Here is a 57,671-nt window from a genome sequence, read left to right as displayed (position 1 = left end):
CGGACTCAGCTATACGTTAGAAAAAGGCGAGGCCAAACGGGTGAAGGATGTCTTTGTACATGGTCAATTGATCAAAAAAGACGCCTCCTATACAGTTGGCACAGTCGATATGTATACATTAGGCTCTCTTTTTCCGCATATCCGTGATCACGAACACATTGAATATTTCATGCCTGAATTTTTACGTGATGTTCTGACATGGCGCTTGAAGGAAGCCACATGAAATCCGCTTCAGCCTAACAACACGCGCCCTCTTTTCACATAGATTGTGATGAGAGGAGTGAAGGGATTTGGTGAATTTAACACCTATTACAATTGATGGCCATTCCTTTACAGCGGTCACCGTCAAACTGCCGAAGACAAATTTCATGGCAGTAACAAATGAACACGGGTATATCATGTGCGGTGCACTTGATGTCGGGCTCTTGAATGAAAAGCTTGCAGATAGAGGAATTATTGCAGGAAGAGCAGTTGGTGTAAGAACCATTGAGCAATTGCTCGATGCTCCTTTAGAATCTGTGACATACGCCGCAGAAGCGCTAGGCATCTCAGCTGGAACAATTGGAAGAGATGCATTATTAAAAATGGTGAAATAAAATAGAGAGATGATTCCTATCCCCCCGCCTGTCTGCATACACATGTAATGGAGAAGGGGGGATTTTTTATTGAGAATGAACCGCCGTTATCGCCCCTACAAAAAGGGCCCTTTGCCATTTCGTTACGTCATGCTGCTTGCCATCGTATTCTTTGTGCTCTCAACCGTGATTAGTTTGTTTTTTATCAACCGATCCATTAAACCAACCCTTATTCACATTGCTGAACTAGAAACAGAGCGCATCGCCAATCACCTCATACAATATTCAGTGCAAGACTTTGCAGACGATCAGGAGAATATGAAGGATATGGTGGTCATGAATACAAGTGAGAACGGAAAAGTGACGACCATCGATTTTAATGCGCAAGCAACATCGAAAGCCATGGCTGACCTATCACGTCATCTTCAGAAAAATTTAGAGGACATTGAAAAGGGGAACTTTCAAAAAGAGGCAAAAGAAGCGTTAAAGGATCAAACAGATGGACATGACGGCATTATATATAACATTCCGCTCGGTCAGGCATCCGGAAATGCACTCATCGCCAACCTCGGACCAAAAGTACCTGTACGCTTTAGTGTGATTGGTGATCCGCACACGGACGTTGAGAAAAACATTAAGCCTTATGGCATCAACAATGCGTTGATTGATATTAGTGTTCTGATCGAGGTTAAGGTAAGAGTCATTATCCCATTTGCTTCTGAAACAATCGTAGTCAAAAACTCTGTTCCTGTCTCCATACAAGCCGTTCAAGGAGACGTACCAGATTATTATAATGGCAGCGGAACAAACTCAGGTGCTCCACCAATTGTTCTCCCAGAGAAAAAGGAGAAAAAGGAATAACAGCCCAACAATGATTGGGCTGTTTTTTTACGATTTTCGTTTCCGTTCAGCTCTTTCCCACGCCCTCAAATGAGGGTATGGGTCAAATGACCATTCCGTTCTGCCGTTGTCTTTGTACATGCCATAGTGAAGATGCGGCGGAAATTTTCCTGCGGTGCCTGGAGGGCCGTAACCGGAGCTTCCGACAGATCCAATCACCTGACCTGGTTCAACTATTTGACCTGTCTTAAGTCCTTTCGCAAAGCCATTTAAGTGAGCGAAGTAATGATAATGATTATGAATATCTCGAATGCCTATCCGCCAGCCGCCAAAGCGGTTCCAGCCTTTCATTTCAATCACGCCATACGATGTCGCACGAACGGGAAGTCCATAATGGGCAAATAAATCGGTTCCCTCATGAATTCTTCTTCCTCCAAATCCTCTCGCATCTCCCCATGTACTTCGGTAGCTGTAGTCAGCTCCAACTGGTAGAGGAAAAGCATGCTTTCCAAGATCAAGATGGCCGTAGTGCTTATATAGCTTCATAAAAGATGAAATGATTCCAACGGTTTGATCACGTCCATAATAGTCCCATAAGCCAATTTTTAATTGATCAATGCTGCTGCCGTAGTGAAGCAAGTATTGAGCAAACGTGAATAATACATCCTCATCGTCATCGCTGCTTGCTTTGCCATCCCCATTCCCATCAAGCCCAATTCCATCAAACACTTTAATGCTTAAAGGAGAGGTATCCTGTTTATTCGGGTTTTCTGGTCCAATCCACATTTCCCGGGGAATGTAGATGCCAATGACGCCTTTTTGTTTCGGTAAATCTCTTCTGCTTTTTCGAATATTGTGTTCATACTGATCAACTGCAGCAAGTACATACCATGGAACCTGTGTTGTGATGGAGACTTTTTCATATAGGGCCATTCTCTGCTTCAATTCATCTGGCTGTTTGCCGGTCCCTTCTGCATGAACAGGTAAAGGGAGCATTGAAAGAGCAATCATGATGGCTAAAACCACTTTCACAAACGTCCATCTCCTTTCATCGAGCATCGTCTTCTACCGTTTAGTGTGGTTAGATCACTCTATTTCATAAGAAGAAAATGTTAGTAATTTTCTTCGGTTTTTTTAGGAGGCTTTTGGGTATTTTTGCAGCTCATTCCCTTGTTGTTCAATCTGTACTATGTTAAAGTGTCTAAAGAAAAGGCTTTAGGCCGAAGATTCAATTTTTTGCAGCTTCTTGGCTGCATCCATCGTATATAGCAGGAAGATTTTTGTAGATGCACCTTTAACGAATTCATATGGAGATGATGGAATTGGCAAAGAAGGAAGAGCACGTAAGAAAACCGGACTGGCTTAAAATTAAGCTGAATACGAATGAAAACTATACCGGTTTGAAGAAAATGATGCGGGAAAACAACCTGCATACCGTTTGTGAGGAAGCAAAATGTCCGAATATTCATGAATGCTGGGCAGTGAGAAGAACCGCTACATTTATGATCCTTGGATCTGTTTGTACGCGCGCATGCCGTTTCTGTGCGGTGAAAACTGGACTTCCAACTGAGCTTGACCTGCAAGAGCCAGAACGCGTGGCAGATTCAGTAGCATTAATGAACTTAAAGCATGCTGTCATCACAGCGGTTGCAAGGGATGATCAAAAGGATGGCGGAGCAGGTGTGTTCGCTGAAACCGTTCGTGCGATTAGAAGAAAAAGCCCATTCACGACAATTGAAGTTCTCCCTTCAGACATGGGCGGTAATTATGATAACTTGAAGACGTTAATGGACACTCGTCCTGACATTTTAAATCACAACATTGAAACAGTGCGCAGATTAACGCCAAGAGTTCGTGCGCGTGCTACATACGATCGTTCATTAGAATTCTTGCGTCGTGCAAAAGAAATGCAGCCTGACATTCCAACAAAATCAAGCATTATGATTGGACTCGGTGAAACGAAGGAAGAAATCATTGAAGTCATGGATGATCTTCTTGCCAATAACGTGGATATTATGGCGATTGGTCAGTACTTACAGCCTTCGAAAAAGCATTTGAAAGTTCAAAAATACTATCATCCGGATGAGTTTGCAGAGCTGAAGGAAATTGCGATGTCAAAAGGCTTTAGCCACTGTGAAGCTGGGCCGCTTGTGCGCTCTTCCTACCATGCAGATGAACAAGTAAACGAAGCGTCTAAAAAGCGTCAGGCGCAAGCATAACAAAGAAAACGCCAGAGCTCTCTGGCGTTTTTTCTCATATTAATTTTGGCCATAAGGGGCGTTTCTTCTCATCGTACGGTCGGAATTCGTCATCCCATTTGCATCTTCTTTCGTTGAAATATCTCCACCTTGAGGGGAGTACTTCATTTGCTGAATTGTTTTGGTTAAAATCTGGTCAAAATCACGTGAATTGGTTTGAAGACGTGAAAAATTGGCAATGGATTGAAAGTGCTCTGGATTATCAGAGACGTATACATGATAATAACGAGGGAGAACAGAAACCGCCGTTTTCTTTACTTGATCGGCAGATTCATCACGGTTTTTGTTTCCTGTTCGATACACGATGAGTGCATCCTCATCTGTCACAAGTGTGGCTGCATCTTTGATGTTTGGCAGCTGCACCGTTAAACTTGTAATCACGTGGGCAAGATGCTCACGATTTAAAGCAGGGGTTCTTTCTTTCTGATCCGTTACTTGCTGGCGCTGATAACGAACATATCCTGCTTTGTTTGTGTCTGCTTCTGGCATGTTGGAATTATTTCCTTCATGACGATCCGACAGACGGATGGTTTTACTTGAAGAATCTTCATCCACTTGCCGGTTCATACCTGATTGAAAGCCGCACCCGCCTAAAAGTATGCTGAGGAGAATCGCGGCTGTCAGTTGTTTCTTCATAAATGTGACCTCCTTTTTCCTTTAGCTTCGGCTAAATCGGAAAAAACATGCTTTAGCAATTGATGGAGTTCTTCCAATGAATTATCATTAAAGATGGATCGTTTAAAAAGAGGTGAGAAGATGATCGTCATTCAGAATGCTACCTTTGATCTTGTAAGAGATATCAAAGACGGCTTTAATGAAGAAGCGTTTAAAGCAAGGTACTCAGATATTTTAAATAAGTATGATTATATTGTGGGGGACTGGGGCTATAATCAGCTCAGGCTGAAAGGGTTCTTTGATGACCAAAACCAAAAGGCCACATTTGATACTAAAATCAGCACACTCGATGAATACATTTATGAATACTGTAATTTTGGCTGTGCCTATTTTGTCTTAAAACGAATCAGAAAATAACGCAAAGGGGAGCGTCATAATGTATTTCGTAGACAGAAAAAAGATTGAAGAGACATTACGTTTTTTCGAGGAGCAATATGAGTTGATGCAGAGTCATCAAACATGGACAAGTCCTCTAGAAAAAAAAGCGCTGGAACGAATTGTTCATTTGCTCGTCGAATGTATTCTTGATACTGGAAATGACATGATTGATGGCTTTATTATGCGTGACCCAGGAAGCTATGATGACATCATGGATATCCTTGTTGATGAAAAGGTCGTACCAGAAGGTGAGGGCAGTCAGCTGAAAAAGCTTGTCTCATCCCGCAAAACACTTGTGCAGCAATATCAGGAAGTGGATCATCATGACTTATTGCAGGTGATCAGCGAAGTAGAGCTGGCGCTAGAGGTCTTTCCAAGCCGCATCCGTACCTACTTGGAGCAGGAGCTTGGCCCAGTATCAGCGTTTAAATAAACCATTGGAGTTGTGAGCATCATGAAATACAAAGGCTATTTAATTGATTTAGACGGGACAATGTATAAAGGAACAGAAAAGATCGAAGAAGCAGGTCAATTTGTTCAGAAGTTAAATGAGTTGAACATCCCTTACTTGTTTGTCACGAATAACTCATCACGCACGCCAAAGCAGGTAGCGGAAAAACTCGTTTCCTTCGATATTCCAGCCACAGAAGAACAAGTTTTCACAACAAGTATGGCGACGGCCAATTATATTGCTGAGCAAAAGAAAGATGCGTCAGTTTACGTGATCGGTGAAGAAGGAATCAAGCAGGCGATTGAAGAAAAAGGGCTGACGTTTGGTCAGGAAGACGCAGATTTTGTTGTTGTTGGAATTGATCGGGGCATTACATATGAAAAATTAGCAGTAGGTGCGATTGCCATCCGTCAAGGCGCACAATTTGTCTCAACAAATGGAGATATTGCTATCCCAACAGAAAGAGGGCTTTTGCCAGGGAACGGCTCGTTAACATCTGTACTGACCGTGACAACAACAGTTCAGCCGACATTTATCGGAAAGCCAGAATCAATTATTATGGAACAAGCGATGCGTGTACTTGGGACAGATGTGTCTGAGACGCTCATGGTGGGTGATAACTATGATACGGATATTATGGCAGGAATGAATGCAGGCATGGACACATTACTCGTCCATACAGGTGTGACAACAAAAGAGCTGCTTCAGCAGTATGAAAAGCAGCCAACCTATGTCATTGATTCATTATCCGAGTGGATTGAGCGATTATCATAAAAAAAGAGGACAAGCGTTACGCGCGCGTCCTCTTTTTCTTTATTCCGCATTTCTCGCACTATGTGCCAGCCTGCTTGATGCGGCAGCAGCAATAGCGCCGACAATGTCATCTAAAAAGGTGTGGCATTCGCCTGTGGATTTATCGTTGAGTTTTCCGAGAATTCCCGGTTTTTCTTTATCGATATATCCGTAATTCGTAAAGCCGATCGAACCATAAATATTGACGATAGCAAAGGATAAAATTTCATCAACGCCATATAGGCTTTCGTCCGTTTCAAGTATTGATTGAAGCGGCTCAGTCAGCTTCTTTTGCTCGGCGAGTACGTCTAGTTCGACGCCCGTTAAAATCGCATTTTGGACTTCACGTTTTGCGATGACACGCTCCACATTGTGGATGCACTCTGTCATGTCTAAGCCAGGATGATATTTTTCCTGTAAAAAGTAGACAAGGTCTGCTATATCTTGAATGGTTACGCCTCGTTCTTGTAAACGGCGTCTTGCTGTTTTTTCTACTTCGTTCATCTCATGATGATGCGGCATGTATTCCTCACCCAATCCTCTTAATTTGTCCACAACGTGTAAAAAGCTTCGGATAGTAAATAGTATTCATAAATCCCTCAACCTGCGACTACGATATGATAAGAGATTGATCATACGAACGCAGGTGAAAACATGAAAGAAACCATTTATCACACATTTGGTATTGATGTTCGTCAGTTTATGCCATACGGCAGTTATCAGAGCTTTCAAACGGCGGAGGCTCTCTTTCTTATTGTTCCTGTGTCTCATTTGCGAGAAGAAGAACTCGCAGAGATGTATCATATCAGTCAGTATTTACTGAATGCTGGAGACCCATACGTCGCTGTGTTTGAATTAACAAATGAAGAAAAGCCCACCTTTACTCATGGGAAGGAGCAGTACGCCTTATTAAAAGCAGCGCCTCCGATCTCAAGCCGCTCGTTTCAGCAAGCGTCAGAGCTGGCCGCCTTTCATGTTAGGGGAAGAGGCTTTCCATATGAAGTATCCGAAACAAAACGTGTCGGTGCCTGGAAGGAATTATGGGCAAAACGATTAGATCAGCTTGAAGGCTTTTGGATGCAGCAAATGCATCAAAAACCGCTGGAACGGTTTGAACAAAAATTCATTGAATCGTTTCCGTATTATCTTGGATTAACGGAGAATGCCATTCAATATTTAGTCGATACTGAGCTCGATGATGAACCGAAAGAAGGTGACTCAGGCACTGTCTGTCATCAGCGCTTTTCACGTATGACATGGCCGCATGAGCAGCCGCTTCGTATACCTGTGGATTGGGTCTTTGATCATCCAACCCGCGATATTGCCGAATACTTAAGAGAGACTTTTGTGCAGCATAAGGAAGATTTAATTGAAGAGGGCTTTTCCTTTCTTCAGCAATATGAACAGGTGACACCTCTTTCCTCCTTTTCAAAGCGTTTATTATACAGCCGTCTGCTGTTCCCGCTTCATTATTTTGAAATTGTAGAGGGCTACTACATGTCTGGAGAAAATGAAAAAGCATATTATGAAGAGAGGTTAGATTACGTTTTAAATGATGCCAATCGTTATGAATACTTTCTAAAGGTTTTTCAAGAAATGAGCGCCATGCGAAGCGGTGGTAGCCCCATTCCGGCTATTGGCTGGATTCAGCCTGCAGCTGATTTGAAGTTTCAGTGAACAGACGAAACGTCTCTTTTCTCTTGAGACGTTTTTCGTTATGCTTAAAGAAATCGATTAAAGGAGTGTTCTTCTTGACGAAACCTTATGTCTATATCACAAGAAAGCTTGATGAAGCATCACTTACACCATTAAAAGAAGTCGCTCATGTTGAGATGTGGCCGAGCGAGGATGAGCCGTGTCCAAGAGAAGAGTTAGAAACACAGGCTGCTAAAGCGAATGCGCTTCTCACCATGCTGTCAGATCAAATAGATGAGCCCCTTTTATCAAAGGCCCCTAATGTCAAGGTGGTCGCAAACCTTGCTGTTGGCTATGACAATATTGATGTTGAAGCAGCCAAAAAGCGCGAAATCACCGTATGTCATACACCAGATGTCTTAACAGAATCGACGGCTGATTTAGCCTTTGCCCTACTGATGGCGTCAGCTAGACGCATTGTTGAGGCGAGTGATTGGATTAAGGATGGAAATTGGACAGGCTGGGGGCCGCTTCTTCTTGCCGGTGCGGATGTTCATCACAAAACGCTCGGGATTGTCGGAATGGGTAGCATTGGAACAGCACTAGCCAAGCGGGCCAAAGGCTTTAATATGAATATCCTTTATCATAATCGTTCCAGAAAACCCGAGGCAGAAGCGCAGCTTGGTGTGACATATGCGGATTTTGAGGAACTGCTCAAACAGTCTGATTTCATCGTCTGTCTGACGCCGTTAACCCCGGAAACAAAAGACATGTTTAATGAACAAGCATTTGATCTGATGAAGAACTCTGCTTATTTTATTAACGTATCAAGAGGACAGACTGTGGATGAGGATGCTTTATACGAGGCTGTCACGACAGGAAAAATTGCCGGAGCAGGTCTAGATGTATTTAGACAAGAGCCTGTCAGTCCATCTCATCCATTAACGACATTACCTAACGTCACAGTCCTCCCTCATATTGGAAGTGCTAGTGTCGAAACGAGAAAAACGATGATGCGTTTATGTGCTGAGAATATTGCACTTGTCTTACAAGACAAGCCAGCCAAAACGCCGGTTCGTTCATAATATAAAGCTTCCCGGTGTTCGGGAGCTTTTCTGACAAAAATATTTTGAAAATATAGAATCTTGATATAAATAGCTGTTAAGCGGTTTCATTCTGACAATCTCTTATTTTATTACCTTGTCAAAATGAGGATACCCCTTTATAATGTGTGTACATTGAATGTCTGTGTAAGGTTAACAAATGTCTTTTTAGAGAGGACATTTACGGAGAAAGGTGGAATTTCAGGTGAAGGCAATTCGAGTTGGGCTATTAGGATTAGGAACAGTGGGGAGCGGTGTCGTAAAAATTATCCAAGACCATCAGGATAAATTAATGCACCAAATCGGCTGTCCGGTATTAATACAAAAAGTGCTTGTGAGCAATCCCGATAAAAAAAGAGATGTGGATGTCGCAAGAGAGGTCTTCACAACTGAAGTATACGATGTGATTAGAGATCCAGAGGTCGACGTCATCATTGAAGTGATGGGCGGCATTGAAGAGACAAAACAATATTTAATAGATGCGTTGAATGAGAAGAAGCATGTCATTACAGCGAATAAAGATTTAATGGCACTTTACGGTACGGAGCTTTTACATGTAGCGAAAGAAAATGGCTGTGATCTTTATTATGAAGCAAGTGTTGCCGGAGGAATTCCGATTTTACGTACGCTGGAGGAAGGATTGGCCTCTGACCGAATCACCAAGATGATGGGGATTGTGAACGGTACAACGAATTTTATTTTAACGAAAATGAATGTCGATAAAAGTGCATATGAGGATGTCTTAAAAGAAGCACAGGATCTTGGCTTTGCAGAAGCAGATCCGACAGCTGATGTAGAAGGACTGGATGCAGCAAGGAAAATGGCGATTCTTGCAAGACTCGGCTTTTCCATGAATGTAGATTTAGAGGACGTCAAGGTGAAAGGTATTTCTGATATCTCTGATGAGGATATTAATTTCAGTAAGCGGTTTGGCTATACAATGAAGCTGATTGGAATTGCTCAGCGGGACGGAGAGAAAGTAGAGGTCAGCGTTCAGCCAACCTTACTTCCTGATCATCATCCATTATCATCCGTTAACAATGAATTTAATGCGGTGTATGTCTACGGAAGTGCTGTAGGAGAAACGATGTTTTACGGACCTGGAGCAGGAAGTCTGCCAACGGCAACAGCTGTTGTATCAGACTTAGTTGCAGTAATGAAAAACATGCGCCTTGGCGTGAACGGAAGCGGATTTATCGCACCGCAGTTTGAGAAGAAGATCAAATCGTCATCAGAAGTATTTGCTCAGCAATTCTTAAGAATTCATGTCAGAGATCAAGTCGGGGCATTCTCCCGCATTACATCTATTTTTTCTGAAAGAGGCATCAGCTTTGAAAAGATCCTTCAGCTTCCTGTGAAAGGACACGATGAGCTGGCTGAAATTGTGATTATTACACATCAGACCTCAGAAGAAGATTTCTCAAATATCCTGCAAAAATTAAACGACCTCGACGTGGTGGTTCAAGTGAAGAGCACGTACCGAGTAGAAGGGAACGGTTTAAGCTGATGAAATGGAATGGACTCATTGAAGAATTTCAAGAATTCTTACCAGTAAACGAATCTACACCTAAACTAACATTAAATGAAGGGAATACACCGCTGATTCATCTCGCCAAGCTTTCAGAAAAGCTGGGGATCGAGCTTCATGTGAAAACAGAAGGCGTGAATCCAACAGGTTCTTTCAAGGATCGAGGAATGGTCATGGCCGTTGCAAAGGCAAAAGAAGAAGGCAATGATACAATCATGTGCGCTTCAACAGGGAATACTTCGGCAGCAGCAGCGGCATATGCAGCCCGTGCTGATATGAAATGTATTGTCATCATTCCAGACGGGAAAATTGCCTTCGGTAAGCTTGCACAGGCTGTCATGTACGGTGCAGAGATCATTGCCATTGACGGCAACTTTGATGATGCACTGAAAATCGTCCGCAGTATCTGTGAAAAAGCGCCGATCGCTCTTGTTAACTCGGTCAATCCTTATCGAATTGAAGGACAAAAGACAGCAGCATTTGAAATCTGTGAGCAGCTAGGCTCTGCCCCGGACGTACTGGCGATTCCTGTTGGAAATGCCGGAAACATCACAGCCTACTGGAAAGGCTTCAAGGAATATCACGAGAAAAAAGGAACTGGACTGCCTGTCATGCATGGTTTTGAAGCAGAAGGTGCAGCGGCAATCGTTCGAAATGAAGTGATTGAGCAGCCAGAAACAGTGGCAACAGCTATCCGTATCGGAAATCCAGCGAGCTGGAAACAAGCTGTGGCAGCCGCAGATGAATCAAACGGAAAGATTGATGAAGTGACTGATGAGGAAATTCTTCATGCGTATCAATTGATTGCACGTGAAGAAGGTGTGTTTGCAGAACCGGGCTCATGTGCATCGATTGCGGGCGTGTTAAAGCAGGTGAAATCTGGTGAAATCAAGCCAGGCAGTAAAGTTGTTGCGGTACTAACAGGTAACGGACTGAAAGATCCAAATACGGCTATTGATATTTCACAAATCAAGCCGGTTACACTCGATGCAGATGAAGATCAAATTCTTGAACACTTAGAAAAGGCCGCACGCGTATGAGTGAAGCCTCCATGCTTTTTTCAATCACAGTACCGGGAAGCACTGCCAATTTAGGACCAGGCTTTGATTCAGTTGGAATGGCACTCAGCCGCTATTTAAAGCTATCGGTCTATGACCATGATAGCTGGCTGTTTGAAGCAGAAACAGATGTCGTGTCTGGGATTCCATCAGGCACCGACAACCTGATTTATCAAACAGCCAAAAAGGTCGCAGATGACTTTGGAAAAACACTCCCGCCTGTTCATGTCAAAGTGTGGAGTGATATTCCATTGGCACGGGGGCTTGGCAGCAGTGCTGCTGCCATCGTGGCCGCCATTGAACTCGCCAATCAGCTTCTTGAATTAAACATGACAGATGATCAGAAGCTCTTTTATGCAAGTGAGGTAGAAGGTCATCCAGATAATGCGGGTGCCTCTTTATTCGGTGGTTTACTGATTGGTCTTCATGAAGAAGACAAAACCCATGCCGTTAAAGTGCAGCATGTGGATGTAGATGTCGTCGTGGTGATTCCTTTTTATGAAGTGCTCACAAAGGATGCCCGTGATGTCCTCCCAGAGGATTTTTCCTATAAGCATGCTGTTAGTGCGAGTGCTGTAAGCAACGTACTTGTTGCCGCCTTAATGACACAAAACTGGCCGCTTGTTGGAGAAATGATGAATAAGGATTTATTTCATCAGCCGTACCGAACAATGCTCGTTCCAGAGCTGTCGAAGGTAGAGCATGTCGCTTCGCTCAAAGGAGCGTATGGAACAGCTTTGAGCGGTGCTGGGCCGACGATCCTCACCTTAGTGGAAAAAGGAAAGGGAGAAGCACTGAAAGAACAGCTTGCCCAAAACTTCCCGCATTGCGAAGTCGATTTGCTGACGGTGCCTGTAGAAGGTGTTGTCGTGCAGCATCATCCTGTTAATCAAGTAAAGAACGTGCTGTGAATCTGCACGTTCCCAGCGTGTAGACAAACCCTCGCATTCTTTGTCAGTCCTGCGCGCTGGTGCTCACGAATGTTCAATTCGCTCCGCGCCAGTGCTCGTTCTTCCTAGACTTCAAGGGTTTTCAATCACGCTGAAAAGAAGAAAAAGAGCTAAAATAAAGATCATTTTAGCCCTTTTTCAGCAATCTGAGAACGTGCTGTGAATCTGCACGTTCTTTTTTTTATGCTTGTTTTTATGGGAAGAAGCAGGGATTATTATTTAGAGGATCGAACTATTTTTTATGCATATAAGGGGGAGATACATTCATGAAGAAATTGATGTCGGTAGAAGATTTAACGAAGATTGTTTCTGTTTCTCATCCGGTTTATTCACCAGATGGAAAAAAGGCAGTCTTTACAAAAGTCACTGTGAATGAGAAAAAGGACGATTACAATATCCATTTATGGGTTCGAGATGAAGAGACAGAGGAGCTGGCACAATGGACATTTGAGGATGGAAAGCATCATCAACCAGTTTGGTCAAAGGACGGCAGGCAGCTTGCTTTTATTTTGCAAAAGCCAAAGGAAGTCCCTCAGCTCGCACTCATAAAGAGCGAAGGAGGCGGCGTGCGTACTTTAACGAAGATTCCATACGGAGTATCTTACCCTGTCTTTTCTCCCGACGGAGCATTCATTTATGCGGCTGTGTCATTGAAACAACCAGAATCTGTTCATGATGAAAAAAAGAAAGAGCAAGATGAATTTGCTCCAGCGGTATATGATGATTTGACCTATAAAGCAGATGGAAGAGGCTTTTTAGATGGGCGTGTCACACAGATCGTGAAAGTGGATATCCGTTCAGGAGAGGTAGAGCCTATCACGAGCGAGCAGGTTCATCATATGAATCATACCGTTTCCCCGTGTGGAAAATGGCTTGCCTTTATTCAATTAAATCCACAGATACCTTACATAAGTGACGTGTGTCTTCTGTCATTAGAAGATGGTCAGACAAAAAAGATCACACAAGCAAACGGCGCTTATTCCACCGTATCTTTTTCTCCAAATGGAGAGAGTCTTTTGTATATTGGACATGAGCGTGAATTCCAAAATGCCACCTTCCCATCATTATGGCTGTATGATCTGAAAGAAGACAAGGCGGTTCAGCTATCAGAAATGCTCGATATGTATGTTGGAAACTGTATGGCAGGAGATAGCGTGATGGGAGAGGCCTATCAAGTTCCACAGTGGACAAAAGACAGCCAAGGATTTTATACGCTTGTTTCTGATCAAGGCAGTACAGGGATTTATTATTTCTCTATTGAAGGTTTAGCCTATCCAGTTCGACTAGAGGCGGAACATATCACCAATTTCAGCCTTCATCCAGATGAATCCAAACTGCTGCTCAGCCGGCTTTCACCTGTTTCACCAAGTGAGCTGTATGAGCTGACATTAGGAGAGACAGAACTGAAGCAAATCACGTTTGAGCATCATGATTTTCTAAAGGAGTATGTCGTATCCGAACCTGAACCATTTTCTTTTCAGTCAAAAGATGGCGACGAGGTGCATGGCTGGTTTATGAAGCCTTCCAAGATAGAAGAGGGGGAGAAATATCCGCTTATTCTAGAGGTTCATGGCGGACCGCATGCGATGTATGGTTATACGTATTTTCATGAATTTCAAATGCTTTCTTCTGAGGGCTATGCCATCGTGTATATCAATCCGCACGGAAGTCATGGATACGGACAGATGTTTACCGACCGTGTGAGAGGAAGTTATGGTGACGTTGATTATGATGATGTCATGCAGGCTGTTGATCATGTGCTCAAAGCCTATGATTTCCTTGATGAAACAAGACTCGGCGTGACTGGCGGGAGCTATGGCGGTTTTATGACCAACTGGATTGTCGGTCAGACCGACCGCTTCCGTGCAGCTGTCACACAGCGCTCCATTTCAAACTGGATTAGCTTTTATGGCATCAGTGATATCGGTTATTTCTTTACAAGGTGGCAGATTGATGGGGATATTTATGATTCTGTCGATAAGCTATGGGATCGTTCGCCGCTAAAATATGTGAAGCAGATGAACACGCCGCTGCTCATCCTGCACAGCGATGAAGATTATCGCTGCCCAGTTGATCAAGCAGAACAGCTTTTTGTGGCATTGAAGGAGCTTGGGAAAGACACAAGATTGGTCAAATTCCCGAAGGCATCTCATGATTTGTCCAGAAGCGGACACCCGGGGCAGCGCATTCAAAGATTGACCTTTATAAAGAAATGGTTTAGAGAAAAGCTAGCGTAATCAAAAACGACCCTTCAGCGTGCTGACAAACCCTCGCATTCGGTGTCAGTCCTGCGTGCTGGTGCTCACGAATAGAAAATTCGCTCCGCGCCAGTACTCGTCCTTTTCTTATCACGCTGAAAAGAAGACAAAGGGCTAAAGCCTTTGTCAATCATGAAAAAAACGACCCTAATCGGGTCGTTTTCATGTCATATATGAATTAGAAAACCTGTTCAACTTCTACAACGCCAGGCACTTCTTCTAATAATGCGCGCTCAATACCGGCTTTCAATGTAATGGTTGAACTTGGGCAGCTGCCGCATGCACCAAGAAGACGTAATTTCACAATGCCATCTTCAATGTCTACAAGCTCACAGTCTCCACCATCACGTAATAGAAATGGACGAAGTTTGTCCAGTACTTCCTGTACTTGGTCTTTCATTTCGACTTCAGTCATTAGATATAATCGCTCCTTTCACAACATATCACCATTATATTCATCTGGACGATAAAAATCTATTGATTGGTTTCAAAGTTTCCTTCTCATTATAGCACAATCTCATCTTGAAACAAAAAGTGATTTTGACTTTTTTCATCCAGAAAATTCAGCTAAAATGAAGAAAGAATAGGGGGCTTGTCAAATGAACAAAACTGTCGATCTTTATGTATATGGAAGAGATGTACTGTGCGCTAGCTGCGTGAATCTGCCTTCTTCAAAAGATACATTTGAATGGTTAGATGCAGCATTAAAACGAAAATATCCGAATCAGCCATTTCGCATCACATATATTGATATTGAGCACCCGCCAGAAAACGAACAACAAAAGGAATTGTCTGAACGAATTCTTGATGATGAATTTTTTTATCCACTTGTCTTAGTAGAGGATCAAATCGTTGGAGAGGGCAATCCGAAATTAAAAGACATTTATCAAGAAATGGAGAAATACGGGTACAAGGAGAACAGTGAATAAGCTGTTCTTTTTTTGTGGTATAAAACGAACAAACGTTCCTTTTTGCGTTGAAAAAGAACGCTTGTTCGTTTATAATGAAATGAAAGGAGCGTGAGCATCATGAATTATTTACTGAAACAATCTCTTCATCAGCAAGTACCGATTGAGATGATTTATATGAAGAAAAATGGAGAGTGCACGAAGAGAAAAATCATTGTACACCGTCAAACGGATCAGCTTATCCAAGCGTATTGTTTATCGAAGAAGACGATGAGAACCTTTCGTAAAGACTGCATTCTTGCCCTTGCTCCGATCAAATGGACCAACTCATCGGCACATGCCGTTTCATAGAAAAAAGCTCCCTCGTCACGAAGGAGCTTTGAGAAAAAATTCACAAGATTTTAGCCGTTGTGATGCTTGTACATCCAAAGGAGTCCAGATTTCAGGAGTCTTGGCACCCGACCAACAAGTGGACGATCAGCCACTAAGCCAAAGCCGGCTTTTTTCCCTAAAGAACCTAAAACACCTTTTAGCTTAAACTGTGGATAAGCCTCAGGAAGCGGCTCATTTTTCCAGCGTTTTTGCAGAGATTGGACAATTTGTTCTGCCTGCGCCTCAGCAAGCTGTGCACTTGGGGCATGAGGCAGACTTGCGCAGTCACCTACGACATATACATGCTCATCCCCTGGAAGATTATGATGAGGAGTTAATACGACGCGGCCTTGTGCGTCTTTTTCAACATCCATCTCTCGTACCACTTTGCTTGGCTGTATTCCTGCTGTCCACACGATGACATCTGCTTCAATTGCGTCATCATGGTTGTAAACGACACCTTCTTCAACCTTTGTAATATTGGCACAGTTAATGATCTTTACGTCATTTTCTTCAAACCACTTTTGCACATACAAACTTAATCTTTTTGGGAAGCTTGATAGTATCAACTCTCCGCGGTCAAAAAGAATAATGTTTAAATCAGCACGGCTTTCTCTTAGTTCACTGGCCAGCTCTACCCCGCTAAGTCCAGCACCGACGATGCCAACCGTTGCACCTGCGCTCAAATTGTTTAATTTGTTATACGCATGTCTTGACTGATCAATGGTTTGAATGCTGTATGTATGTTCTTTTGCACCAGGGACATTATGATACTTGTCCTCACAGCCGAGTCCAATCACAGTATCATCATACGGAATCGGTTCACGGTCGCTGAATAAGATCTGTTTGTTTTCAATATCAATTTTTTCTACTTCCCCGTATTGAATATCCAGCTTCGGATGCTCTGGAAAAGATACTCGAATGTGATGATCAGAGATCGTTCCAGCAGCAAGTGCATAATATTCTGTTTTTAAACAGTGGTAAGGATTTCGATCAATTAATGTGATAGTGACATCATCAGGTAATTGATTTGGCAATAAGCGGTGGAGAACCCGCATATTCCCGTAACCTCCGCCGATCAAGACTAAATTTTTCATGACGATTCTCCTTTTCCCCGTAGACATTGAAAAACACTTATACTAAAAAACTTTAAGTTAAAATACCAAATAAAATTATATCGAATTTACTGTGAAACCACAATAATTGTTTCAAAATAACCTACATATTCATCAGTTAGTCCTAAATAGTAAAACATTTTACGAGGAATAGGCGTAACGATACAGATGAAGCTCATATTTTGACTAATACAAGGAATTTCGGTAGGATGGTAAGGCAATGTGAGGTGAAGCACAGTGTTTCCACTGATCGAATTTTGTGTAAGTAATCTTGCACAAGGGTCTCAAGAAGCAAAAGAGAAGCTTGAAAAAGACCCAAACCTAGACGTAATGGAATACGGCTGTTTAAGCTATTGCGGCAAATGTATGGACTCCCCATTTGCACTTGTGAATGGAGAATTTGTTTCAGGAGAAAATGCAGAGCAGCTAGTCGAGCGTATTTATGCTTTTATAGAGGAAAACGACATGTTTTAAATGCACCACATGGGTCATGAGGTGCATTTTTTTCACTCTTCCACCTTCCATTTTTAAGGAGAATGAATGGAAAGCGTATTCAATATGTTATGCTAATAAAATATCATCAATATGAAACATCACACGAGAGAAAAAGAGGCATATGCATAATAAAAGCCCTTTGCCATGGCAGCAAAGAGCTTCTATGTATGAAAAACGGGGGATGATAAGATTGTCTCCTGAATCGACTCCTTTTATACTATAAAGAAACAACATTTTTGGAGGAAGCTCATGACATCATTTCAATTCACGAAAATGCACGGATTAGGAAATAATTATATTTACGTTAATCAGATGAAGGAACAGCTTCCAGAAGAGCAGCTATCAGAAATAGCGATTCGCGTTTCTTCTGTTTATACAGGAATCGGTTCTGACGGGATGATCCTGATTTGCCCATCAGATGTTGCACCTGTGAAGATGCGCATTTTCAACAATGATGGATCAGAGGGCAAAAACTGCGGTAATGGGCTGCGCTGCGTTGCAAAGTATGTGTATGAGCATCAAATTGTGACGGACACAACGTTCCAGATTGAGACATTGTCAGGACTCGTTGAAGCTACCGTTCACGCTCAAGATGGTCATGTTCAGCTAGTCACAGTAGATATGGGAAAACCACGATTTGAAAAAGAAGCGATGCCGATGCTTGGTGAACCGGCCAGCACAACAGTTAATGAGCCGCTTGATTTTGGCACTGCGAAATTAAATGGAACAGCCGTTTCAATGGGAAACCCGCACATCGTTTTTTATTTAGAGGACATTGAAAAAGCGCCTCTTCATACACTTGGACCGATCATTGAAAAACACGATATGTTTCCAGAAGGCGTCAATGTAGAATTTGTTGAAGTTGTCAGTGAAACCGAACTGCATTTTCGTGTGTGGGAAAGAGGCTCAGGCATTACACAGGCCTGCGGAACAGGGGCTTGTGCTGCGGCTGTATCCACAATTGTGAATGGGCAGGCAAAAAAAGAAACAGACATGACAGTTCATTTAGCAGGCGGAGACCTCATCATTCGCTGGAAAGACAATGACCACGTGCTTATGACAGGACCTGCGGAGACCATTTGTGACGGGACATTTTATCTCTAAACCATTTATTTGAGAAAAGGCATCATCACGTTTATAATTGAAAAAGAAACATCCAGTCAAAAGGAGGGATGATCATGAGTACACCAGTAACCATTACAGAAGCTGCTGCACTGCAGATTAAAGATATGATGAAAGAACATGAAGAAGAAAATGCGTTCCTGCGAGTGGGCGTAAAAGGCGGCGGCTGCAGCGGTCTTTCATACGGCATGGGCTTTGACCATGAAGTCTCAGAGAAAGACACGCAGTTCGAGCAGCACGGCATCAATGTCCTTGTCGACTCCGAAAGCCTTGATATCATGAACGGAACCATCATTGATTTCAAACAATCACTAATGGGCGGCGGTTTCACGATTGACAATCCAAACGCCATCGCATCATGCGGGTGCGGTTCTTCTTTCAGAACAGCAACGAATACCGGTACGCCTGAAGAGTGTTAAGAGTTAAAGCGATTCATTCTGTAAAACCATTTGTATAATGAAGACCTCCTCATATTAATCATTTTCTTGAGGAGGTTTTTTGTGTTGTTTTTAAAGATGCAAAAAAAGGACATGACTTCAATCACTCAGCACGTCCTCTTTATAAAGATATTTAATTAGAAAAAAGCTCGCAGTTTCTTAGTATTTCCTCTGTTCATCTTTCACATCTTTTCAAAAGGTTTCATCATGGTGTGTCGGAAAAAATGTTCTTTGTTGTGTTTCGTTGAGAATAACGTTTCGTATTAATCGATTGTATTCTCAATCATCATTTTCAAAGCTGTTCCCTCTTTTATGAAGAGTAGTAAAGACTTTCATCGCTTCGCTCATAAATGATGCCAAGCCCTCACCATAACGATCTATATTCTTTGTGAAACGTTCATCTTGAATATAGAGTTGGCCTAAACCGTAAAAAGCATCAAGAGAGTAATAACGAAAGTTTTCGTTTAAAAAGTCGTACCATTGTTTGATGACGATTTGCACCTCTTTGGATTTAGGGGAATGGCTGCGAAGAGAGGCTAGTTTATTCAATATGCTATCCCAGCTATCAGATAATTCAATTTGTTCATCTTTAGACAAATGATTTAGTTTTGAGCTGACTTCATCAACAGCTTGATTTCCCCAACGGTGACGAGCTTCTTCTTCATATTGACTAAATTTCATATTCATATTCTCAAACCTCTCTTTATATGTGTATTGAGTTTCTCCCGTTAAATGTTGTAGCGTCTTATCAATATTTCCGATCATTTTATTGAGATTATCTCGTTTCTCTATTAACATTTTTCTTTGTAGCATAAATGCTTCTTTCTTATTAAATGAAGAATTGTGCATCATCTTTTGGATTTCCTTCAATGGAAATCCAAGTTCCCTGAAAAATAGTATTTGCTGTAATGTTTCAAGGTTTTCTTCTGAATAGAGCCGATAACGATTATCTGTGACTTCACTTGGAGTCAATAAACCAATCTTGTCGTAATGATGAAGTGTACGAATGCTAATACCAAATAATTCAGCTACTTCTTTCACTTTCATTTCAATTCACCTCTCTTGATATCCACTATAAAATATGACGTTGCGTTAGGGTCAATCATCTTTTTAAAAATTTATATCATTGTTGATCTTGTTTGTGTTTTTTTCGAAAATCGCTCAATTTTGTTACAGCTGGCCCGAACAACTGGCTATTTCCACTCGAAAAGAGTATCATGAAAACCAAACATAAACTGTAGTGAGAAAAGAGGTTGCTGAGGTTTGAGTGAACAAATCAATTGCAGGAACTGTCATGAACTGATTCCGTATCGTTCCAAAACGTGTCCAGCTTGCGGGATTGAGAAGCCGCTTCCGAAAAAGGAACGTGTGAAGGATCGGGTGATTTTGGTTGTGGCAGGGATTGTTGTGGTGCTGCTTGCTGCAATGGTACTTGGAATGGCAAATGCCTATATTGGGGTTTTTAAATAAACGAAAAAGGAGTTCCGCGAGTGGGAACTCCTTTTTTGATCCGTTCTTATTTGTTTTCAAATAAGCTTGTGGAATGGAGAGGCTGTACACGGGCTTTCGGGTCCATGTAGGCTTTCGCATTGTTGACAGCAGTTGGTGCTTCACCAAATCCGCTTGCAATCAATTTGACTTTTCCTTCATACGTGCAGATATCTCCTGCCGCATAGAAGCCTTCGATGTTTGTTTCCATTGTAGATTTCACTACGATGGAGTTCTTTTCGATTTCAAGGCCCCATTGTTTGATTGGTCCAAGGGAGGAAACGAAACCGAAGTTGACGATCACATCGTCCACATCAAGCACTTGTTTTTTGTCGCCTTTGACTTCTTCTAGCACGATCTGTTCAATGCGGTCTTCACCAATGAGCTCAGTTGGCACAAATGGAGTCAGCACATTGACTTTCGAGTTGTGCAGGTTTTCTACACTGTGCTCATGTGCGCGGAATTTATCGCGGCGGTGAATGATGGATACTTCTTTTGCGATTGGTTCAAGCATAAGTGCCCAATCCACCGCAGAGTCTCCGCCGCCAAGAACGGCCACGCGTCTGCCGGCAAATTGGTTCAGGTCATTAATGAAGTAGTGCAGATTGCTTCCTTCAAATGATTCTGCTGTATCCAATTCAAGCTTTCTCGGTTGAAATGCACCGTTACCAGCTGTGATGATGATCGTTTTAGAGTAATGAACCTCTTGATTTGTGACAAGTTTAAAGATCCCATCTGCTTGCTTTTCAACTGTTTCAACTGCCTGCTCTAAGCAAATGGTTTGATCAAATTTATCCATTTGTTCCTTTAAGTTATCAACTAATTCTTGTGCGCGGATTTTTGGGAAACCAGCCACATCATAAATATATTTTTCAGGGTAAAGAGCGGATAGTTGACCGCCGAGCTGAGGAAGGCTTTCAATGATTTTCACACTTGCCTGTCTCATGCCTCCGTAAAACGCAGTAAACAATCCAACTGGGCCGCCCCCGATAACGGTAATGTCATATACCTTAGAATCTTCTTGCATTCCTTTAATCCTCCCAAATGAAAATTGTTATCACTATATCATATCATACCACATATCGTCGTTTGACTTGTTTTGAAAAACTTGTCGTTTTTTGATGCTGAAGCTTTGAAAAGGAGGAAAAAGTGAGAAAGACCGTTTATCATAAGGATTTTCAGTTTAAAGCCTTGAAAATTGGAGCAGAACTCGCTATTATTGTTAAGGGAACTAAATATTAATTTTTTATGAATTTTTGTCGGATACGGTCAAATGCTTTCGTTTTATGTAGGTGAAAGTTCAGATTTTCACATACTTATTTTTTTGTTTAAATTTCATAAAATGCCGCAAAGCGGTTGAGAATAACGATATGTAATTCTTTATCCGTTTTACAGCAAATTTAAAAAAGGTGGATGTGATTCCAGTGAATAAACCGAAAATCGTTGTATTAGGTGCAGGTTATGGCGGATTAATGACTGTAACAAGATTAACAAAACAGCTTGGCACAAATGATGCGGATATTACTCTTGTGAACAAGCATAATTATCATTACGAAACAACATGGTTACATGAAGCAAGTGCAGGTACACTTCATCATGACCGCTGTCGTTATCAAATCAAAGATGTGATTAACAGTTCCCGTGTCAACTTTGTACAAGCAACAGTTGAAAGCATTGATAAGGAAGCGAAGAAAGTTGTGACATCAGATGGCGAACTTTCTTATGATTACCTTGTTGTTGCACTTGGTGCTGTTCCTGAAACATTTGGTATTGCAGGACTGAAAGAATACGCATTCTCAATCTCTAACATCAACTCTGCTCGTCAGCTTCGTGAGCACATCGAGCTTCAATTTGCTACGTATAATACGGATGCTGAAAAACGTCCAGAGCGTTTGACGATCGTTGTCGGAGGCGCTGGATTCACAGGTATTGAGTTCCTTGGTGAGCTTGGAAACCGTGTGCCTGAGCTTTGCAAAGAGTATGACATTGATCAAAAAGACGTGCGTATCATCTGTGTAGAAGCTGCGCCAACAGCTCTTCCTGGATTCGATCCAGAATTGATCGACTATGCGATGAACTACCTTCAAGGTAAAGGTGTTGAGTTCAAAATCGGTACAGCGATCAAAGAATGTACGCCTGAAGGTATCATTGTTGGAAAAGACGATGATACAGAAGAAATCAAAGCTGCAACTGTTGTTTGGGCTGCAGGTGTACGCGGTAACCCAATCGTTGAAGAAGCTGGTTTTGAAAACATGCGCGGCCGCGTAAAAGTTTCTCCAGATCTTCGTGTACCAGAAAATGATGATGTCTTCATCATTGGTGACTGTTCATTGATTATCAATGAAGAAATCAACCGTCCATACCCACCAACTGCACAAATCGCTATGCAGCAAGGTGAGACAGTAGCGAAAAACCTTGCAGCACTAGTAAAAGGCGGTTCTCTTGAAAGCTTTAAGCCAGACATCAAAGGAACAGTTGCTTCTCTTGGTGAACACGACGCTGTAGGTGTTGCGTTTGGTAAAAAACTTCAAGGAACAAAAGCTTCTGCAATGAAGAAAATCATCGACAACCGTTCATTATTCATGGTTGGCGGACCAGGACTTGTTCTGAAAAAAGGAAAATTCAAGTTCTTCTAAACCGATATAGACAAAAACGTGTATCCCTGTGGTACACGTTTTTTCATGTTTGACGGAATATTTTCTCACTTGGTACTGGACAGTAAAATATGTTATGATGAATTATCAGAAAATTTAGATTAAGGAGTGAGCAATATGAATGCACAAACAAAGGAAAAAACATCAGCCTGTCAATATTGTTCAGGAAAAGGGTATTTTCAGCTATTGCTCGGCGGATCTGAAACGTGTGAGGAATGTAAAGGGACAGGAAAGAAGCGTTAATCGTTCTGCTTTTTCCATTGATTGACTTCATCTCTATTTCCAAGTTAAACTAATGATGGGATATTTGGGGGTGGAGATGAAGTGATCAGTTTACCAGTCGTTATCATTTCAGTTATTTTATTTTTCGTGTTATTCTTTGGCATTGGCTTTTTGCTCAATATGCTGCTGAGAATGTCATGGATTATGGCTATTTTATATCCAATTGTATGCCTTTTCATTATTAACAATCAAAAGATGATCGCTTATGTAAGAGAGCCTGGCACTGCTTTTTCAGGAATAGGAGACCGGATCGTCTCACTCGCTGCGGCAGATATCATCATCTTATTAAGCGGCCTGATCGGTGCGATCGCATCAGGTTTTGTCATTAATGCACTTCGAAAAAGAGGGTATCAAATGTTTTAACTCACTTGTGGACACGCAAGTGGGTTTTTTTGTTTCTCCTTTGCATAGTTTCCATTTTGTTTGGAAACAAATAGATGGGTAGAGGAGTGACAAATAGAGATGAAAACATGGATGAAACGATTGTTCATGACAGCGCTATTCATGATTGCACTTTTGACAAGCTTTACGGGCATATCTGGAGTCGAACCAAGTGATTTAGCTGCGTGGGTGAAAGAGACCGATGCGGGCAAGCAAGTGTCTTCTTTTTTTCAGCAGCCAAAAAGGGAAACGATGGCACTCAAAAGTGAAGACATGCGATCTGTTTCTCTCGAAGAAGCGTTTAATTGGAACGATTATCCGAAGCAGAAGGTTGTGGCAACCGGCTATACAGCAGGTGTGGAATCAACAGGCAAAACGAAGGAACATCATGCATATGGCATTACATATTCAGGCGTCAAAGTGAAACGTGATTTATATTCAACAGTGGCAGCCGACCCATCCGTTTTTCCGATTGGAACGGTGCTGTTTATCCCAAACTATGGCTACGGTGTCGTTGCAGATACCGGGAAAGCGATTAAAGGTCATAAGCTTGATTTATACTATGAAACCGTTGATGATGTGTATAGAGAATGGGGTAAAAAAGTGCTCGATGTTTATATCATCAAAAAGGGCGAAGGAACGTTAACGGAAAAAGACTTAAATCAGCTCAATGAAGCAGAATCGATGCAAGTATTCCGTCAGCAGTTTCAAGCCAATAAAGAATAAAAAAGCTTTGGTCCATTTAAGGTCCAAAGCTTTTTCGCTTCTACATGAAGTAATAATCTAAGATGAGTGTCAGCAAGATCCCTGTTAAGCCGCCGAAGAAGACTTCAATCGGCTTATGACCAAGAAGCTCTTTTAATTTCTTTTGCTTTTCTTTTTCTTCCGCATTTGGGAAATTCTTTGCTTCGGAAACAAATCGGTTAAAATCTGTTACGAGCTTGTTGAGAACAGTCGCCTGTTCTCCTGCCTGTCTGCGAACGCCTGTCGCATCAAACATAGTAATAATTGCAAAGATGGCGGAAATGGCAAAGATAGATGTATCTAGCCCGTGCTCTAAAGCCACTGCTGTGGAGAGTGCTGTTACTGCTGCGGAGTGTGAACTTGGCATTCCGCCTGTGCTTGTAATGAGCGACCAATCTAGTCGTCTAGAAATAATAAATTGAATCGGTACTTTTACAAATTGTGCAAAAAAGATGGCTGCTAGGCTGGCAAGCAGCGGAAAATTCGTCAGTACGCTCATGAACAAGAAACATCCTCTCTTTAAGAAAAAATATCGTGCGAAATGATGAACTAAAAATCCTAGTATGATGAAAAAATGATAGCAGTAAAAAATGCTGCCAAGTCCATGTTCATTATAACATTAAAGAAACTAGATGTGGAACGAGGAGAACACGGACAGGCTGCTTAGGTTTTCGCTGCTTTTTCATGATGCCCTTCCACGTGTGAAAATATAAATGTTCATCAAGTAAAGACAGACTGGCAATGATCGTATAGGCACGCAAATTTTGATATAATAGAAGTTCCAATGTGAAAAATGGAGTTCATTAAGGAGCGTGTGATAAATATGTTTTTCTCGACAAATGAATTGCAGCATAAAGATACACTGGCGATCGGACTTTTTCAAAAGAGCCAATTATCAGGAAAAGCAAAAGAAATGGATGAATTACTTGAAGGAAGAATCACTGAATTATTAAAAGAAGGCGACATTTCATCCAAACGAAATCAGCTTTCGAAGTTTTTCCCCTCCCCTGAAACAGGCATCAAACGCATTTATTTTGTCGGGCTTGGGAAGGAATCAGATTACACGTTTGAAGAGGCTAAAGAAGTGTTTGCCCATTTATTTAAAAAGCTTCATCAAGATAAAAAGCAAGCGGTTTCTGTCTTGCTGGATACGTTTGTTGGAAAGGATCTGCCTGCTCAAGATGCAGCCCATGCCCTTTCTGAAAGCTGCCTTTTAGCTACATATGAATTGCAGGATTTTAAACATAAAACAAATGAACCGGATCGTTTCATCGAGTTTGTTTATGCAACGACGGAGCATGATCAAGCTGAAATTCAGGCGAGTCTGAAAGTCGGCGAAGTGTACGGACAGTCAGTCAATTCGGCCCGTACCCTTGTGAATATGCCGCCGAACATGCTCACATCCTCTGATCTCGCTTCGTATGCGGCAGAGCTTGCATATAAATATGAATTTGAGATTGAAATTTTAGATAAAGAACAAATGGAAGAGCTCGGAATGGGCGGTATTTTAGCCGTCAATAGAGGCTCAACAGAACCGCCAAAACTCATCGTGCTGAAATATCAAGGCAAGGAAGAATGGACAGACGTCATCGGTCTTGTCGGTAAAGGCATCACGTATGATACCGGCGGCTACTCTTTAAAGCCAAGAGCGAGTATGGTTGGCATGAAAACAGATATGGGCGGCTCAGCCTCTGTTTTAGGCGCAATGGAAATCATCGGGGAACTTCGCCCAGAGCAAAATGTCATTGCGGTCATCGCCTCAACGGATAATATGATTTCTGCAGACGCTATGAAGCCAGACGACGTCATTGTGTCACTAAGCGGGAAAACAATCGAAGTGCTCAATACAGATGCAGAAGGCCGTCTTGTTTTAGCAGATGGGGTGACATATGCGAAGCAGCACGGTGCCTCTGTCCTTGTAGATGTGGCCACATTAACAGGCGGTGTCATTGTGGCGCTTGGAAATGAGACAACAGGCGTAATGACCAATAACGATGAGCTGTATGCTCAGTTTAAAGAAGCATCAGAAGAATGCGGTGAAATGATCTGGCAGCTGCCAATCACGGAAAAAGATAAGAAACGAGTACGAAACAGCAAAATGGCTGATCTCAATAACTCACCAGGCCGTGATGGTCATGCGATCATGGCAGGTGCTTTCATTGGTGAATTCGCAGAGGATACGCCTTGGGTTCACTTAGATATTGCAGGAACTGCAACAACAGAAAAACCTTCATGCTTTGGGCCAACAGGGGCAACAGGTGTGATGGTAAGATCACTTGCTACATTTGTGGAACGATTTGAAGGAACAAAATAAGGGATAAGGCTCTGCCGGATGGCAGAGCTTTTTTATGTAGGACATACGCCATTTGACGAAGTTTTTTTTATATGGTAACATACGTTGGTACTTTAATTATCTACTACATTAGTAAACTAAAGGATTTCGGGGGTTTCACCATGAATGCAGTTGTTTTAGCGGTTGTTTTAATGTTGATATTAAGCTTACTGCGGGTCAATGTCGTGATTGCGCTGGCAATAGGCGCTTTAGCTGGCGGACTTGCAGGTGGATTAGGCTTGGGAGGAACAGTGAACGCCTTTACGGACGGACTCGGAGGAAATGCAACCGTGGCGATTAGTTATGCGTTATTAGGGGCATTTGCGGCGGCACTGACGAAAACAGGTCTGCCAGATGCTATGGTTGAAGGAGCAGTGAAGCTTCTAGGTAAAGAAGGCGATTCAAGACGGAAAACACTATCAAAAGTGCTCATCGTTCTTGTTATTTTGATCGTGTCCTGTTTTTCACAGAACGTCGTTCCTGTTCACATTGCCTTTATCCCAGTCCTCATTCCGCCGTTATTAAAGGTGTTTAACGAGCTTCAGATTGACCGCAGACTGCTAGCGTGTGTCATTACCTTCGGACTCACTGCACCATATATATTACTTCCAGTCGGTTTTGGACAGATTTTCCACGGAATGCTTCGTGACAATATGAAGGAAGCGGGTCTGACCGTAAACCTTGCAGATATTCCGTATGCGATGCTGATTCCTGTAGCAGGAATGGTTCTTGGCTTGATTGTTTCCATTTTTGTATATCGAAAGCCGAAGGTATATGAGAATCGTGAAATTACAGATGTAGAGAAATCGGCTTATACGAAAAAAAGCTTATTCTTTGCCGGTCTTGCTATTCTCGTTTCGTTGATTGTCCAGCTTTATCTATCGCAAAGCCTTGGTGTGGAAGGAATGATCTTCGGTGCACTCGCAGGACTGCTTGTCTTGTTTGTGACTGGAATGATGAAACGCGATGAAGCAGATGAACTCATTACATCTGGAATGAATATGATGGCATTTATCGGTTTTGTTATGCTTGTTGCCGCTGGGTTTGCCAACGTTTTAACAAAAACAGGAGACATTGAATCTCTTGTCAAGGCATCTTCCCAATTTATCGGCAACAGCCAGAGCCTTGCAGCGATTTTAATGCTGCTTGTCGGCCTGCTTGTGACAATGGGGATCGGATCATCATTTGCAACGATTCCGATTATTACAACCATCTTTGTTCCACTTTGCTTACACTTAGGATTTAGTCCAATGGCCACCATTGCCATTATTGGCTCTGCTGCGGCTGTTGGAGATGCAGGTTCACCTGCAAGTGACAGTACGCTTGGACCAACATCTGGATTGAATATGGATGGACAGCATCACCACATTTGGGGAACTTGTGTCCCGACTTTTATCTATTATAATATTCCGCTTGTTCTGTTCGGCTGGCTGGCGGCGATTATTCTGTAAAATGAAAAGCTTGTAGAGAAAACGATGATGTTTTTTCTATAAGCTTTTTTGTTGTTCGTAGATGAAAAAATAATAAGGACAAAAGTATGAATTAAATGAATCTTTCTTCCTCTATCTTACGTATATATGCTGATAAAAATGAAAAGGGGAAGATGGGATATGTCATTTTTTAAAAAGCTAGCGGCAAGTGCTGGGATTGGTGCAGCGAAAGTAGATACCATTTTGGAGAAAAACGCTTATTATCCAGGACAAGAAGTAAAGGGAACTGTCCATGTAAAGGGCGGGAAAATCTCTCAGGAAATCCGTCATATCAATGTTAAAATTGAAACACAGTATGTGATTGTAAAAGATGATGAAGAGCGTAGAAAATATGCCAACATCCATTCTGTCCGGGTGGCGGATTCTTTTACCATCCAGCCTGGAGAAAAGCATGAATTTCCGTTTTCATTTATTCTTCCTATTGATACCCCGATGACGATCGGAAAAGTAGAAATTGCAGTGGAGACAGACCTTGATATCCAAGGCGGAATCGATAAATCTGACTATGACCGCATTTTCGTTGAAGCACATCCTTGGGTGAGAAATGTACTGGAGGCCACTAGAAATCTTGGCTTCCACCTGAACGAAGCAGACTGTGAGCAAGCACCTTACTTTCAGCGGCGCCTGCCATTCGTCCAAGAATTCGAGTTCATTCCGACATCAGACTACTATCGCTATATGCTTGATGAGCTAGAGCTGATTTTTCTGATAGATGAAGGCGGCTTAGACATTGTTTTTGAAGTCGACCGCAGAGCAAGAGGCCTGAGAGGATGGCTCGAAGAGATGTATAATGAAGGAGAACAGCTTGCGCGCTACCGCTTCAGTCCATCAGATCTTGAAAATGTAGAAGTGCTTGAAGGAATGCTAGAACAAATCATAGATCAATACGCTGAGTAACGATGAAAAAAGAGCCTGAATGATGACAGGCTCTTTTTTCTATGATACAGCTTCTTGTTTTCGAAAGGATGTGGCTTTGGATACAGAGCGATAAATTTTAGGTGCCAGCATCGCAAGTAATATAGTCAATGCGTAGTCTTTTACCATAAACCAGATCATAAAGAACCATGTGGTTTGATAGGAAATCGGTGCATCGAGCCATACATTTAATGCGAGGTATGTATAGGTCGTTCCGATCACATACATCACGGTCGTACCAGCAATGGCTGCAAGCAAAAAGCGACCAAAGCCAGGGTTTTTTCTTTTTTCTAGAATGAATCCGGCAAGCCAGGCAGCAGGGATGTACGATAATACAAAGCCACCGCTTTTGCCTAAAATGACCCCAAAGCCCGCAGAGAACTGGGCGAATACAGGTGCACCAGCAATTCCAACCAAGGCATAGACAATCATAGCTAATGCCCCAAGCCGTCTGCCGAGTAAGAGACCGGCAAGCACACAAAAAAACGGCTGCATCGTAAGTGGAATTCCGCCGACTTGTAAAAACGGCACAATGGATGTGATATTGGCCCCGATAGCCATGAGTGCAGCAAACATTCCGACTAGCACAAAGTCAGCAGTTCGTGTCTTCTTTTGCATGATGTTTCCCCCTGTCTTATCTGTACAAATAGATTAAGGGGAAGAAGAAATTTTGTCAACTTGTTTTTATTTTAAGTTAACAATAAAACCCGCCCATCAAGAGGGCGGGTAGTTGATTAAGCTTCAGTCATAAAAGTGGCATCGATGGCTTTGCTGACAGGTACGTAATCATAGCCGAGATCACGAGCAACCGCTTCGTACGTGATATGTCCGTTCATGACATTGACACCTTCTGCGATGGCATTGTTTTCTCTAATGGCTTTTGCAACGCCTTTATTCGCAATTTGCAGTGCATATGGAACAGTGACATTCGTTAACGCAACAGTTGATGTCCGCGGAACCGCACCTGGCATGTTGGCGACAGCATAATGCAATATGCCGTGTTTTTCATAAGTAGGCTGGTCATGGGTTGTGATATGATCAATGGTTTCGACAATGCCGCCTTGATCAATCGCTACATCTACAATGACAGAACCAGGTTTCATTTGTTTCACCATTTCTTCTGTCACAAGTGTCGGTGCTTTGGCACCAGGAATCAGCACAGCACAAATGAGAAGATCTGCTTCACTGACTGAATCTGCAATGTTGACAGGGTTGGACATTAACGTTTTCATTTGATGGCCAAATTGGTCGTCCAGCTGACGCAGGCGTTCTGCATTTACATCAATCAGGGTGACATCTGCGCCAAGTCCGATTGCCATTTTCGCTGCGTTTGTTCCAACAACTCCGCCGCCAATAATGGTGACCTTTCCTCTTGATACCCCTGGTACACCTGCAAGTAAAATACCCTTTCCGCCTTTTGGCTTTTCTAAAAATTGTGCACCTATTTGAGCGGCCATTCTGCCTGCTACTTCAGACATAGGTGTGAGAAGAGGGAGTGATTTTCCGTCCGTTACGGTTTCATAAGCAATGGCTGTAACGCCTTTTTGTTTTAATGCTTCAGCCAAGGAGGGCTCTGCGGCTAGATGCAGGTACGTAAATAAGATGAGTCCTTCTCTGAAATAAGGATATTCCTCAGGTAATGGTTCTTTTACTTTCATGATCATATCAGAAGATGCCCATACATCTTTCGCCTGATCAAGAATCTCTGCACCAACAGATACATAATCGTCATCAGTGAATCCGCTTCCAAAACCAGCGTTTGTTTCAATCAAAATCTGATGTCCAGCTGAAAGCAATTGAGAAGCTGCTCCTGGTGTTAATGCCACTCGGTTTTCATTGTTCTTAATTTCTTTCGGAATGCCGATGATCATGTTTATTCCTCCTATGCTTATCTATTCATATTGTATGTCTAGTGTATCCTGAAAGTTTAGAAAATTCTTCGGTTGAAATAAAAAATAAAAAAACGCCTCTTTGTGAAATTTCACAAATGGACGTTTTTTAGCTTCATATCAAGGTATATGGTCATTTTCTCATTCATGTTTTTTAAATCAATTTCTGCGATGTCTGTAATCCGTTTTAATCGATAATTTAAGGTATTGATGTGGATATTTAATTGCTTTGCGGCAATATTGGCATTGCTGTCACAGTCAATAAACCGTTCAAGTGTTTCGACAAGGTTGGAATGATGCCTCAGGTCGTAATCCTCCAGCTTCGATAAAGAGTAACTGGAGTAAGAAGAGCCCTTTCGCTTCTCAGCAAGCACATCAAGATATTGATAAATGCCTAGTTCAGAAAAGCTGTTTAAACGTTCTGTTTCAACTGGAAAGCGTTCTTTCGTTTTTAATACAGCCAGTGCTTCTTTATAGGAAGGCTGAATTTGAGAGATGTTATCGTAAATTCCTCCAATTGCTGCCTGAACATGCTGAATATGATACCGGTCCGCAAGTTGCTGCAGCATGCCGCTTGTGAATTGTTTAATATCTTGAAGCGGATGTTCTGTTTTTGGTGAGACAAGAATAATGAATTCGTGAAAATCAACAGTCGTTAACAGTACCTGGACTTGCTGTGTTGTTTCAAGCAGATAGGACAGCTTTTTTTCTGTCTCCTCTGTGAGTTCGTCACGAAGACGGAAGATGATGATGGCATATGTGTCTGGACATCTGATGCCAAGTCTTAAAAATAGGTCAAGCATCTCATCCTTTTCATGAATATGACCCGTGAGCATCTTCCAGAAAAGCTCCTGATTGCGTTCCTCTGTTTTCGTTTTTCGAATTTGTAAATTGAGTAATTTGTTTTTCACGGCATGTGCTGCCATTTTGAGAAGGTCCATTTCTTCTTCTGAAAATGGCTGCGTAGATTCAATCGCCCAAATAAATCCGAGCACTTCTTTGTCCTTCCAGATGGAAATGGCGACCCTGCTAGATAAACCGACCTCTGCAATTTGAGGGACACGAAGCGGTTCGTCTGTTTTAAGGAGTGTAGGAATGATGCCGTCCTTCCAAAGCCGATTGATGACTTTTTCCGGTACCCGGCGGGAGATAATGGTTGAAGTTCTGGCGGGATCAGTAAAATCATTGTGTGTGCTATATGCCAATAATCGATGATGAGTATCTTCTATAGTAATAGGGCAATTGAGCACATCACTTATTTGGTCTGCCACATCCTCTAAACGATCAAGACTATACTTAAACGGATCTGTCTTTTTTGTCATAAAAAACCCCTGCTTTTTCGAATATTTCACGTACTTACATTATGAAGAGAATGAGGTACGTAAATCAACAAAAAACTGCCATAAACTTAAAAAAAACAAAAAGTGTGAGAAGCAAGCAAGTGGATGTTGAAGCACGATGAAAAAGAAATAGTACAATAATAACGTAGTAAAAAATCAATAGGCGGAAAGGTCCACCAAAGTCGGTGGATACTTATTAAGAATATATGACCAAAAAACTGTTAAATACTAGATAAAAAGCGAAAAACCAGTAATTCTATAGACTCATTTTGTAAAATAAAAACAGATTTGTTTGACTGTGTATCATTTCTGTTTTTATAATAATAACGTCAAAAAATAAGTGGATTAGCCCATTATATGGCGGCTATGCACGGGAGGTAATGAGGAATATGTCAGGAATTATTCGCGTAACCCCAGAAGAACTAAGAGCGACCGCTAAGCAATATGGTGTTGAAAGTCAAGAAGTGTTAAACCAAGTTGATCGTCTAAATAGAATGATCTCTGATTTAAAAGGAATGTGGGAAGGTGCTTCTAGTGAAGCATTTGCTGATCAATACGAACAGCTTAAGCCTTCATTTATCAAAATGTCTGATCTATTAACAGATGTCAGCAATCAGCTTGATCAAACGGCAAATACACTTGAAAGCACTGACCAAGACATCGCAAGCCAAATCCGCGGCTAATCAAGGGGATTTCCTTTCTAAGTGTGAAAAGCAGAAACAGCGCCGAGTCTGTCAATGGATGCCGGCGCTCTTTCTATTTTGTGAGGTGGAAATTTGTGTATATCGATATTACCATCGACTTAAAAAATTATGATGGCAGTGTGTTTGATTTGAGACTATCAAATTATTTACATATTAAACAAGTCATCCATATCGCCTGGCAGGCAAAACAAATCTCGCTTCCAAAGCGGGAAGGCGGATGGGTGCGAGTAGTCAATAAGAAAGCTGTGTTTTCAGGCGAATATAAGCTGTCAGACTGTGGAATTACCACAGGAGACAGGCTGGAAATACTATGAAAGGACTTTTGTAAATGGCAGATAAAAAGAGTTCCTATTTAGAAGAACAATTAGAAGCAGTCATGAAAAAAGAGGGAGGCACCTATACCTTTATTTTTCAAAAAGAGACAATTAAACTCTTAGACGGTTTAGAAGCGGCACCGATCAAAGACATCAACCCTTCATTTCAGAAAGAGATTCAATTAACTGAAGATGAGGTCATCATTTCTATTCAACCGCCTCCTGCCTATCAGGAATTTCGTTTCATCCATGCAAAGGATGAAAAAAGCAAATGGATTTTTTCATACCAGCTTGTCGATGCAGTTCTTAAACACGACGTGAAGCGGCTGCATCCTATTGTTTCTCCTGAAAACATTGTTTTTCATCAAGGCTTAGCTCCTGCATTTTTGCATTATGGAGTCAAAGAAAGCATCCCGCCATATGAAACTGATGAACATCGCCTGTTAAAAGAGGTCAAGGCCGTCGTTCTTCGAGTGGTTGACCATGAATATCAATTTCAAGAATATGTGGCTTACAATGAAACGTTGAAATTATCTGAGCTGGCAAAAGAAATTAGTGAAACGAAGTCGCTGGAAGAATTGTCAGCTTTGATTGAGCAAAAGATCAAAGCAATCGATACGAAAGAAAAAACGCTATTAACCATCCCTAAAAAGAAATGGAAGATTGAGCGATACATCGGACTAGGTCTGCTTGTCCTATTAATCCCTGCATTGGTGTACACCATTTACACCTTCTTTTTTGCCATGCCAAAACAAGAAGCATACGTCGAGGCAAACAAATATTATCTCAACAAGCAGTACAGTCAAGTGGTGGATACGTTAGAGAAATATCCAGCCAATAAAATGCCAGTCTCACTTCAATATGAACTGGCCATTTCGTATGTACAAACGAATCAAGGCAGCCTCTTACTTGATCAGCATAAAAAAGAAATCACAGAAACGTACACATTACAGACAGATCCGCAATACTTCCTATTCTGGATTCATATTGGACAAGGCAATAGCAAGGAAGCACTTGATATTGCACGGGTGCTTGGAGACGACAGGTACATATTCACGGCACTCGTCGCCTACCGCAATGAAATTCAAAACGATGACAGCCTTTCTGCTGAAGAAAAACAAAAACAACTAGATCCAATCATTAAAGAAATGGCGAAATATGAAGAAAAAGAAACAACCGAGACAAGCACAAGTGACTCCTCGGGCGCAAGCCAAACAGATGAAACAGCTGAACAAAAAGAGCAGTCAAAAGCCGATCAAGAGAAAAAAGAGAAAGAATCTGAAGCGAAAAAGAAAACCTCTCAGACAAAAAAAGATGAGAAAAAATAATTCTTTCGATACAACTGACAGTTGGTGCTGTCCGATGAGGAGGTGGAGCGTTTGAGTCTTCTTTGGGTTTTTTATGAGGAGGATTATCAAACCGTCCGTTTAGATGAGCAGTTCAATCGAGAAGCTCTGATTGGACCTGAAATAGAGCATACGGTGACAATCCCTTCACTTTCATTTGATGAAGGGACAATTCGTTTATCTCCTGATGAACCGAATGATGGTTTTACTATTTATCAGGGGAATGAGAAGAAAGGCAAATTACTTCCACATGAACCATATCAGCTTGGTTCACTCACATTTATTTTAATGGATGCACATCATGATCAGCATATTTATTACCTAGGAAATAGAGTTGAGCTGTCTTTTTCACGTGAAGAGAAAGATGAGATTGATGTGTGGAAAGAACAAGCTCATTCCATGTTTCAAGATGCCAGCCAGTTCACTTTAGAGAAAATCGAAGGAACATGGTATGTCATGCCTCAGGACGAGACGATTTACGTGAACGGAAAGAAAATCCACGGTCCAGAGAAGGTTTATGCCGGAGATGAGCTGTTCTGGAACTTTCTGACGGTGACATTTATAGATGATGATTTATTACAGGTGACAGCTTACGAACCTTTTCAAACGCGTTTGGAAAAAACAAGACCTCCAAGCACAGAAACAAAACAAAAATACCCTTCATACAGACGTACACCGCGTTTGATTTATGATTTACCAGATGACCGAGTATCCTTTAGCTTTCCTTCGCAGGAGAGTGAAAATAACAGCAGAGGGCTTTGGCTTGTTGTCCTTCCGCCGCTTGTCATGCTCCTTGTGATGGGGATTGTCGCCCTTATCCAGCCGCGCGGAATCTTTATTGTCGTGTCGATGGCGATGTTTATCATGACGTTAATTACATCGTCCGTTCAATACTTTAAAGAAAAATCACAGCGCAAAAGACGAGAAGAGAAGCGGCAGCGAGTCTATTCTCTTTATTTAGAAAATAAGCGGAAAGAGCTGCAGGAGCTGTATGACCGCCAGCAATATATTTTGACGTATCATTATCCGTCATTTGAACAAATGAAGTATTTAACATCAGAAATCAGCGGCCGCATTTGGGAAAAGACGCTTGTGAGTGACGACTTCTTGCATCTGCGTCTTGGAACGGGCGCAGTCCCATCAAGCTATGAATTATCGATGAGCGGCGGCGATATGGCCAACCGGGATATTGATGACTTAATGGAACAAACGCAGCACATGCAAAAAGTATATCGTGAAGTGAAGAATGTCCCGATTACATTCGGCCTTGCGGATGGTCCAACAGGATTAATTGGGAAGCCTGCGATTGTGAAAAATGAGCTTCATCAGCTTGTCGGACAGCTTGCTTTCTCGCACAGCTATCACGATTTGAGATTTGTCTTTATCTTTCATGAGCAGGAGTATGAGAATTGGGAATGGATGAAATGGCTTCCGCACTTCCAGCTGCCTCATACATATGGCAAAGGGTTTATTTACAACGAACAAACACGTGATCAGCTGTTGTCCTCAATCTATGAAATTTTACGTGAGCGTGATTTAGAAGAAGAAAAAGAGAAGAAAATCTTTACGCCTCATTTTGTGTTCATCGTGACAAATCATGAGCTCATTGCCGAGCATGTGATTTTAGAATACTTAGAAGGCAGCCGGACAGATCTTGGTATTTCCATCATCTTTGCAGCAGAAACAAAGGAAAGTTTAGCTGAAAATATTTCGACGCTTGTCCGTTATATTAACGAAGAAGAAGGAGATATTCTCATTCAGCACAAGAAGGCAGTACGAATTCCGTTTCAGCTTGATACACATCAGCGCGGGGACAATGAACTGTTTGCCAGAACCCTGAGAACATTAGATCATCAAGTCGGTATGACCAATTCGATTCCTGAGACGGTCTCATTCCTTGATCTTTTCCATGCCAAACAGGTAGATGATATTGGCATTCGTGAAAAATGGCTGACTTCAGAAACGGCCAAATCATTATCAGTGCCAATCGGTTATAAAGGGAAAAACGACATTGTCGATCTGAACTTGCATGAAAAAGCACACGGCCCACACGGACTATTGGCGGGAACTACGGGATCAGGGAAAAGTGAATTTTTACAGACGTATATTTTATCGCTCGCTGTACATTTTCATCCGCACGAAGTTGCTTTCCTGTTGATTGACTACAAAGGAGGCGGAATGGCGCAGCCGTTCCGAAATATTCCTCATTTACTTGGAACGATCACCAATATTGAAGGCAGCAAGAACTTTAGTGAAAGAGCGCTGGCCTCAATTAAAAGTGAATTGAAGAAAAGACAGCGGCTGTTTGATCAGTATCATGTGAATCACATCAATGATTATACGAAGCTCTATAAGGAGAAAAAGGCTGAGCAGGCAATGCCTCACCTGTTCTTAATCTCTGATGAGTTTGCTGAATTAAAAAGTGAAGAGCCAGACTTTATTAGGGAGCTTGTCAGTGCTGCACGTATCGGCCGAAGCCTCGGGGTCCATCTTATCTTAGCTACCCAAAAGCCAGGCGGGGTCATTGATGACCAGATTTGGAGTAACTCCCGTTTTAAGGTCGCACTCAAAGTGCAAGATGCGTCAGACAGTAAGGAAATTTTGAAAAATAGTGATGCAGCGTCCATTACCGTCACAGGCCGAGGTTATTTACAAGTGGGCAACAATGAAATTTATGAATTGTTCCAATCGGCTTGGAGCGGTGCACCATATATGGAAGATGGCTACGGCTCAGAAGATGACATTGCCATTGTGACTGATACTGGTCTTATTCCGTTATCAGGAGTAAGCACAGAGCCGGCAGTGAAAAAAGAGACAGTGACGGAGATTTCTGCTGTTGTGGATGAAATTGAACGTATGCAGCAAGAGCTTGGAATTGAGAAGCTGCCAAGTCCATGGCTTCCGCCGCTTGAAGAGCGGATTCCAAAAACACGTTATGCGTCGAGTGAAGAGCATGTCTTCCATTTTGCGCTTGTCGATGAACCAGATCAGCAAAGCCAGCATCCACTTTCTTATCAAATGATGGAAGATGGGAACATTGGCATCTTTGGTTCCTCCGGCTACGGCAAATCACTTGCTGCTACAACACTATTGATGAGCTTTGCGGAGAGGTATTCACCTGAAGAATGGCACGCATATATTTATGATTTCGGAAACGGAACATTGCTTCCGTTAGCCAAACTGCCGCATACGGCGGATTATTTCTTAATGGATCAGATGAGAAAGATTCAAAAATCAATGAAGCGTCTGCGGGAAGAGGTTGAATATCGCAAGCGGTTATTCAGACAGCAAGAAATGAGTCATATCAAAATGTACAATGCCTTAAATGAGAAAAAGCTTCCGTTCATTTTTATCGTGATTGATAACTTTGACATTGTCAAAGACGAAATGCATGATCTCGAATCTGAATTTATTCAACTGAGCCGTGACGGACAATCACTAGGTATATACTTCTTGATTACGGCGACCCGGGTAAATGCAGTGCGTCAATCGCTGATGAACAATCTGAAAACTAAGATTGTCCATTACTTAATGGATCAAGGAGAGGCGTACTCGATTATTGGCAGACCGAAATTCAGTTTAGAGCCGATCCCAGGACGAGTGATTATCAACAAAGAAGAGCTTTATTTTGCGCAAATGTTTCTGCCAGTTGAAGGAGAGAACGATCTCGAATTGTTTGAGCATCTGAAACAAGAGATACAGCTTCTTCATGACCGCTTTGAAGCAGCCGAAAAACCAAAGCCTGTGCCAATGCTTCCTGATAAGCTGACAGTTTGGGAGCTTGAGAGTCGTTTAGATGAACAAAAACCGCCTTATGACATTCCAGTCGGATTAGATGAGGAATCTGTGGCACCTGTTTATTTTGACTTGAAAAAGAATAAACATTGCCTCATCATCGGTCAAACGCAGCGTGGGAAAACAAATGTGACAAAACTGATGCTTGATCAGCTTTTAATGGCAAAGCCTGAAAAGCTGGCTGTTTTTGATTCAATTGATCGAGGTCTATCCAATTATGCAAAAGAAGAGAACATTGATTACCTTGAAACAAAGGATGATATCACCGAATGGGCAGAAGAAATGGACCGCTTATTCAAGGTGCGGGAAGAGATGTATGTCGAAGCTGTACGCCAAGGGGAGACTGATCAGCTGTCATTTCCTCAAATTGTGCTTGTGATTGATGGCATTACGCGTTTTCAGCAGACGATCGATCCGCGTCTTCAAGATCAATTGGCTGATTTCATGAAGTCATATGCACACTTAGGCTTCAGCCTGATTGCATCAGGAAATCATACCGAGTTCAGTAAGGGTTATGATGCACTCACAAACGAAATCAAACAAGTTCGTCATGCCATGTTACTCATGAAAAAATCAGAGCAAAACATCATACCGCTTCCGTATGCAAGACAAGAACCAGACATTCAGCCAGGCTTCGGCTATTTGGTTGAAAACGGGAAAGAGAAGAAAATCCAGGTTCCTTTATGTGCGGTAGAAAGGAAGAGTGTTCAATGACAGAGCAGCAAAAAAGCTCCATCAAAATCATATCCACCATGATATTAATTCTTGTGCTGCCGGTTTTGTTTTTCCACCTGATTGGAGATGATCCGGCAAAGCAGAAGAAAAATGCCACACGAAATATTGCGGTGGTCAATGAGGATATGGGGGCGAGTGAAAGTGAAAACACGGCTCGTTTCGGACAGGATGTTGTGGCAGCATTGTCAGAACGTCCTGATTATACATGGACTGTAGTGAATCGCAGTGCGGCGGAAAATGGACTGAAAAACAGAAAGTATGACGCTGTCCTCTATATTCCGTCTGACTTCTCTAAAAATGTGCTGAGCTATGATAAAGACCATCCGGAAAAGGCGTCCATTCAATTTTCGATTCAAGATCAGCTCAATGCAGTCAATAAAGAGAAAGTGCAAAGAGAGCTGGAAAATGCACAAAAGAAAATGAATGAACAGATGTCGACGTTATACTGGAGTTTTGTATCACAGGAAATTGGCAATGTGAGAGAAGAGTTTGAGCATATTGTCGGCAAAGAAGTCGAATTCCAAAACACGATGTACAACTTCTATAAACCGAACTCGAACAAACTATCAGATGCCGTACAGCAGCAGAAGAAACAAATAGAAGAATTAAAGAATGCAATGGCCGATTCACAGAAACAATATAAAGACGGCTTGAGTACAACAGAAGAAGCAAAGAACCAGTTAAAGGACTTTGTGAAAGTAGTCGATCAATACCAGCAGTATCAAGACAAACAAAAGGATCTCTTGATCAAAGCGCAATCAACAAGCCAAAAGCAAATCCAGCAAGGGCTCAAACAGCTCGCTGACATTCAAAACCAAAATGCCCGCAGCTTTAGTGATCAAATGGGTGGACTCAAAACAGACATCAACGGGGTACAAAGCCAGCTGAAAACAACTGACAGCGCCATCCAATCTGTTCAAAGGTCGAGAGAAGACGTTATTCCTGATCAATCAAAGGGATTAGCTAAACTTGTGCAGGACTCTCAGGAAGAACTAATTAAAACCTATGAAAAGCGGTACTTGGACTATTATAAAAATAAGATTATCGTCTTGCAGAATAAGTTAGATACAAAAAGGCAAGAGTTAATAAACGCACCTAAGCCGCCAGAAGACGATAATGATGATGGGCCATCAAATCAAGATAATGAAAAACCCGAAGAGATTGGGATTAACCTAGATGAAGAAACAAATGAGCTCTCGCAAATTTCAACAGAAATGAACGAACTCGCGGATCAATTAGCAGATCCGGAGACTCCGCCTGTTGTAGATGGCAATGATGGCAAAACCGGTGATGATCCTGCTCAGCCAGATACCGGCAGCACGAATTCATCGAAGGATGATCTAAAAGCTCTCGCTACTCGTCTAGATGAAGTGAAAAAGAAAATTCAAGAAAAAGCGGCCGCTCATAATGACGAATTGAAAGATAAAGTGAGTCAGATAAATGAAGAGCTTAAAGACCTTTCTGACAAAATAGATAAACTTGAAAAGAAGTTTCTAAAGTTACAAGATCGATATAATGTGATTCCAAATGAAATCAAAAATCAGGAATCCTCTATTTTAAGCAAAGTAAAAGAGTTGAAACAAGAAAACTCACCTATTGCAAATACCTTTAACATTAAGATATTTGATCAAGAGTTTGAAACAAATACAAGAAACACTAAGAAATTAATGGAGTATTCCAATCAACTCTCCCAATTAGAAATGATGCTTAGTGATTTATACGAACCAACAAATAACTCTTCTCTATATGACACTAAAGGAGAAGAAATCCAATCCATCCTCTCCATCAAAAAAGAAGAAACAGAAAACTGGGATAAGCTCAAAAACCAGATGCTGACATCAAACGATGATGTGTCTACTTTTATTGATGAGATGCAGAAGTTCTCAGATGGTTATGCGGAGTACATCACGACTCAGCAGGCAAGCATGGAACAGGAATTACAGACAATTTCTGAAAGTGCGGACAATGTAGCTGAGCAAATGGCTGATCAAGGAGATGCGGTATATACAGCAGACCTTGCAGGCAGTTCAATTGTTGTCAGTGCACAGGATTCAATCGGTCAGGAAGTGCTTCGTCTTTCTGAAAATATGAGTTCGTTAACCGACCGCCAAAAAGGGGTGGCGGATTATACGAATAACATTGAAGAGAGTGTGACAACGGTTCAAGAAAAAGCAGATACGCTGAATGAAAACTGGAGCAAGAATGTCGACTCTACAAAACTTGTTCAGCAAGATTTAAAAGGTATTTTAGGAAATACATTAAGTGATCAAGGCAACAGCAACTATGTGTATAACCATTTAGCCAATCCGCTGAAAATCAGCGGCGATGTGCCGGAAGAAAAAACGCAGACTGTACCGCCGGTCGTCATTTTGGTCATTGTAATGATCAGCAGTTTGTTAATTGGCTTTTTCAGCTCGTATTATGCGTCAGCTCCGATGCTGGTCAAAGGTGCACTGTTTGGCATCTTAAATCTATTAGTCGGACTCATGATCAGCTTGTTTGGACTGAACATTTACAAGCTTGCAGATGATCAAGCCATTCAATGGTCGATCTTCACCATTTTGTTATTAGTGGCGTGCTCTGCCTTTATTCGCACGGCCTTCCTTTTCGGTTCCATTGCCGGATGGATGGCAGCAACGGCGCTTATTTTCTTCTTTGTCGCACCATTAATTGATTTGGTGATGCCGAATTTCCACTTTACCAATCCAGTGACAGACGTGTACCTGTCGATCCAATATGGAAATGGTGACACCTTTGGGATGGGCGTCACAGGGTTAGTGATTTTAACTGTCCTTTTCATGGTCGTACCGCTTGTGAAAAAGCTATGGAAAGATAAAACAGAGGAACGTGATGTGACTCATGAAGCTTAATCTATTCGTGAAAGGGGCGGCACTCGCTGCCGTTTCCCTTTTTCTCCTCATCCCTGCCGCTTTTGCTGCTGGTGAAGATACGGATACGAATGTCAAGCCGAATGAATATCAGGAAAAAGAGCTCAATATTAACTCGAGTATATTGAGGGATCAAACGAAATATGAACAAAGTAAAACAACGTCAAAGGTCAAAACAGACATTCATTTTGCTGAACCGCCTAAAGCCCCGGGTGGATCTCTTTCTCCGCAGCTTTTCAGTGATCTAAAAGAGAACCCGCCCAAAACACCAGCTCACATGATGAAAGAGATGAATATTTCTTTTAGTGATTCGGCTGTATCAGCACCTTCTGAGGATGAACATGAGAAGCAGACATCGGCACTGCTTCCGATTATCTTTGGTTTCTTGATAGCCCTTGGTCTCGTCGTGATGATTATCCTGATTCCAAAGGTGAATGCGAAGGCTGAAAAGAAATAGTCTGTCTCTTTTAAAAGAGGCGGGCTTTTCTTTATGCAGATTGCTTGATGTCATACCGTTTCACTACGTAAAATAGTGATAACAAGGGAGGAGATTGTCATTCGAATTTCAATCGTTACAGGCGGATCAAAAGGTTTTGGCCTAGCACTTGTGAACAGGTTGCTTTCACGCGGGGATCTTGTGTACACAGCAGCAAGAAGTGCATCGCCGATATCCCATCCAAAGCTCACACATACTCAGGTCGATCTGACGGATGAAGAAGCAGCGGCCAAATGGCTTCAACATAGTCTCATGCCGCAAACTCTGGCAGATTCTGATGACATCTTATTCGTCAATAACGCAGGAATGGTTACACCTATCAAACGCGTTGGACAAGGCGGACAGGATACGCTTCATCAGCATTACAAATTGAATCTTGTCATTCCTGTTTTGCTGAGCCATGTGTTTGCCAAGCAGACTCAATCTTTTAACGGGAAGAAAATGATCGTTCATCTCTCTTCTGGAGCGGCGAAAAACCCATACAAAGGCTGGAGTGCGTATTGCAGTTCAAAGGCAGGACTCGATATGTTTATGAGGACTTTTCATGAGGAACAGCAGGACGAGGCGCATCCGATCAACACGTTTTCCTTTTCACCTGGCACGATCGATACAGATATGCAGGGGGAAATTCGGAAGTCATCAAAACAAGACTTTGAACAAATAGACCGTTTTCAGCAATTATATGAAACAGGCACACTGAAGAGTCCAGATGAAGTCGCAGGTATTTTGCTCGATCTTTTAGGAGATGATCCAGCTGGCGGATGTGTCTACGATGCACGTGAGTATGTGAAAAAACAGTCATAACGACTGCTGCAGCGTAAAGACAAACCCTCGCATTCGGTGTCAGGCCTGCGTGCTGGTGCTCACGAATGTCAAATTCGCTCCGCGCCAGTACTCGGCCTTCCTAGACTTCAAGGGTTTTCATATCACGCTGAAAATAAGAAAAAAAGCAGTCATAACGACTGCTTTTTTCGTATTGTACAAGCAAAAACAGCTCATTTGACATAAGCTATTTTTGAGACTCATAGAAAATATAACAGAACATTTGAGTTTCTTTTCAGAATATGTTAGGATGCTAAAAATATAGATAAGGAGGGGTTTCCATGAGAAAGGTTACATTAATGGATGTTTACACCCATCCAGTCGCTCAAAAATATTTAAATCGTTCAGGTAAAGCCCATGCGATTGCTTGTGCTTATCACGCATTCAAACTGGCGGTGCAGGCTGGGATTAATCCAGATCTCGCTGTGAAAGCAGCCCTCTTGCATGACATCGGCCACTATGAATGGTATACAGCTGGCGGAGAATGGGATTACGAGACATATAGACGGAATGATATTCATGCCATTAAAGGCGCGGAGCGTGCTCACAAACTGCTCATACGCCTCGGTGAGGAACCAAAGGCAGCCAAAGATATTGCGCTTGCAATTCTGCTTCATACGGATTCATATTTGCCAGAGGGCGACCTTCATAAGGACACACTCCAGCAAATCGTTAAGAAAGCAGATGAAATGGATGAAGAGCCTGGCGGGCATCACCATTACAGACAAATAGACGAATCACTTGCAATGAAAAAAATCACGGAATTGGATCAGAAAGTGCAACAGGCACTTCAGCCCATGAAACGCTCTGTTTAGTATGGAATGTCACCATGAATATTTCCATGCTGATCGACATACAATGTGCGAATAACGGTACGGTTAAATGCTGATGTACCTGATGCAGTGAGTCCAGTGTAATGAACCGTGACAGAATAAGCACCTTCTTTTTTCAATTGAACAGCTGATGAAGCAGTTGTTTTGAGAGGATGATCTTTTTGGGCATCCTTAAAGTAAAAGGTTTCTACTTTCTTGCTTAATCGTTTAATCAGACCGCTTGAATGGGTTGATGCATCATCCCCTGATTTCGCTGCTTCTGCTTTGATTTCTTCATTTAGTGGTGAATCAAAGGATACGAGCAGCAAATAAGGAGTCATTTTTTCTGAATTTGATCGAATTGTCCATTTTCCAGGAACGGGTTTATTGATTTGCACATGGTGCGAAAATGCGCCTTCATATGGGAAAGATGCTTCCGATGTCTTCAGATTTGTTAAGACGTCTCCATTTGGGGCGATGATTTCCGGCCGCGCCTCCTGCCTTTCATTTAACCACTGAATCGATAAGCCATTCGTTCCTTCCTCTACATAGAACGCTTCTGTTTTATCCTTTTCACTTTCTCCGCCTTTCACATAAATATCTGTATTCAGCTCAGTAGAGTTCGGGCTCTCTATATTTTCACTTCCAGTGCTTGCGGCATTTGCCAGCAGCTGATGCTGGAACACAGGGAACATGCTTGTGCCGTTTTTAATGGAGTTGTGATCCCATTTCCCTGTTAAAATATTGTTTGCATATGATAGTCTTGTGCTGCTTACCGTGACGGCGCCATCGTTTGCACCAAAGCTCTTTAAATACATGCCGCCTAAGTACAGCACCCCGCCAAATGTGCCCCATTCCGATCCCGAATAAGTGATGTATTTTTGAGGAAACTTCTCCAGCTTGTCGGTTTCACTTCGAAAAGCCGCCATGAGCCCCGTTTGCAAAGAATAGAGCGCATCGCTTTTTTGTCCAAGAATTTCCGCGAGCCAGCTTCCGCCCTTGCTATACGCTAAATCTGCAAGCGGCGTCCCGTAATGAGGGGAGCCAAGTGTGATGACCTTCTCTACATATGGATGGGCATTGTGATACACGAGTGCGGACTGTGTATCCACCCCGCCTTTACTATGACCAATCACAATGAGTTTTCGACCGAACACATCATAGATTTCTTTTAGCTTTTCTGCTAATAGTTTGCCATTCTTTTTCGTATCCTGATCTGGATACAAATCTATGAATGCGCTTTCGTATCCGTTCAGAACAGCTTGCTTTGCCATGTCGTTTCGGTCGAACCATGTGGAGGAGGAGCTGTTAATGCCGTGAACAAAAACAAGTGGCGGTTTTGACTCGTCTTTTTGAACTGGCGCTTCTCCTTTAAACCACTTCCCCGGTGTCCCAGGTTCATCTCCAATTGATCCTGCATACGCATAACTTGCAAAGGAAAAAAAGAGCATGACAGCAGCGAGACAGATGAGTTTTTTCAAGATCATTCACCTCTTCAAATGATTTAAGTTGTTGGCAGCACCAATCTATTATACTTCCAAAAGATGTAAAATAACATAAAATGTTAAAATATGGTATTTATGTTGTGGGTTTGCCCTGAGTGACATTCACATGGGTCATTGCATACGCTGTGGGTAAATACACAAGTAAAGGGGCAGGTAGGATGGCACAACAAGGAAGTCCACAGCTTGTTTCATTAGTTGATCCATATGTTTATCAAACATTGCAGAAAGTAATCGGTATGAGATTAATTGTTCAAACAGTGAAAGATACGGTGCGTGGAAAATTGAAAGAAGTCATGCCGGATCATATTGTCATTGAGGCGGGGACAAAATCAGTTTTTTATGTGCGGATCCAGCAAATTGTATCGGTGATGCCTGATCACAGTGAAAGAGTGTAACAAGCAGACGCAAAGGTGTCTGCTTTTTTCATGCTTACAGAATGTATATCTGGAAAAAGTGCATGATATACCAATTGTTCTTTTTTTTACAAAAAATAAGGTTCTAAAACAAGAAGCAGTTGACAGAAGGTGGGTTGAATAGTAGTTTTTTAATAAGATCAATACGTAACAGGAGGAGCATCTTTGTTAAAATCTAAAGTTCATTTCTGGACATTCCAAATATTACTTGTTTTACTCATTGTTTATGTATCAACAAAGGTTTCGTTTTTATTTCAGCCGATTATTTTATTTGCTTCAACCTTGTTTGTTCCCATCTTGCTGGCTGGAATTCTCTTTTTCATCTTTAATCCAATTGTTCGATTTTTGTCCAAGAAAATTCCTAGGACACTGGCTATCCTGATCATTTATCTTTTGTTCATCGGACTCATCACGTTCATTGTGAATGCTGCGGGACCGATTATTGTCACGCAGGTCGGTGGACTTGTCAAAAGCTTCCCTGGTTATGTGACGGATATGCAGAAATTTATGAATGACTTTTCGCATTCTAAAACATTTACTTGGATGATGAATCAAGATTATGTCTCCGTCTCGAAGTTTGAACAGACAATTGTTTCGACATTAAAAGATTTGCCAGAAAATATTGCTTCAAGTATGTCTGCTGTGTTTGGCGTGATTGCTAATATTGCTTTAGCTGTGATCACAGTTCCGTTCATTTTGTTTTATATGTTGAAAGACGGACATAAGTTTCCGGACAAGCTTGTTCAATTTTTGCCAATGCCTTACCGTAAAGAAGGATTGAAAATCTTTAAAGAATTAAACGATACGCTTGCGGCTTACATACAAGGGCAGATTGTTGTCTGTTTATTTGTTGGAGTGGCTTGTTTTATCGGGTACTTATTAATTGGTGTGAAATATGCGCTCATTCTCGGTATTATCATTGCGGTCACAAATGTGATTCCTTACCTTGGGCCATATCTTGGCGCGGCACCAGCTGTGCTTATTGCGTTTCTTGATTCGCCTGGAAAAGCGGTGGTGACAGTCATTGTCATTCTTGTCGTTCAGCAAATTGATGGAAATGTTATTTCTCCATTGATTATTGGGAAACGCCTCAACACACATCCTTTGACCATTATCCTTTTATTAATTGGGGCAGGAAGCTTTGGCGGGATCCTTGGTATGATCTTTGCGGTTCCTGTTTATGCACTGCTCAAAGCCATCACCTTGAATATTGTCAGATTGGTGCAGCTGCGTCAGCGATCTCGTAAAGAACAGCATTTAAACGTCTAGGGCAGATGCACACCTTTTCCCTTTTTGCATAAGATGATTGAGATAAGCAGATAGGGGGAGATTCTGATGCCTGCAATCGTTGGACCTATTCATATCGAGTCATTAGGAGGAAACGGTGCAGCTACTTTCGGTGATGTCCTGGCCATTGCCCCTTTGGCTGTAGACCACTCTACTGGCGGAGCGGGAGCCTTTAATTCAGGTGATTATATGTCACTTACAAGTGATCCGAATGCCACAATGCTTTGGGACTTCACATTGTTTGGCCAGCCTCAATCATTTAACGCATAGAAAGACAGCTGATGATTACAGATCAGCTGTCTTTTTTATTTTTCATACACGTATTTTTAGGCTGGGCATATGATGAGGAAAGAAAAGGTGGTGGAAAGATGCCAGCGATTGTTGGGCCTATTCATATTGATCGTGTGTACGGAAATGGGGCAGCACATTTCGGTGATGTTTTTGCCATTTCGCCAAAAAGTGTCGATCACTCTGCCGGTGGTTCAGGGACTTATAATGCAGGAGATCTTGTCCTATTTTTTAACAGTCCAAATGTCACTTTTGTGTGGGATATAGACCTGATCAGCCAGCAAAAAAGCTTTAATGCGTAGCCAGCTTTGAAAGGGAATTCCTTTTCAGAAGCTGTCTTTTTTTATGGTACAATGGATATGGATGTAAGAAAAAAAAGAGGTGTGAACAGAGTCAAATGAAAATTAGAAAAGCACACATCACAAGCGGACAACCAAAGACCTACAATGTATATTTACATGAAAATAAAAAAGAATATAAAACGCTTGTAGCCGTACCTGACATTGAATGGAGTATTTCCATTGCGTATGAGGACGAAAAAGAGCAGCTCATCCATACGCTTGAACAATCTTTAATGGAAAGAGTAGAAACAGACGAAGCCCGTGACCTCGCACTCAAGATTGTGCACTGGGTCACAGAAATGTAAATTTAGAAACCAGGAGTGAAAACAGCGATGAAAGAAGAATCCGTAGACTTTTATTTGCAGCAGGGGATATTTGGACATGCTGAAACAAAACCCGATGAACGAAGGATGTTTCTTGGTTCATTAAGGGAACGAGCGCTTCTCGCCCTGACAAAGGGACAGGTATCAAGAAATAAACCGTATCATGAGGTGGAGCAAGTATTGAAGGCCAATCGACAGGCCTCCCTTCTTTTAAATGGTGAACTGTCCTATGCTTCTTATTCTCAATATGTGAAAATGGCAAATGCCGCTGGATGTTCCTTTAAAGTGGTGAATCATCACGAAGCGCACTCTCCTTTTGGCCTTGTCATAGAGATGCCAATTGCGGTGAATCAGGAGCACATCTATATAGAGGATGAACTGTTTCAAAAAGCTTTTTCTCATGAATCTGTTGAATAGGTTTCCCTAGTGAAATGAATAAGATATAATGATTCAAAAGAGCATATGGGAGAGATGCGGATGGGCAAAGCGTTGATTTGTATTGATTATACAGTTGATTTTGTTGCAGACGATGGAAAACTGACATGCGGAAAGCCTGGACAGGCGATTGAGTCTAAGATCACAGAGATCACTTCTTCATTTATTGATGAAGGCCACTTTGTCGTCTTTGCTGTCGATCATCATGAAGAAGAGGACCCTTATCATCCAGAGACAAAGTTATTTCCGCCCCATAATATTCGCGGAACAGAGGGTATTGAACTTTATGGACAACTAAGTTCACTATTTCACACGTCAAAACATTTAAAACATGTCTACTATATGGAAAAAACAAGATACTCTGCTTTTGCAGGCACTCAATTAGAAATGAAACTGCGCGAGCGCGGCATCACGGAACTTCACTTAGCCGGCGTATGTACCGATATTTGTGTACTTCATACAGCTGTTGATGCGTACAATAAAGGCTTTGAACTTGTGATTCACCAAAATGCTGTGGCGAGTTTTAATGAAGCGGGGCACGAGTGGGCACTTTCTCACTTTGAGCAGTCGCTTGGTGCGAAAGTGGTTAAGTAAGGGAAGGAGAATGGAAGTTGGAGCATCGGTTTAATGACGACAGTTTATCACTACATACAGATCTTTATCAAATTAACATGGCAGAAACGTATTGGAGAGACGGCATACATGAGAAGAAGGCAGTCTTTGAACTCTTCTTTAGAAAGCTTCCATTTGACAATGGCTTCGCTGTATTTGCTGGCTTAGAAAAAGCGATTGAATATTTATCGGACTTTTCCTTCACTGAAAGCGATCTCGCGTATTTAAAAGATGAACTTGGTTATAAAAGCGATTTCATTGACTATTTAAGCGGATTGTCCTTTACAGGTACACTTCATTCAATGCGAGAAGGGGAAATTGTCTTTGCGAATGAACCGATTATGCGCATCGAGGCAACGCTTGTTGAAGCTCAGTTAATCGAAACGGCATTGCTCAATATCGTGAATTTCCAGACGCTGATTGCAACAAAAGCAGCTCGGATTAAAGGAATCATTGAAGATGAGACAGCATTAGAATTCGGAACAAGACGGGCACATGAAATGGATGCGGCGATGTGGGGAGCAAGAGCGGCACTCATCGGCGGCTTCCAGGCAACAAGTAATGTTCGTGCTGGGAAACGCTTTAACATCCCTGTATCAGGAACACATGCTCACGCACTTGTACAAGCATACCGCGATGAATATACAGCATTTAAAAAATATGCTGAAACACATACAGACTGTGTCTTTTTAGTCGATACGTATGATACTGTCAGATCAGGTATTCCGAATGCGATTAAGGTAGCGAAAGAATTTGGAGACAAAATCAACTTCATTGGTGTCAGACTTGATAGCGGGGACCTTGCATACTTGTCTAAAAAAGCTAGAACAATGCTGGATGAAGCAGGATTCCATGATGCAAAAGTCATTGCATCAAGCGATCTTGATGAACACACCATTATGAATTTAAAAGCACAGGGCGCCAAAATTGATGTGTGGGGTGTTGGGACAAAACTGATCACAGCATTCGATCAGCCAGCCCTCGGTGCAGTGTATAAGCTGGTGTCCATTGAAGAAAACGGCAAAATGAATGATACCATCAAAATTTCATCTAACCCAGAGAAAGTGACAACACCAGGCCGTAAACGGGTGTACCGCATTATCAATCAATTGAACCATCATTCTGAAGGTGACTACATTGCACTTGAAGAGGAAGATGTTCATAGTGAGGATAAACTAAAAATGTTCCATCCCGTGCATACATTTATTAGTAAATTCGTGACAAACTTTGTGGCGAAAGATCTTCACGTACCGATTTTTGAACAAGGTAAACTTGTGTATGACAATCCAGATATTCAAACGATTCAAGCCTACGTGCAGGACAGTCTTGGACTCTTCTGGGAGGAATACAAACGAATCAGCAAACCAGAAGAATATCCAGTCGATTTGAGTCAAAAATGCTGGGATAATAAAATGCAGTTTATCCATGATGTGAAAAATAAAATCAAAAAAGAGCTTTATGAAAGCGAATGATTAGAAGAAAGGGAGATCATCAAGCCAGATGGTCTCTTTTTTTTATTTTGACCGATTGAAAATGAACTAAAAGCGCAATCATTTGGTATACTGAAAGCACATCTTGTTTGTCATGGCATAAAGGAGGATTGGAGCAGTTGAGGGTGTTTGTTGCGAGACAGCCTATTTTTAACAGAAAAGAACAAGTCGTATCATATGAGCTGCTTTATAGAGATAGTGAAACCAATACATATAGCGCTGAAGACGGTGATCAAGCGACAACGGACCTCATTATCAACAGTTTTCTAAATATCGGCATCGAAACACTGACAGAAGGAAAACGATGCTACATTAATTTCACCGAAAGCTTGCTTTCATCTGATCTGCTCACCTATTTTGATCCGCATCAGCTTGTGATCGAGATATTAGAAAATGTACCGATTACCCCGGCACTTATTATGAGATGTAAGCAGTTAAAAAAATGGGGATATACGATTGCACTCGATGATTTCTTCCTAAACGGAACACATTATAGTGACAAGCTGCTTGAGGAACTCCTCTATTGCATTGATATTTTAAAAATTGACTTTCTGAAAACGACAACGCAAGAACGAAGAGCTATTCTGAATACGTATAAAAAGTATCGCCTTCGATTTCTAGCAGAAAAAGTAGAAACGAGAAGAGAATATGAAGAAGCGCTAGAAGCGGGTTTTCACCTGTTTCAAGGGTATTTCTTTAGTGAGCCGCATGTGATATCAGGACGAGCATTATCGACCAGCTTCCATGCGTACCATCAGCTTTTAAATGAGTTAAGCAAGGACCAGCCGAATATCCAGACCGTGACCCATTTTATTGAAAGTGACCTTTCGCTATCATATCAATTATTAAAAATGCTGAATTCAGGCGGCATGAGACGTCTATATCAAATTAAGAGTATCCGGCAGGCGATTATCCTGCTTGGGTTTAATGAAATTCGGCGCTGGATCTTTATCCTTTCGTTTAAAGAACTGAATGTCCAAGCTAACTCAAGCCAAAAAGAAATTATCAAAATGTCATTCATTCGTGCCAAAACGTGTGAACTGATTGCCTATCGGACTGAACGGGAGCACCCTGCCTCTTATATGCTGACAGGCATGTTTTCTCTCATTGATACACTTGTCAGGGCAGATATTACAGAACTTGTGAAGGAGCTGCCGCTTTCTGATGAAGTTGGCGAGGCACTACTTGGCTATGAAAATGATTATTCTTTTGTGCTAGGTGTGGCCAAACGTATTGAACGAAATGAATGGGATGATGAAATGTTCGATGGAAATCTCCCGAAACAGGAAGCCTATGGCTGTTATATAGAAGCCATTGAATGGTGCCATAAAATATTTGAATCTTAAGAAAAGCCGCTCGCGTGAGAGCGGCTTTTTCTTTGTCATGCCCACTGTAAAAGAAGGAAAAGTCTGCTGGAGGCAAGAGACAAGTAGATTCGAATGCCTTCTGGACTAAAGCGGATATCTATGCCGCTTTTCACCCCGATTTGCTTCAGCATTCGGATGACACTTGTCGAATCAGAGCGCTCAGCAGCCTCCATGATGCGCTGTGCAAACGGAAGGGAGCTGGAAATTTGCTGCGTGATGAGTGAAGCATCAGCAACGAGACGGGCTGATTCCTTTGCGGCTCGTTGAAATGAGTGGGCATCAACTGGAGGAAAAGTCATTGGCGTGCGCGTCGGGTATGCGCTGCTCATTGCGGGAACCTGCAAAGTAGGATAAGGTACATAGTAAAACACATGGTCACCTCTTCTCTCATTGGCGTGAAATTGGACGGATATCTGTTCTAAATGTATGTAGAAAATCAGAATAAAGAATCAAAATGATCTTTCTATCTTTGTAATTCCAGCATAAAAATAGGTACTTTTGCGGTCAATTTCGGTGAATGTCGCCAAAAAATTGCGGTGTCCACAATAGCGTCTGTCGTCTGACCTATGACACGCAAAACCGAAGATATAGAGGGGATCGTACGTTCTGTTAGGAGAGAAGTGTGACGAATGATGCCTATTCCTGTCGCAAAAATGACGCAATTCCTTTGAAATTGAGATAAAAGTATGATTTGAAAAGTCAGAAAATGATGAAAAAAGACCTATTGAATTTTGCGGTATCGCGCACACGTTTTGTGCATACTTTTCGGTGAAAAAATACTCAATTACATTTACACTGTTAGTAACAGATCAAATACTTATGACCCAATCACCATACACAAATACATTGATCTTCCAAAAAAGGAGAGTGGAATCGATGGAAAAGTATGAAATCGAAGAACTTAAACAATTATTATGGAAACTTGAAAACGAAATCAGAGAAACAACGGCTTCTCTTCATAACATTAACAAAAGCATTGATCAATACGACAAATATGAATATGTGAAAATTTCTTAAAGACTTGATAATCATCAAGTCTTTTTTTTATCCAAATACATACAAAAAAAGGATATATTATTATATAATTGTTAAATAGCGATGTCAGTGGACATTTGCTCATGTCTTTTTAGTAAAATAAAAGGCGAAAGGGTGAGGTACAAGATCGAGTATGCTAAACTATCTAGAGAATACAAAAATCAAGCAGAATATGTCTGATTTTATTCAACATGCAGTCAGGCAGAATGATTTACAAAAGCTGCTTCTGAAATTTACTGATATAAAGAATGAATTCCCTTTTGGACAATTAGCTTACCAGCATTATGAGGCATTTGGCGGTCAAGACAAGCAAGCGATTACAAAACTGGCAGCAGGGATTGAACTTCTCATCTTATCAGCCGATATATTAGATGATATTGAAGATCAGGACAATGATTCGTATCCTTGGATGAAATGTCAGAGCGGAATTGCGATTAATGCGGCGAATGTTCTTTTTGTATTGAGCTTTGAAGTCTTTTCAAAGCTTGATCATGCACCGGAGCTTTTAAACAGTGTATACTCCTATTCCTTTCAGTCAATGCAAGGACAGTATTTGGATATGACACTGGAGCCGGAGAATGAGCAGGATTGTTTAAATATCATGAAGTTAAAGGCAGGATCACTGTTTGTGTTACCCTGTATGTTAGGGGTTATCTTGGCAACAGGTTCATTTGAAAAAAATGTAGAAGAATATGCTTATTATCTAGGCATGGCAGAGCAGCTTGAAAATGACTATGTGGCTCTTTTTAATAAAAAGAATATTGATTTTAAAAGAATGCAAACATTACCGCTAGTATATTTAAAAAATGAATTTAATCCATCCAGTTCAGACTTGCTCAGTTATTATCAATCAGAGGATAAGAGCATCGGCTCTGAAGAATTAAAGGATAAATTAAAAGAATCTGGTGTTCAACAATATGTATTTATTATGAGAAAACTTCTCAGAAATAAGTTTAAAGAAGCATTCAAAATACTACATTTAGAGGCTTCTAAAAAGGAAAAGCTAATACTCTTTTTAATTGGAGATGGAGAAGATGAACATTCAGAAACTAGTTAGTTATCTAGTGGAGAATCCCTTGGCATTAAAGCAAGTTGCAAATGGAAATGCATCGTTACTTCACGTTGATCAAGTGACTGCAAGCATTATTGTTGAAGGTTTTCAAAAAGAAGACACCATTAGATCAAAAAAATGGAGAGATGCTGGGTGAGTATAGAGGGTCTATGCAAAAATTTTACTCGAAATTAACTTTTATTTTACTGATCCTTAGCTTCATTTATGTGATTTATATTTCCTACATCAATGTGTTTAATATTTTTGTAGGAGCAGTCGTTTCGGTGAATAGTGACGGACAACTTGAAATAGAGGATGTTGTAGATTTTACAGACAGCTATTATGCTGGTGTGAGAAAAGGCGATATCATCCTTGAAGTGAACGGTAATAAAGAACCAACCAAAGAAGTAAGACGAGGTTATTTAGCGAATGTCAAGAGCTTAGTTGTTGATAGACATGGTGATGAAATTGAAATAGAGAATGTAAGCTTATTAAGTCAAGAAAATCTGTTTATTTATTTAATACCTATCATTTTTTATTCGATTTGTTTATTCTGTATATTTATGATTTTAAAAATCAATAAATCTAGGAAAAAAGAGTCTGCATACATTCTTGCTCTCTTTTTGCTAGCTGTTGCTGTAGCCTATGTAAGTTCTGGCGGCTCTGGTAAAGGGGAATATATTAGCGGTTTTATCGTCATTTCTACGATGACTTGTGTACCGCCGTTGTATATGCACTTTATGTATCAATATATAAAAGAATTAGGAACGGAAATTATTAGTTGGCGTGTACTTCTTTGTTTGTATGCCGTCCCTTTTATAAATATTGTATTAGAAATTCTGTTTAAAGATATGGTTTTAGCTGCTTTTAACTTACTTTCATTCTTTGCACTTGCATTTATTACGATTATTATCACTTTAAAGGCTGCTAAAAAGTTGAAAGGGACTGAAATCGGAAATGTCCTTAGTGCCTTTGCACTTATTTTGATCTCATCATTCAGTCCATTTATGCTATTTTTTATTATTCCTTATTTGTTTCATAAATATTTTATTTCACCTTATATCCTTGCATCGTTCGCTCTATTGATTCCGTTTTTTTTAGTCTATCAATTTATGACAAATAAATTATATAATGTTGATTTCTTCTTGGGGAGAATCAAATATTATAGTCTTTTAGCCATCACACCTACTATAGTGGTAGTCGTTATTTTTGATTTCATTCAGAAGCCAAGTGCTAACTTTTATACAATGAAATTTACGATTATCACGTATATTCTTATGCTCACTGTCTTCTATTTTAAAGAAATCATCGATTTCCGTTTTCGTCTGAAGCGTTTTTCAGAGAAGCATAATTATCAGGACAGTGTGTTTAAATTCACGCAGCTCATTCGTGAAGCGTCATCACTTCACCAAGTGTTATACCATTTGAAATACACCATTTTAGAAGTGCTTGTTGTTAATAAAGCTTTTGTGCTGCAAGTGAAGGCAGATGGACAGGTTGAAGAGATTGATGAATCGACAGAGGACAGTAAGCTATGGAAAAGGTATGTAGACCAATTTCAAGAATTATTAGGTGAAGTTGGTAAAATCATTGCGCTTGATAAAGGATTTATGATGAAAATTGGTGAGCGGGGCGGTCACTCTTTTGTGATTTGCTGTTTATCTAATTTACGGACACCAAAATTATCTCGTGATGAAATTTCTTGGTTGAAAACATTGGCATTTTACACCAGTGTCAGTTTAGAAAATGTCGTCAAGATCGAAGAATTGATGGAGCATCTTGACGATTTGAAACAGCGCGAGGCCAATCCTGCGTGGCTGAAGAAAATCATGTTTGCCATGGAAGAAAAGCAGCGCTCAGATTTAGCGAGGGATCTTCATGATTCCGTGCTGCAGGACTTGATATCGTTAAAAAGGCAGTCAGAGATGTTTTTAACGAATTTCCAAAACAACCAATGCCCAACCTCCATTGAAAATTCGCTTGTCTCATGGAACGATCAAATGTCTAAAGTGATTCAAACGACGAGAGAAACATGTCATGAGCTTCGGCCTCAGCTGCTGTATGATTTAGGTTTAGTAAAGGCGATATCGAAGCTGACTTCTCAAATTCAGGAGGAAGCACCGTTTCATATTAGGCTGAATACGACACGCTTTGATAAAGAATTGGACATTGATATTGATTCACAGCTGAATATTTACCGTATTGTTCAGGAGCTGTTATCTAATGCCCTGAAGCACTCTAAGGCCACTCAAGTGTTAGTGATGCTAATTTGTATTAAAGATCAGGTTGTTCTTCACTATGAGGATGATGGAGTCGGTTTTGATGCCAGTCATCTTGATCAGCACACAATGAGCATGGGGCTTTCGGGAATTAGAGAACGAGTGAAAGCGTTAAATGGAAAGCTTCAAATTCACACAGCACCGGAAAAAGGGCTCAAGGTGAAAATTGAAATGGAATTGTAACCATTTATTAAGGATTAAGACTTGGCATCAGCCAAGTCTTTTATATAAAATGGAAGTGAGTGATTTAAAGGGAGGAAGACATGAAGAAGATATTGGTCATTGATGATCATCCGGCTGTCATGGAAGGGACAAAAAGCATATTAGAATCAGACCAGCAGCTATCAGTCGATTGTTTAAGTCCTGATGCAGAAGCCGCCTTTTTAAAGACGCATGACTTTTCCATCTATGATGTGATTTTAATGGATTTAAATCTCGGGGATATCAATGGAATGGACATAGCGAAACAAATTTTAGAAACCAACCATCAAGTGAAAATTATCATTTATACAGGGTATGAAGTAGATGATTATTTTGAAGAGGCTATTCGGGCTGGATTACACGGTGCAATTAGTAAAACAGAGACGAAAGACAAAATTATTGAATACATACACCGGACATTGCAAGGAGAAGTTGTCATTCAGCTGTCCTATTTAAAGAAATTAATTTCACAGCAGCAAGAAAAGCCAGAAACAAGCGCAGCAGACTGACCACGATCTCTTAACGGAACGGGAGTGTTTGATCCTTAGAGAAGTGGAAAAAGGATACACGAACCAGGAGATTGCTTATAAAAGGTTGCCGTTCCTGTTCCGTTTGCTCCCGTTGTTTTATGACCAGTCATTCGGCGGCCCATGACGTTCACTTCTGA

At 41.4% G+C, this 57,671-nt stretch carries 59 protein-coding genes and 3 pseudogenes (1 of these 62 running past the window's edge); 48 read left to right on the top strand and 14 right to left on the bottom strand.

Translation table 11 applies throughout. The annotated features are described in order from the left end of the window. The 3 genes from AOQ70_RS09640 to yunB form a co-directional block, all read left to right on the top strand. On the top strand, window positions 1-223 hold the 3' end of the coding sequence (locus AOQ70_RS09640; RefSeq protein ID WP_059375960.1) for a bifunctional metallophosphatase/5'-nucleotidase. Its footprint begins 1,151 nt before the window's first position; only the last 223 of its 1,374 coding nucleotides appear in the window; its start codon lies off the left edge, out of view; its stop codon occupies window positions 221-223. Between the two features lie 67 nt (window positions 224-290). Next, window positions 291-596, top strand: coding sequence for a YunC family protein (locus tag AOQ70_RS09635; RefSeq protein WP_024425980.1), 306 nt, complete (start codon window positions 291-293; stop codon window positions 594-596). Between the two features lie 69 nt (window positions 597-665). Continuing rightward, window positions 666-1,436, top strand: a complete 771-nt coding sequence (gene yunB, locus AOQ70_RS09630; protein WP_081258425.1) for a sporulation protein YunB — start codon at window positions 666-668, stop codon at window positions 1,434-1,436. A 27-nt stretch (window positions 1,437-1,463) separates the two neighbouring features. On the opposite strand, the gene AOQ70_RS09625 is transcribed toward yunB, so the two are convergent. Then, window positions 1,464-2,411, bottom strand: coding sequence for a M23 family metallopeptidase (locus AOQ70_RS09625; RefSeq protein WP_228280212.1), 948 nt, complete (start codon window positions 2,409-2,411; stop codon window positions 1,464-1,466). A 326-nt stretch (window positions 2,412-2,737) separates the two neighbouring features. Here AOQ70_RS09625 and lipA point away from each other — a divergent pair, with 326 nt between their 5' ends. Beyond that, entirely contained in the window at window positions 2,738-3,634 is an 897-nt protein-coding gene (lipA, locus tag AOQ70_RS09620) for a lipoyl synthase (protein ID WP_008360456.1), read from the top strand. Between the two features lie 39 nt (window positions 3,635-3,673). On the opposite strand, the gene AOQ70_RS09615 is transcribed toward lipA, so the two are convergent. Next, window positions 3,674-4,309 carry a YhcN/YlaJ family sporulation lipoprotein gene (locus tag AOQ70_RS09615; RefSeq protein ID WP_059375956.1) on the bottom strand — a complete coding sequence of 212 codons (636 nt, stop codon included), beginning with the start codon at window positions 4,307-4,309 and terminating at the stop codon, window positions 3,674-3,676. 120 nt (window positions 4,310-4,429) lie between these two features. On the opposite strand from AOQ70_RS09615, the gene AOQ70_RS09610 reads away from it, so the two are divergent. Genes AOQ70_RS09610 through AOQ70_RS09600 form a run of 3 tightly spaced genes read left to right on the top strand, consistent with a single transcriptional unit; the run spans window position 4,430 to window position 5,951 of the window. Beyond that, on the top strand, window positions 4,430-4,705 hold the full coding sequence (locus AOQ70_RS09610; protein WP_039181199.1) for a YutD family protein: 276 nt from the start codon (window positions 4,430-4,432) through the stop codon (window positions 4,703-4,705). Window positions 4,706-4,724: 19 nt separating this feature from the next. Then, window positions 4,725-5,159 (top strand): DUF86 domain-containing protein, encoded by a 435-nt coding sequence (locus AOQ70_RS09605; RefSeq protein WP_059375955.1) that lies wholly within the window; start codon window positions 4,725-4,727, stop codon window positions 5,157-5,159. Between the two features lie 18 nt (window positions 5,160-5,177). After that, on the top strand, window positions 5,178-5,951 hold the full coding sequence (locus tag AOQ70_RS09600) for a TIGR01457 family HAD-type hydrolase (RefSeq protein ID WP_099663641.1): 774 nt from the start codon (window positions 5,178-5,180) through the stop codon (window positions 5,949-5,951). 39 nt (window positions 5,952-5,990) lie between these two features. On the opposite strand, the gene AOQ70_RS09595 is transcribed toward AOQ70_RS09600, so the two are convergent. After that, window positions 5,991-6,491, bottom strand: coding sequence for a phosphatidylglycerophosphatase A family protein (locus AOQ70_RS09595; RefSeq protein ID WP_025094161.1), 501 nt, complete (start codon window positions 6,489-6,491; stop codon window positions 5,991-5,993). Between the two features lie 132 nt (window positions 6,492-6,623). Between AOQ70_RS09595 and yutH the strand changes: the two genes are divergently transcribed. The 6 genes from yutH to AOQ70_RS09565 all read left to right on the top strand — a co-directional run bounded on the left by yutH (window position 6,624) and on the right by AOQ70_RS09565 (window position 14,480). Continuing rightward, entirely contained in the window at window positions 6,624-7,646 is a 1,023-nt protein-coding gene (yutH, locus tag AOQ70_RS09590) for a spore coat putative kinase YutH (protein ID WP_059375953.1), read from the top strand. Between the two features lie 74 nt (window positions 7,647-7,720). After that, a complete protein-coding gene (locus AOQ70_RS09585) occupies window positions 7,721-8,689 on the top strand; it encodes a 2-hydroxyacid dehydrogenase (RefSeq protein ID WP_059375950.1) in 969 nt (322 codons plus the stop codon). A 223-nt stretch (window positions 8,690-8,912) separates the two neighbouring features. Then, on the top strand, window positions 8,913-10,214 hold the full coding sequence (locus AOQ70_RS09580; RefSeq protein WP_047202460.1) for a homoserine dehydrogenase: 1,302 nt from the start codon (window positions 8,913-8,915) through the stop codon (window positions 10,212-10,214). Beyond that, window positions 10,214-11,275: a threonine synthase gene (gene thrC / locus AOQ70_RS09575; protein ID WP_059375948.1), complete on the top strand. Its 1,062-nt coding sequence runs from the start codon at window positions 10,214-10,216 to the stop codon at window positions 11,273-11,275. Before AOQ70_RS09580 ends, thrC begins: the two co-directional genes overlap by 1 nt. Then, window positions 11,272-12,204, top strand: a complete 933-nt coding sequence (thrB, locus tag AOQ70_RS09570) for a homoserine kinase (protein ID WP_024423360.1) — start codon at window positions 11,272-11,274, stop codon at window positions 12,202-12,204. Before thrC ends, thrB begins: the two co-directional genes overlap by 4 nt. 305 nt (window positions 12,205-12,509) lie before the next feature. Further along, window positions 12,510-14,480, top strand: coding sequence for a S9 family peptidase (locus tag AOQ70_RS09565; RefSeq protein ID WP_059375947.1), 1,971 nt, complete (start codon window positions 12,510-12,512; stop codon window positions 14,478-14,480). 199 nt (window positions 14,481-14,679) lie between these two features. On the opposite strand, the pseudogene AOQ70_RS09560 reads toward AOQ70_RS09565, so the two are convergent. Continuing rightward, window positions 14,680-14,979 (bottom strand): annotated as a pseudogene (locus AOQ70_RS09560) (NifU family protein). 121 nt (window positions 14,980-15,100) lie between these two features. On the opposite strand from AOQ70_RS09560, the gene AOQ70_RS09555 reads away from it, so the two are divergent. Both AOQ70_RS09555 and AOQ70_RS09550 read left to right on the top strand, forming a co-directional pair. Beyond that, window positions 15,101-15,430 carry a YuzD family protein gene (locus AOQ70_RS09555; protein ID WP_047203329.1) on the top strand — a complete coding sequence of 110 codons (330 nt, stop codon included), beginning with the start codon at window positions 15,101-15,103 and terminating at the stop codon, window positions 15,428-15,430. Window positions 15,431-15,529: 99 nt separating this feature from the next. After that, on the top strand, window positions 15,530-15,760 hold the full coding sequence (locus AOQ70_RS09550; protein ID WP_039181181.1) for a hypothetical protein: 231 nt from the start codon (window positions 15,530-15,532) through the stop codon (window positions 15,758-15,760). Window positions 15,761-15,810: 50 nt separating this feature from the next. Here AOQ70_RS09550 and AOQ70_RS09545 read toward each other — a convergent pair whose 3' ends face one another. Continuing rightward, a complete protein-coding gene (locus AOQ70_RS09545; protein ID WP_034282611.1) occupies window positions 15,811-16,878 on the bottom strand; it encodes an NAD(P)/FAD-dependent oxidoreductase in 1,068 nt (355 codons plus the stop codon). 255 nt (window positions 16,879-17,133) lie between these two features. Between AOQ70_RS09545 and AOQ70_RS09540 the strand changes: the two genes are divergently transcribed. The 3 genes from AOQ70_RS09540 to AOQ70_RS09530 all read left to right on the top strand — a co-directional run bounded on the left by AOQ70_RS09540 (window position 17,134) and on the right by AOQ70_RS09530 (window position 18,932). Further along, entirely contained in the window at window positions 17,134-17,370 is a 237-nt protein-coding gene (locus AOQ70_RS09540; protein ID WP_008346813.1) for a YuzB family protein, read from the top strand. A gap of 270 nt (window positions 17,371-17,640) precedes the next feature. Further along, entirely contained in the window at window positions 17,641-18,495 is an 855-nt protein-coding gene (gene dapF, locus AOQ70_RS09535; protein ID WP_059375945.1) for a diaminopimelate epimerase, read from the top strand. A gap of 74 nt (window positions 18,496-18,569) precedes the next feature. Further along, the gene (locus AOQ70_RS09530) at window positions 18,570-18,932 is read left to right on the top strand and encodes a HesB/IscA family protein (protein WP_024423354.1); all 363 of its coding nucleotides are present in this window, start codon (window positions 18,570-18,572) and stop codon (window positions 18,930-18,932) included. Between the two features lie 297 nt (window positions 18,933-19,229). Here AOQ70_RS09530 and AOQ70_RS09525 read toward each other — a convergent pair whose 3' ends face one another. Next, entirely contained in the window at window positions 19,230-19,997 is a 768-nt protein-coding gene (locus tag AOQ70_RS09525; protein ID WP_180272439.1) for a MerR family transcriptional regulator, read from the bottom strand. Window positions 19,998-20,213: 216 nt separating this feature from the next. Between AOQ70_RS09525 and AOQ70_RS09520 the strand changes: the two genes are divergently transcribed. Continuing rightward, entirely contained in the window at window positions 20,214-20,420 is a 207-nt protein-coding gene (locus AOQ70_RS09520; RefSeq protein ID WP_012011136.1) for a hypothetical protein, read from the top strand. Window positions 20,421-20,466: 46 nt separating this feature from the next. Here AOQ70_RS09520 and yumC read toward each other — a convergent pair whose 3' ends face one another. Then, complete coding sequence (yumC, locus tag AOQ70_RS09515; RefSeq protein ID WP_039181175.1) at window positions 20,467-21,465, bottom strand: ferredoxin--NADP reductase 2; 999 nt, start codon at window positions 21,463-21,465, stop codon at window positions 20,467-20,469. A 391-nt stretch (window positions 21,466-21,856) separates the two neighbouring features. Here yumC and AOQ70_RS09510 point away from each other — a divergent pair, with 391 nt between their 5' ends. The 4 genes from AOQ70_RS09510 (at window position 21,857) to AOQ70_RS09500 (ending at window position 24,481) form a co-directional block, all read left to right on the top strand. Beyond that, window positions 21,857-23,074 (top strand): NAD(P)/FAD-dependent oxidoreductase, encoded by a 1,218-nt coding sequence (locus AOQ70_RS09510; protein WP_024423350.1) that lies wholly within the window; start codon window positions 21,857-21,859, stop codon window positions 23,072-23,074. A gap of 135 nt (window positions 23,075-23,209) precedes the next feature. Continuing rightward, window positions 23,210-23,335 (top strand): YuiA family protein, encoded by a 126-nt coding sequence (locus tag AOQ70_RS19730; RefSeq protein ID WP_158333015.1) that lies wholly within the window; start codon window positions 23,210-23,212, stop codon window positions 23,333-23,335. Window positions 23,336-23,416: 81 nt separating this feature from the next. Next, window positions 23,417-23,737 carry a YuiB family protein gene (locus tag AOQ70_RS09505; RefSeq protein ID WP_039181171.1) on the top strand — a complete coding sequence of 107 codons (321 nt, stop codon included), beginning with the start codon at window positions 23,417-23,419 and terminating at the stop codon, window positions 23,735-23,737. Between the two features lie 99 nt (window positions 23,738-23,836). After that, on the top strand, window positions 23,837-24,481 hold the full coding sequence (locus AOQ70_RS09500; protein WP_039181168.1) for a 3D domain-containing protein: 645 nt from the start codon (window positions 23,837-23,839) through the stop codon (window positions 24,479-24,481). Between the two features lie 40 nt (window positions 24,482-24,521). On the opposite strand, the gene AOQ70_RS09495 is transcribed toward AOQ70_RS09500, so the two are convergent. Continuing rightward, the gene (locus AOQ70_RS09495) at window positions 24,522-24,998 is read right to left on the bottom strand and encodes a divergent PAP2 family protein (RefSeq protein ID WP_024423347.1); all 477 of its coding nucleotides are present in this window, start codon (window positions 24,996-24,998) and stop codon (window positions 24,522-24,524) included. A 324-nt stretch (window positions 24,999-25,322) separates the two neighbouring features. On the opposite strand from AOQ70_RS09495, the gene AOQ70_RS09490 reads away from it, so the two are divergent. From AOQ70_RS09490 to AOQ70_RS09480, 3 genes are all read left to right on the top strand, one after another. Then, complete coding sequence (locus AOQ70_RS09490; protein ID WP_039181166.1) at window positions 25,323-26,813, top strand: leucyl aminopeptidase; 1,491 nt, start codon at window positions 25,323-25,325, stop codon at window positions 26,811-26,813. A gap of 140 nt (window positions 26,814-26,953) precedes the next feature. Then, window positions 26,954-28,282, top strand: coding sequence for a Na+/H+ antiporter family protein (locus AOQ70_RS09485; protein ID WP_059375941.1), 1,329 nt, complete (start codon window positions 26,954-26,956; stop codon window positions 28,280-28,282). 159 nt (window positions 28,283-28,441) lie between these two features. Next, window positions 28,442-29,218 (top strand): sporulation protein, encoded by a 777-nt coding sequence (locus AOQ70_RS09480; protein ID WP_059375939.1) that lies wholly within the window; start codon window positions 28,442-28,444, stop codon window positions 29,216-29,218. Window positions 29,219-29,257: 39 nt separating this feature from the next. Here the strand turns inward: AOQ70_RS09480 and AOQ70_RS09475 are convergent, their stop codons facing one another. The 3 genes from AOQ70_RS09475 to AOQ70_RS09465 form a co-directional block, all read right to left on the bottom strand. Then, window positions 29,258-29,854 carry a biotin transporter BioY gene (locus AOQ70_RS09475; protein WP_059375935.1) on the bottom strand — a complete coding sequence of 199 codons (597 nt, stop codon included), beginning with the start codon at window positions 29,852-29,854 and terminating at the stop codon, window positions 29,258-29,260. A 116-nt stretch (window positions 29,855-29,970) separates the two neighbouring features. Next, window positions 29,971-31,107, bottom strand: a complete 1,137-nt coding sequence (gene ald / locus AOQ70_RS09470; RefSeq protein ID WP_047203321.1) for an alanine dehydrogenase — start codon at window positions 31,105-31,107, stop codon at window positions 29,971-29,973. Window positions 31,108-31,217: 110 nt separating this feature from the next. Continuing rightward, window positions 31,218-32,447, bottom strand: a complete 1,230-nt coding sequence (locus AOQ70_RS09465) for a PucR family transcriptional regulator (protein WP_039181162.1) — start codon at window positions 32,445-32,447, stop codon at window positions 31,218-31,220. Between the two features lie 407 nt (window positions 32,448-32,854). On the opposite strand from AOQ70_RS09465, the gene AOQ70_RS09460 reads away from it, so the two are divergent. The 8 genes from AOQ70_RS09460 (at window position 32,855) to AOQ70_RS09425 (ending at window position 44,380) form a co-directional block, all read left to right on the top strand. Then, window positions 32,855-33,148, top strand: coding sequence for a WXG100 family type VII secretion target (locus tag AOQ70_RS09460; RefSeq protein WP_003213769.1), 294 nt, complete (start codon window positions 32,855-32,857; stop codon window positions 33,146-33,148). A gap of 95 nt (window positions 33,149-33,243) precedes the next feature. Continuing rightward, on the top strand, window positions 33,244-33,483 hold the full coding sequence (locus tag AOQ70_RS09455; protein ID WP_003213579.1) for an EsaB/YukD family protein: 240 nt from the start codon (window positions 33,244-33,246) through the stop codon (window positions 33,481-33,483). 14 nt (window positions 33,484-33,497) lie between these two features. Continuing rightward, entirely contained in the window at window positions 33,498-34,811 is a 1,314-nt protein-coding gene (gene essB / locus AOQ70_RS09450; RefSeq protein WP_024425959.1) for a type VII secretion protein EssB, read from the top strand. A gap of 51 nt (window positions 34,812-34,862) precedes the next feature. Further along, window positions 34,863-39,338 (top strand): type VII secretion protein EssC, encoded by a 4,476-nt coding sequence (gene essC, locus AOQ70_RS09445; RefSeq protein ID WP_059375932.1) that lies wholly within the window; start codon window positions 34,863-34,865, stop codon window positions 39,336-39,338. Beyond that, window positions 39,335-42,229, top strand: a complete 2,895-nt coding sequence (gene esaA / locus AOQ70_RS09440) for a type VII secretion protein EsaA (protein WP_059375929.1) — start codon at window positions 39,335-39,337, stop codon at window positions 42,227-42,229. Before essC ends, esaA begins: the two co-directional genes overlap by 4 nt. Beyond that, window positions 42,219-42,704, top strand: a complete 486-nt coding sequence (gene essA / locus AOQ70_RS09435; RefSeq protein ID WP_039181152.1) for a type VII secretion protein EssA — start codon at window positions 42,219-42,221, stop codon at window positions 42,702-42,704. The genes esaA and essA overlap by 11 nt, the downstream gene beginning before the upstream one ends. Window positions 42,705-42,803: 99 nt before the next feature. Next, the gene (locus AOQ70_RS09430; protein ID WP_059375978.1) at window positions 42,804-43,547 is read left to right on the top strand and encodes a (S)-benzoin forming benzil reductase; all 744 of its coding nucleotides are present in this window, start codon (window positions 42,804-42,806) and stop codon (window positions 43,545-43,547) included. 299 nt (window positions 43,548-43,846) lie between these two features. After that, window positions 43,847-44,380: an HD domain-containing protein gene (locus AOQ70_RS09425; RefSeq protein ID WP_024423336.1), complete on the top strand. Its 534-nt coding sequence runs from the start codon at window positions 43,847-43,849 to the stop codon at window positions 44,378-44,380. On the opposite strand, the gene AOQ70_RS09420 is transcribed toward AOQ70_RS09425, so the two are convergent. Then, the gene (locus AOQ70_RS09420) at window positions 44,377-45,864 is read right to left on the bottom strand and encodes an esterase/lipase family protein (RefSeq protein ID WP_231730859.1); all 1,488 of its coding nucleotides are present in this window, start codon (window positions 45,862-45,864) and stop codon (window positions 44,377-44,379) included. The genes AOQ70_RS09425 and AOQ70_RS09420 overlap by 4 nt on opposite strands. Before the next feature lie 176 nt (window positions 45,865-46,040). On the opposite strand from AOQ70_RS09420, the gene AOQ70_RS09415 reads away from it, so the two are divergent. The 9 genes from AOQ70_RS09415 to AOQ70_RS09375 all read left to right on the top strand — a co-directional run bounded on the left by AOQ70_RS09415 (window position 46,041) and on the right by AOQ70_RS09375 (window position 52,417). Beyond that, window positions 46,041-46,277, top strand: a complete 237-nt coding sequence (locus tag AOQ70_RS09415; RefSeq protein ID WP_034282580.1) for a YuzF family protein — start codon at window positions 46,041-46,043, stop codon at window positions 46,275-46,277. A gap of 183 nt (window positions 46,278-46,460) precedes the next feature. After that, window positions 46,461-47,564: an AI-2E family transporter gene (locus AOQ70_RS09410; RefSeq protein ID WP_041088455.1), complete on the top strand. Its 1,104-nt coding sequence runs from the start codon at window positions 46,461-46,463 to the stop codon at window positions 47,562-47,564. 66 nt (window positions 47,565-47,630) lie between these two features. Further along, the gene (locus tag AOQ70_RS09405) at window positions 47,631-47,852 is read left to right on the top strand and encodes a spore germination protein (RefSeq protein WP_003213446.1); all 222 of its coding nucleotides are present in this window, start codon (window positions 47,631-47,633) and stop codon (window positions 47,850-47,852) included. 98 nt (window positions 47,853-47,950) lie between these two features. Further along, window positions 47,951-48,172 (top strand): spore germination protein, encoded by a 222-nt coding sequence (locus tag AOQ70_RS09400; RefSeq protein WP_059375975.1) that lies wholly within the window; start codon window positions 47,951-47,953, stop codon window positions 48,170-48,172. 95 nt (window positions 48,173-48,267) lie between these two features. After that, window positions 48,268-48,516, top strand: coding sequence for a YueH family protein (locus tag AOQ70_RS09395; RefSeq protein WP_024423330.1), 249 nt, complete (start codon window positions 48,268-48,270; stop codon window positions 48,514-48,516). Between the two features lie 27 nt (window positions 48,517-48,543). Continuing rightward, window positions 48,544-48,951 carry a YueI family protein gene (locus AOQ70_RS09390; protein WP_059375923.1) on the top strand — a complete coding sequence of 136 codons (408 nt, stop codon included), beginning with the start codon at window positions 48,544-48,546 and terminating at the stop codon, window positions 48,949-48,951. A 60-nt stretch (window positions 48,952-49,011) separates the two neighbouring features. Further along, on the top strand, window positions 49,012-49,563 hold the full coding sequence (locus tag AOQ70_RS09385; protein ID WP_024425949.1) for a cysteine hydrolase family protein: 552 nt from the start codon (window positions 49,012-49,014) through the stop codon (window positions 49,561-49,563). Window positions 49,564-49,580: 17 nt separating this feature from the next. Next, window positions 49,581-51,053 carry a nicotinate phosphoribosyltransferase gene (locus AOQ70_RS09380; RefSeq protein WP_024423327.1) on the top strand — a complete coding sequence of 491 codons (1,473 nt, stop codon included), beginning with the start codon at window positions 49,581-49,583 and terminating at the stop codon, window positions 51,051-51,053. Between the two features lie 137 nt (window positions 51,054-51,190). Continuing rightward, complete coding sequence (locus AOQ70_RS09375) at window positions 51,191-52,417, top strand: EAL and HDOD domain-containing protein (RefSeq protein WP_059375920.1); 1,227 nt, start codon at window positions 51,191-51,193, stop codon at window positions 52,415-52,417. A 35-nt stretch (window positions 52,418-52,452) separates the two neighbouring features. Here AOQ70_RS09375 and AOQ70_RS09370 read toward each other — a convergent pair whose 3' ends face one another. Then, a complete protein-coding gene (locus AOQ70_RS09370) occupies window positions 52,453-52,809 on the bottom strand; it encodes a hypothetical protein (protein WP_059375917.1) in 357 nt (118 codons plus the stop codon). Window positions 52,810-53,314: 505 nt separating this feature from the next. Here AOQ70_RS09370 and degQ point away from each other — a divergent pair. The 5 genes and pseudogenes from degQ to AOQ70_RS09345 form a co-directional block, all read left to right on the top strand. Further along, complete coding sequence (degQ, locus tag AOQ70_RS09365) at window positions 53,315-53,455, top strand: degradation enzyme regulation protein DegQ (protein WP_003213123.1); 141 nt, start codon at window positions 53,315-53,317, stop codon at window positions 53,453-53,455. A gap of 151 nt (window positions 53,456-53,606) precedes the next feature. Further along, a complete protein-coding gene (locus AOQ70_RS09360) occupies window positions 53,607-54,530 on the top strand; it encodes a polyprenyl synthetase family protein (protein ID WP_059375914.1) in 924 nt (307 codons plus the stop codon). A 19-nt stretch (window positions 54,531-54,549) separates the two neighbouring features. Next, the gene (locus AOQ70_RS09355; protein ID WP_231730858.1) at window positions 54,550-54,681 is read left to right on the top strand and encodes a competence pheromone ComX; all 132 of its coding nucleotides are present in this window, start codon (window positions 54,550-54,552) and stop codon (window positions 54,679-54,681) included. A 13-nt stretch (window positions 54,682-54,694) separates the two neighbouring features. Beyond that, the gene (locus AOQ70_RS09350; protein ID WP_059375911.1) at window positions 54,695-56,986 is read left to right on the top strand and encodes an ATP-binding protein; all 2,292 of its coding nucleotides are present in this window, start codon (window positions 54,695-54,697) and stop codon (window positions 56,984-56,986) included. 80 nt (window positions 56,987-57,066) lie between these two features. After that, window positions 57,067-57,589, top strand: a pseudogene (locus tag AOQ70_RS09345) (response regulator); the annotation flags it as partial. On the opposite strand, the pseudogene AOQ70_RS19725 reads toward AOQ70_RS09345, so the two are convergent. Continuing rightward, a pseudogene (locus tag AOQ70_RS19725) lies at window positions 57,588-57,671 on the bottom strand (phage tail tube protein); the annotation flags it as partial. The pseudogenes AOQ70_RS09345 and AOQ70_RS19725 overlap by 2 nt on opposite strands.

Source organism: Bacillus sp. AM 13(2015) (assembly GCF_001518755.1).
GTDB lineage: Bacteria > Bacillota > Bacilli > Bacillales > Bacillaceae > Bacillus > Bacillus safensis.
This window is presented reverse-complemented; position numbering and strand designations above follow the sequence as displayed.

Bases quoted from the DNA above. Each gene is read 5' to 3' on its own strand.
- AOQ70_RS09390 (WP_059375923.1), top strand. From the start codon at position 48,544: ATGAAAGAAGAATCCGTAGACTTTTATTTGCAGCAGGGGATATTTGGA.
- AOQ70_RS09485 (WP_059375941.1), top strand. From the start codon at position 26,954: ATGAATGCAGTTGTTTTAGCGGTTGTTTTAATGTTGATATTAAGCTTA.
- AOQ70_RS09490 (WP_039181166.1), top strand. From the start codon at position 25,323: ATGTTTTTCTCGACAAATGAATTGCAGCATAAAGATACACTGGCGATC.
- AOQ70_RS09360 (WP_059375914.1), top strand. From the start codon at position 53,607: ATGCTAAACTATCTAGAGAATACAAAAATCAAGCAGAATATGTCTGAT.
- AOQ70_RS09475 (WP_059375935.1), bottom strand. From the start codon at position 29,854: ATGCAAAAGAAGACACGAACTGCTGACTTTGTGCTAGTCGGAATGTTT.
- AOQ70_RS19730 (WP_158333015.1), top strand. From the start codon at position 23,210: ATGAATGCACAAACAAAGGAAAAAACATCAGCCTGTCAATATTGTTCA.
- AOQ70_RS09530 (WP_024423354.1), top strand. From the start codon at position 18,570: ATGAGTACACCAGTAACCATTACAGAAGCTGCTGCACTGCAGATTAAA.
- essA (WP_039181152.1), top strand. From the start codon at position 42,219: ATGAAGCTTAATCTATTCGTGAAAGGGGCGGCACTCGCTGCCGTTTCC.
- AOQ70_RS09480 (WP_059375939.1), top strand. From the start codon at position 28,442: ATGTCATTTTTTAAAAAGCTAGCGGCAAGTGCTGGGATTGGTGCAGCG.
- AOQ70_RS09610 (WP_039181199.1), top strand. From the start codon at position 4,430: ATGATCGTCATTCAGAATGCTACCTTTGATCTTGTAAGAGATATCAAA.
- AOQ70_RS09425 (WP_024423336.1), top strand. From the start codon at position 43,847: ATGAGAAAGGTTACATTAATGGATGTTTACACCCATCCAGTCGCTCAA.
- AOQ70_RS09350 (WP_059375911.1), top strand. From the start codon at position 54,695: ATGCAAAAATTTTACTCGAAATTAACTTTTATTTTACTGATCCTTAGC.
- dapF (WP_059375945.1), top strand. From the start codon at position 17,641: ATGACATCATTTCAATTCACGAAAATGCACGGATTAGGAAATAATTAT.
- AOQ70_RS09385 (WP_024425949.1), top strand. From the start codon at position 49,012: ATGGGCAAAGCGTTGATTTGTATTGATTATACAGTTGATTTTGTTGCA.
- AOQ70_RS09415 (WP_034282580.1), top strand. From the start codon at position 46,041: ATGGCACAACAAGGAAGTCCACAGCTTGTTTCATTAGTTGATCCATAT.
- AOQ70_RS09495 (WP_024423347.1), bottom strand. From the start codon at position 24,998: ATGAGCGTACTGACGAATTTTCCGCTGCTTGCCAGCCTAGCAGCCATC.
- essB (WP_024425959.1), top strand. From the start codon at position 33,498: ATGGCAGATAAAAAGAGTTCCTATTTAGAAGAACAATTAGAAGCAGTC.
- AOQ70_RS09395 (WP_024423330.1), top strand. From the start codon at position 48,268: ATGAAAATTAGAAAAGCACACATCACAAGCGGACAACCAAAGACCTAC.
- AOQ70_RS09550 (WP_039181181.1), top strand. From the start codon at position 15,530: ATGAATTATTTACTGAAACAATCTCTTCATCAGCAAGTACCGATTGAG.
- AOQ70_RS09565 (WP_059375947.1), top strand. From the start codon at position 12,510: ATGAAGAAATTGATGTCGGTAGAAGATTTAACGAAGATTGTTTCTGTT.
- thrC (WP_059375948.1), top strand. From the start codon at position 10,214: ATGAAATGGAATGGACTCATTGAAGAATTTCAAGAATTCTTACCAGTA.
- AOQ70_RS09595 (WP_025094161.1), bottom strand. From the start codon at position 6,491: ATGCCGCATCATCATGAGATGAACGAAGTAGAAAAAACAGCAAGACGC.
- ald (WP_047203321.1), bottom strand. From the start codon at position 31,107: ATGATCATCGGCATTCCGAAAGAAATTAAGAACAATGAAAACCGAGTG.
- AOQ70_RS09500 (WP_039181168.1), top strand. From the start codon at position 23,837: ATGAAAACATGGATGAAACGATTGTTCATGACAGCGCTATTCATGATT.
- AOQ70_RS09400 (WP_059375975.1), top strand. From the start codon at position 47,951: ATGCCAGCGATTGTTGGGCCTATTCATATTGATCGTGTGTACGGAAAT.
- yumC (WP_039181175.1), bottom strand. From the start codon at position 21,465: ATGCAAGAAGATTCTAAGGTATATGACATTACCGTTATCGGGGGCGGC.
- degQ (WP_003213123.1), top strand. From the start codon at position 53,315: ATGGAAAAGTATGAAATCGAAGAACTTAAACAATTATTATGGAAACTT.
- AOQ70_RS09605 (WP_059375955.1), top strand. From the start codon at position 4,725: ATGTATTTCGTAGACAGAAAAAAGATTGAAGAGACATTACGTTTTTTC.
- yutH (WP_059375953.1), top strand. From the start codon at position 6,624: ATGAAAGAAACCATTTATCACACATTTGGTATTGATGTTCGTCAGTTT.
- esaA (WP_059375929.1), top strand. From the start codon at position 39,335: ATGACAGAGCAGCAAAAAAGCTCCATCAAAATCATATCCACCATGATA.
- AOQ70_RS09405 (WP_003213446.1), top strand. From the start codon at position 47,631: ATGCCTGCAATCGTTGGACCTATTCATATCGAGTCATTAGGAGGAAAC.
- AOQ70_RS09615 (WP_059375956.1), bottom strand. From the start codon at position 4,309: ATGAAGAAACAACTGACAGCCGCGATTCTCCTCAGCATACTTTTAGGC.
- AOQ70_RS09525 (WP_180272439.1), bottom strand. From the start codon at position 19,997: ATGAAAGTGAAAGAAGTAGCTGAATTATTTGGTATTAGCATTCGTACA.
- AOQ70_RS09465 (WP_039181162.1), bottom strand. From the start codon at position 32,447: ATGACAAAAAAGACAGATCCGTTTAAGTATAGTCTTGATCGTTTAGAG.
- AOQ70_RS09555 (WP_047203329.1), top strand. From the start codon at position 15,101: ATGAACAAAACTGTCGATCTTTATGTATATGGAAGAGATGTACTGTGC.
- thrB (WP_024423360.1), top strand. From the start codon at position 11,272: ATGAGTGAAGCCTCCATGCTTTTTTCAATCACAGTACCGGGAAGCACT.
- AOQ70_RS09625 (WP_228280212.1), bottom strand. From the start codon at position 2,411: ATGCTCCCTTTACCTGTTCATGCAGAAGGGACCGGCAAACAGCCAGAT.
- AOQ70_RS09460 (WP_003213769.1), top strand. From the start codon at position 32,855: ATGTCAGGAATTATTCGCGTAACCCCAGAAGAACTAAGAGCGACCGCT.
- AOQ70_RS09420 (WP_231730859.1), bottom strand. From the start codon at position 45,864: ATGATCTTGAAAAAACTCATCTGTCTCGCTGCTGTCATGCTCTTTTTT.
- AOQ70_RS09545 (WP_034282611.1), bottom strand. From the start codon at position 16,878: ATGAAAAATTTAGTCTTGATCGGCGGAGGTTACGGGAATATGCGGGTT.